At 39.1% G+C, this 57,671-nt stretch carries 52 protein-coding genes and 4 tRNA genes (1 of these 56 cut by a window edge); 25 read left to right on the top strand and 31 right to left on the bottom strand.

Features of this window, described 5'->3' with window-relative positions; translation table 11 throughout:
• Window positions 1–85, top strand: partial view of an aspartate ammonia-lyase gene (locus tag FTT99_RS01350; protein ID WP_180120851.1) — the 3' portion only. The gene continues 1,343 nt to the left of window position 1, outside the view; only the last 85 of its 1,428 coding nucleotides appear in the window; its start codon lies beyond the left edge, outside the window; its stop codon occupies window positions 83–85.
• 113 nt (window positions 86–198) lie between these two features.
• Entirely contained in the window at window positions 199–1,368 is a 1,170-nt protein-coding gene (locus FTT99_RS01345) for a hypothetical protein (RefSeq protein ID WP_180129422.1), read from the top strand.
• 946 nt (window positions 1,369–2,314) lie between these two features.
• Here the strand turns inward: FTT99_RS01345 and FTT99_RS01340 are convergent.
• Entirely contained in the window at window positions 2,315–3,010 is a 696-nt protein-coding gene (locus tag FTT99_RS01340; protein ID WP_180129357.1) for a pirin-like bicupin family protein, read from the bottom strand.
• A gap of 191 nt (window positions 3,011–3,201) precedes the next feature.
• Window positions 3,202–4,422, bottom strand: a complete 1,221-nt coding sequence (locus tag FTT99_RS01335) for a L,D-transpeptidase (RefSeq protein ID WP_180129359.1) — start codon at window positions 4,420–4,422, stop codon at window positions 3,202–3,204.
• Window positions 4,423–4,627: 205 nt separating this feature from the next.
• Here FTT99_RS01335 and hemE point away from each other — a divergent pair, with 205 nt between their 5' ends.
• The 5 genes from hemE (at window position 4,628) to FTT99_RS01310 (ending at window position 10,634) form a co-directional block, all read left to right on the top strand.
• Complete coding sequence (gene hemE, locus FTT99_RS01330; RefSeq protein ID WP_078191978.1) at window positions 4,628–5,698, top strand: uroporphyrinogen decarboxylase; 1,071 nt, start codon at window positions 4,628–4,630, stop codon at window positions 5,696–5,698.
• A 40-nt stretch (window positions 5,699–5,738) separates the two neighbouring features.
• Window positions 5,739–6,530 (top strand): DUF817 family protein, encoded by a 792-nt coding sequence (locus tag FTT99_RS01325; protein WP_249748420.1) that lies wholly within the window; start codon window positions 5,739–5,741, stop codon window positions 6,528–6,530.
• Between the two features lie 150 nt (window positions 6,531–6,680).
• Entirely contained in the window at window positions 6,681–7,151 is a 471-nt protein-coding gene (locus FTT99_RS01320; RefSeq protein ID WP_078190276.1) for a DUF3015 family protein, read from the top strand.
• A 79-nt stretch (window positions 7,152–7,230) separates the two neighbouring features.
• Window positions 7,231–9,135, top strand: coding sequence for a DUF4105 domain-containing protein (locus tag FTT99_RS01315; protein ID WP_180129362.1), 1,905 nt, complete (start codon window positions 7,231–7,233; stop codon window positions 9,133–9,135).
• Between the two features lie 107 nt (window positions 9,136–9,242).
• Entirely contained in the window at window positions 9,243–10,634 is a 1,392-nt protein-coding gene (locus tag FTT99_RS01310) for a diguanylate cyclase (RefSeq protein WP_180023377.1), read from the top strand.
• Window positions 10,635–10,642: 8 nt separating this feature from the next.
• On the opposite strand, the gene FTT99_RS01305 is transcribed toward FTT99_RS01310, so the two are convergent.
• The 10 genes from FTT99_RS01305 to FTT99_RS01265 form a co-directional block, all read right to left on the bottom strand.
• Complete coding sequence (locus FTT99_RS01305) at window positions 10,643–11,194, bottom strand: DUF4385 domain-containing protein (RefSeq protein ID WP_180023378.1); 552 nt, start codon at window positions 11,192–11,194, stop codon at window positions 10,643–10,645.
• Between the two features lie 70 nt (window positions 11,195–11,264).
• Window positions 11,265–11,510, bottom strand: coding sequence for a hypothetical protein (locus tag FTT99_RS16410; protein ID WP_257229238.1), 246 nt, complete (start codon window positions 11,508–11,510; stop codon window positions 11,265–11,267).
• Window positions 11,507–11,713 carry a hypothetical protein gene (locus FTT99_RS16405; protein WP_257229239.1) on the bottom strand — a complete coding sequence of 69 codons (207 nt, stop codon included), beginning with the start codon at window positions 11,711–11,713 and terminating at the stop codon, window positions 11,507–11,509. The genes FTT99_RS16410 and FTT99_RS16405 overlap by 4 nt, the downstream gene beginning before the upstream one ends.
• Before the next feature lie 249 nt (window positions 11,714–11,962).
• Window positions 11,963–12,319 (bottom strand): cupin domain-containing protein, encoded by a 357-nt coding sequence (locus FTT99_RS01295; RefSeq protein WP_180115029.1) that lies wholly within the window; start codon window positions 12,317–12,319, stop codon window positions 11,963–11,965.
• 120 nt (window positions 12,320–12,439) lie between these two features.
• A complete protein-coding gene (gene folE, locus FTT99_RS01290) occupies window positions 12,440–12,988 on the bottom strand; it encodes a GTP cyclohydrolase I FolE (protein ID WP_171262632.1) in 549 nt (182 codons plus the stop codon).
• 95 nt (window positions 12,989–13,083) lie between these two features.
• Window positions 13,084–13,773 (bottom strand): Smr/MutS family protein, encoded by a 690-nt coding sequence (locus FTT99_RS01285; RefSeq protein ID WP_180129363.1) that lies wholly within the window; start codon window positions 13,771–13,773, stop codon window positions 13,084–13,086.
• Between the two features lie 122 nt (window positions 13,774–13,895).
• Complete coding sequence (locus tag FTT99_RS01280; protein ID WP_180129366.1) at window positions 13,896–14,867, bottom strand: hypothetical protein; 972 nt, start codon at window positions 14,865–14,867, stop codon at window positions 13,896–13,898.
• Window positions 14,868–14,973: 106 nt separating this feature from the next.
• Window positions 14,974–15,780, bottom strand: coding sequence for an indole-3-glycerol phosphate synthase TrpC (gene trpC, locus FTT99_RS01275; protein WP_180129367.1), 807 nt, complete (start codon window positions 15,778–15,780; stop codon window positions 14,974–14,976).
• Window positions 15,781–15,796: 16 nt separating this feature from the next.
• The gene (gene trpD / locus FTT99_RS01270) at window positions 15,797–16,843 is read right to left on the bottom strand and encodes an anthranilate phosphoribosyltransferase (protein WP_180129369.1); all 1,047 of its coding nucleotides are present in this window, start codon (window positions 16,841–16,843) and stop codon (window positions 15,797–15,799) included.
• Between the two features lie 18 nt (window positions 16,844–16,861).
• Complete coding sequence (locus FTT99_RS01265) at window positions 16,862–17,446, bottom strand: aminodeoxychorismate/anthranilate synthase component II (protein ID WP_218945341.1); 585 nt, start codon at window positions 17,444–17,446, stop codon at window positions 16,862–16,864.
• Window positions 17,447–18,324: 878 nt separating this feature from the next.
• Between FTT99_RS01265 and glnA the strand changes: the two genes are divergently transcribed.
• Both glnA and FTT99_RS01255 read left to right on the top strand, forming a co-directional pair.
• Complete coding sequence (gene glnA / locus FTT99_RS01260; RefSeq protein WP_171263711.1) at window positions 18,325–19,740, top strand: type I glutamate--ammonia ligase; 1,416 nt, start codon at window positions 18,325–18,327, stop codon at window positions 19,738–19,740.
• A 96-nt stretch (window positions 19,741–19,836) separates the two neighbouring features.
• Window positions 19,837–20,115: a hypothetical protein gene (locus tag FTT99_RS01255; RefSeq protein WP_111884533.1), complete on the top strand. Its 279-nt coding sequence runs from the start codon at window positions 19,837–19,839 to the stop codon at window positions 20,113–20,115.
• Window positions 20,116–20,199: 84 nt separating this feature from the next.
• On the opposite strand, the gene FTT99_RS01250 is transcribed toward FTT99_RS01255, so the two are convergent.
• Entirely contained in the window at window positions 20,200–21,114 is a 915-nt protein-coding gene (locus FTT99_RS01250; RefSeq protein WP_180129371.1) for a polysaccharide deacetylase family protein, read from the bottom strand.
• A gap of 202 nt (window positions 21,115–21,316) precedes the next feature.
• On the opposite strand from FTT99_RS01250, the gene FTT99_RS01245 reads away from it, so the two are divergent.
• The 4 genes from FTT99_RS01245 to FTT99_RS01230 all read left to right on the top strand — a co-directional run bounded on the left by FTT99_RS01245 (window position 21,317) and on the right by FTT99_RS01230 (window position 24,732).
• Window positions 21,317–21,802, top strand: coding sequence for a chorismate lyase (locus FTT99_RS01245; RefSeq protein ID WP_180022631.1), 486 nt, complete (start codon window positions 21,317–21,319; stop codon window positions 21,800–21,802).
• 22 nt (window positions 21,803–21,824) lie between these two features.
• Window positions 21,825–22,706, top strand: coding sequence for a 4-hydroxybenzoate octaprenyltransferase (gene ubiA, locus FTT99_RS01240; RefSeq protein WP_180108293.1), 882 nt, complete (start codon window positions 21,825–21,827; stop codon window positions 22,704–22,706).
• A gap of 122 nt (window positions 22,707–22,828) precedes the next feature.
• Entirely contained in the window at window positions 22,829–24,289 is a 1,461-nt protein-coding gene (locus FTT99_RS01235) for a S9 family peptidase (RefSeq protein ID WP_180129373.1), read from the top strand.
• 182 nt (window positions 24,290–24,471) lie between these two features.
• Entirely contained in the window at window positions 24,472–24,732 is a 261-nt protein-coding gene (locus FTT99_RS01230; RefSeq protein ID WP_168379169.1) for a hypothetical protein, read from the top strand.
• Between the two features lie 75 nt (window positions 24,733–24,807).
• Here FTT99_RS01230 and FTT99_RS01225 read toward each other — a convergent pair whose 3' ends face one another.
• The 7 genes from FTT99_RS01225 to FTT99_RS01195 form a co-directional block, all read right to left on the bottom strand.
• A complete protein-coding gene (locus tag FTT99_RS01225) occupies window positions 24,808–25,290 on the bottom strand; it encodes a DUF2726 domain-containing protein (RefSeq protein WP_218954477.1) in 483 nt (160 codons plus the stop codon).
• Window positions 25,291–25,312: 22 nt separating this feature from the next.
• Window positions 25,313–25,388 (bottom strand) — tRNA-Asn (locus FTT99_RS01220).
• Window positions 25,389–25,641: 253 nt separating this feature from the next.
• Window positions 25,642–25,717, bottom strand: a tRNA-Asn gene (locus tag FTT99_RS01215).
• A 217-nt stretch (window positions 25,718–25,934) separates the two neighbouring features.
• Window positions 25,935–26,010, bottom strand: a tRNA-Asn gene (locus FTT99_RS01210).
• A 5-nt stretch (window positions 26,011–26,015) separates the two neighbouring features.
• A tRNA-Asn gene (locus FTT99_RS01205) sits at window positions 26,016–26,091 on the bottom strand.
• Window positions 26,092–26,901: 810 nt separating this feature from the next.
• Window positions 26,902–27,528, bottom strand: coding sequence for a superoxide dismutase (locus FTT99_RS01200; protein WP_078192384.1), 627 nt, complete (start codon window positions 27,526–27,528; stop codon window positions 26,902–26,904).
• A 156-nt stretch (window positions 27,529–27,684) separates the two neighbouring features.
• On the bottom strand, window positions 27,685–28,443 hold the full coding sequence (locus FTT99_RS01195) for a Nif3-like dinuclear metal center hexameric protein (protein ID WP_180129377.1): 759 nt from the start codon (window positions 28,441–28,443) through the stop codon (window positions 27,685–27,687).
• Between the two features lie 169 nt (window positions 28,444–28,612).
• On the opposite strand from FTT99_RS01195, the gene FTT99_RS01190 reads away from it, so the two are divergent.
• Together FTT99_RS01190 and FTT99_RS01185 are read left to right on the top strand one after the other, a co-directional pair.
• Window positions 28,613–29,791 (top strand): S1C family serine protease, encoded by a 1,179-nt coding sequence (locus tag FTT99_RS01190; RefSeq protein ID WP_078191894.1) that lies wholly within the window; start codon window positions 28,613–28,615, stop codon window positions 29,789–29,791.
• A 185-nt stretch (window positions 29,792–29,976) separates the two neighbouring features.
• Window positions 29,977–30,234, top strand: a complete 258-nt coding sequence (locus tag FTT99_RS01185; RefSeq protein WP_180129378.1) for a hypothetical protein — start codon at window positions 29,977–29,979, stop codon at window positions 30,232–30,234.
• Between the two features lie 104 nt (window positions 30,235–30,338).
• Here FTT99_RS01185 and FTT99_RS01180 read toward each other — a convergent pair whose 3' ends face one another.
• The 3 genes from FTT99_RS01180 to lipA all read right to left on the bottom strand — a co-directional run bounded on the left by FTT99_RS01180 (window position 30,339) and on the right by lipA (window position 34,824).
• The gene (locus tag FTT99_RS01180; protein WP_005008801.1) at window positions 30,339–30,725 is read right to left on the bottom strand and encodes a carboxymuconolactone decarboxylase family protein; all 387 of its coding nucleotides are present in this window, start codon (window positions 30,723–30,725) and stop codon (window positions 30,339–30,341) included.
• A 159-nt stretch (window positions 30,726–30,884) separates the two neighbouring features.
• Entirely contained in the window at window positions 30,885–33,398 is a 2,514-nt protein-coding gene (locus FTT99_RS01175) for an acyl-CoA dehydrogenase (RefSeq protein WP_180129380.1), read from the bottom strand.
• Window positions 33,399–33,810: 412 nt separating this feature from the next.
• Window positions 33,811–34,824 carry a lipoyl synthase gene (lipA, locus tag FTT99_RS01170; protein WP_180004941.1) on the bottom strand — a complete coding sequence of 338 codons (1,014 nt, stop codon included), beginning with the start codon at window positions 34,822–34,824 and terminating at the stop codon, window positions 33,811–33,813.
• 206 nt (window positions 34,825–35,030) lie between these two features.
• Between lipA and sthA the strand changes: the two genes are divergently transcribed.
• Together sthA and FTT99_RS01160 are read left to right on the top strand one after the other, a co-directional pair.
• Window positions 35,031–36,446, top strand: a complete 1,416-nt coding sequence (gene sthA / locus FTT99_RS01165) for a Si-specific NAD(P)(+) transhydrogenase (RefSeq protein ID WP_078190237.1) — start codon at window positions 35,031–35,033, stop codon at window positions 36,444–36,446.
• Window positions 36,447–36,589: 143 nt separating this feature from the next.
• On the top strand, window positions 36,590–37,702 hold the full coding sequence (locus tag FTT99_RS01160; RefSeq protein WP_180004940.1) for an AAA family ATPase: 1,113 nt from the start codon (window positions 36,590–36,592) through the stop codon (window positions 37,700–37,702).
• A gap of 35 nt (window positions 37,703–37,737) precedes the next feature.
• On the opposite strand, the gene chrA is transcribed toward FTT99_RS01160, so the two are convergent.
• Window positions 37,738–38,976 (bottom strand): chromate efflux transporter, encoded by a 1,239-nt coding sequence (chrA, locus tag FTT99_RS01155; protein WP_180004939.1) that lies wholly within the window; start codon window positions 38,974–38,976, stop codon window positions 37,738–37,740.
• 335 nt (window positions 38,977–39,311) lie between these two features.
• Here chrA and FTT99_RS01150 point away from each other — a divergent pair, with 335 nt between their 5' ends.
• On the top strand, window positions 39,312–40,295 hold the full coding sequence (locus tag FTT99_RS01150; protein WP_257229241.1) for an alpha/beta hydrolase: 984 nt from the start codon (window positions 39,312–39,314) through the stop codon (window positions 40,293–40,295).
• Between the two features lie 94 nt (window positions 40,296–40,389).
• Here the strand turns inward: FTT99_RS01150 and FTT99_RS01145 are convergent, their stop codons facing one another.
• Window positions 40,390–41,241, bottom strand: a complete 852-nt coding sequence (locus FTT99_RS01145) for a pirin family protein (RefSeq protein ID WP_180115040.1) — start codon at window positions 41,239–41,241, stop codon at window positions 40,390–40,392.
• A 102-nt stretch (window positions 41,242–41,343) separates the two neighbouring features.
• Here FTT99_RS01145 and FTT99_RS01140 point away from each other — a divergent pair, with 102 nt between their 5' ends.
• Window positions 41,344–42,255, top strand: coding sequence for a LysR substrate-binding domain-containing protein (locus FTT99_RS01140; RefSeq protein ID WP_180161169.1), 912 nt, complete (start codon window positions 41,344–41,346; stop codon window positions 42,253–42,255).
• A 107-nt stretch (window positions 42,256–42,362) separates the two neighbouring features.
• Here the strand turns inward: FTT99_RS01140 and FTT99_RS01135 are convergent, their stop codons facing one another.
• The 4 genes from FTT99_RS01135 to FTT99_RS01125 form a co-directional block, all read right to left on the bottom strand.
• Entirely contained in the window at window positions 42,363–43,319 is a 957-nt protein-coding gene (locus FTT99_RS01135) for a TauD/TfdA family dioxygenase (protein WP_180115042.1), read from the bottom strand.
• A 221-nt stretch (window positions 43,320–43,540) separates the two neighbouring features.
• Window positions 43,541–43,675: a hypothetical protein gene (locus tag FTT99_RS16400; RefSeq protein WP_257223690.1), complete on the bottom strand. Its 135-nt coding sequence runs from the start codon at window positions 43,673–43,675 to the stop codon at window positions 43,541–43,543.
• The gene (locus FTT99_RS01130; RefSeq protein ID WP_180023436.1) at window positions 43,668–44,879 is read right to left on the bottom strand and encodes an MFS transporter; all 1,212 of its coding nucleotides are present in this window, start codon (window positions 44,877–44,879) and stop codon (window positions 43,668–43,670) included. The genes FTT99_RS16400 and FTT99_RS01130 overlap by 8 nt, the downstream gene beginning before the upstream one ends.
• A 244-nt stretch (window positions 44,880–45,123) precedes the next feature.
• Window positions 45,124–46,182, bottom strand: coding sequence for an OmpW family protein (locus FTT99_RS01125; RefSeq protein ID WP_180161167.1), 1,059 nt, complete (start codon window positions 46,180–46,182; stop codon window positions 45,124–45,126).
• A gap of 444 nt (window positions 46,183–46,626) precedes the next feature.
• Between FTT99_RS01125 and FTT99_RS01120 the strand changes: the two genes are divergently transcribed.
• On the top strand, window positions 46,627–46,806 hold the full coding sequence (locus tag FTT99_RS01120; protein ID WP_180129394.1) for a hypothetical protein: 180 nt from the start codon (window positions 46,627–46,629) through the stop codon (window positions 46,804–46,806).
• Window positions 46,807–46,866: 60 nt separating this feature from the next.
• On the opposite strand, the gene FTT99_RS01115 is transcribed toward FTT99_RS01120, so the two are convergent.
• Together FTT99_RS01115 and FTT99_RS01110 are read right to left on the bottom strand one after the other, a co-directional pair.
• Entirely contained in the window at window positions 46,867–48,324 is a 1,458-nt protein-coding gene (locus FTT99_RS01115; protein WP_180129423.1) for a sensor domain-containing diguanylate cyclase, read from the bottom strand.
• A gap of 197 nt (window positions 48,325–48,521) precedes the next feature.
• Entirely contained in the window at window positions 48,522–49,310 is a 789-nt protein-coding gene (locus FTT99_RS01110) for a hypothetical protein (protein ID WP_180129395.1), read from the bottom strand.
• A 294-nt stretch (window positions 49,311–49,604) separates the two neighbouring features.
• Here FTT99_RS01110 and uvrB point away from each other — a divergent pair, with 294 nt between their 5' ends.
• The 5 genes from uvrB (at window position 49,605) to FTT99_RS01085 (ending at window position 57,499) form a co-directional block, all read left to right on the top strand.
• Entirely contained in the window at window positions 49,605–51,626 is a 2,022-nt protein-coding gene (gene uvrB / locus FTT99_RS01105; protein ID WP_180161165.1) for an excinuclease ABC subunit UvrB, read from the top strand.
• A 155-nt stretch (window positions 51,627–51,781) separates the two neighbouring features.
• A complete protein-coding gene (locus tag FTT99_RS01100; RefSeq protein WP_180129398.1) occupies window positions 51,782–52,375 on the top strand; it encodes a lipocalin family protein in 594 nt (197 codons plus the stop codon).
• 127 nt (window positions 52,376–52,502) lie between these two features.
• Window positions 52,503–53,435 carry an EamA family transporter RarD gene (gene rarD, locus FTT99_RS01095; RefSeq protein WP_180129400.1) on the top strand — a complete coding sequence of 311 codons (933 nt, stop codon included), beginning with the start codon at window positions 52,503–52,505 and terminating at the stop codon, window positions 53,433–53,435.
• Window positions 53,436–53,653: 218 nt separating this feature from the next.
• Entirely contained in the window at window positions 53,654–55,330 is a 1,677-nt protein-coding gene (locus FTT99_RS01090; RefSeq protein ID WP_180129401.1) for a hypothetical protein, read from the top strand.
• Window positions 55,331–56,041: 711 nt separating this feature from the next.
• A complete protein-coding gene (locus FTT99_RS01085; RefSeq protein ID WP_111885541.1) occupies window positions 56,042–57,499 on the top strand; it encodes a glyceraldehyde-3-phosphate dehydrogenase in 1,458 nt (485 codons plus the stop codon).
• Window positions 57,500–57,671 lie beyond the last annotated feature (172 nt).

Raw genomic sequence — 57,671 nt, 5'->3', positions numbered from 1 at the left:
AGAGCAAGAATTACAGCAAGTTTTCTCTTTTGAAAATTTAATTACCGAAGTGAAGGTCAGTGAAAATTTGCAAGACATTGCATAATTTTTTTAGCCAAAATTCAAATCAAACAAAGTTTTATATATAAAACTTTAAGGTATAAGGAAATCACCATGAATAATAATATTTTTCTCAATCCTAAGGTTGTATTGGCTGCGATGCTCTTGCTTTGTAATAGCTTCGCAACAACACAAGCTAAAGATGATCCGCTAGAGTGGAAAAGTGAAGACGGGGCGCATAGTTTTAAAGTTGGGGGTGTAGTTCGTTTCAATCATCGTTATGAACAATGGGATGCCAGTGATAAACGTGGTTTTGGAAAATTAGATTTCGATATTTTCCGTTTAGATTTAAAAGGTAAGTCGGATGATGCTTATTTAAATGCTAGTTATTTGATTCAAGATCAGGAAATGACGTCCATTGAAAAGGCATATGTCGGTTACAACCTGAATAAAAACAACAGTATTGAAGCTGGTTTTGTGTATAAACCATTTGCACTCTATCCCTATCCACAAAATGGCTGGACCTATCATATTCCGTTCTTTCTCGGTTATGGCAATAACGCTGCGCCGGGCTTAAACTGGAATTACAATAATCCAGAGTGGGATATCAAAGTCGGTTACTACCCGCGCATGCTAGAAACCAATCTACGTTATTCACCGGAGTCGGCAACTTATGACGATCTTTCTGAAAATCACTTGCCATTTCAAGCCGCTTATCAAAATGAAAAACAGAATCAGTTGAATACTCGTATTGTGCGTAAATTTGGCAATAATCAAGTGGGTAAACATGAAATTGGACTTTCAGGTGCGGCTGCGCAATTACACAATAAAACCACGCAAAAAAATGGCAGCTACTATGCAGCTGGTTTGCATAGCAACAGTAATTATCAGCGCTGGAATGTACAGTCCTCCGTGATTCATTATCAATATGATGCTGAAAACCCAGAAGGTGTAAATGATGATATGACCTTAATGGGGGCGAATGGCTTAACACCTGCGTATTTCATTGCCTCTGAAGGGACGGTTTCAAGTTTAAATATTGCCTATACCTTACCTGTGCAAAATATGGGGAAATTAAAAGCCATTCGTTTTTACAATGACTACAGTTATTTAGACAAAGAACGCAGTGACTGGTCAGCTTCGCAAATGAATACCACAGGTGCAATGTTTATCGCTACACCATTTATGGTGTGGGCAGATTATACTTGGGGCAAAAATGCCAATATTATTGGTGGGGCAACCAATGGCACAGGCTTTACTTCAGCAACATCTGAAAATAGCGATAAATGGCTGTATCGCGTCAATTTAAATATTGGCTTTAACTTCTGATCGATATCCAACAAGCTAAAACCTCTGTTAAAGCAAAATGGCTTTGATCGAGGTTTTTTATTGGAACACTTAAGATGCATTCAGATGTATTTAATCTTCATATTTTATGTCTTTGTTTTAAATTAAATCAGGGCTATGGCGTATTAAATTTAAGATTTACTAAAAATAAAAAAAATCGTTTATGAATTAACTGAGCATCTGTTCATTTAACTCTCAGTTTATCTTAGTTAAACCATGTCCTAAGCAGATCAAAATTTAGAAAATTGTCAAAATCTCCTCGATAATGGCTTGCTGCTATTGCAGAGCATGGCTATAGCAAAAACTTTATTCAGGCTTTGGTACGCAAGGTCAGATGATTTAATGGCATTTTGTGTTACTAATTTTTATAAGGTAAACGGGTAATTTCGCCTTTTACAAGTAAATTCAAATCTTCAAACATTTCCATACTTATATTTTAATTTAACTTTTATAGATTTGGATCACTCTCTCGTGAGGGAGGTAATTTGCTTTATTCTTTAAAATACATATTTGGGGCTAAAGATAAGCATATTGCGACAATTAGAGTCTTGTCATGTTTTCTGCATTTTTCGACGATATCCTTCAGTATTATGCAGATATGAACTTATATTTTTGCAAAATTGTCTTTGGTTTAGACTTATGGGGGAATGGGGTACTTGATCTTAGGTCTTTGACATTGGATTTGCTGCCATATATTGGCTTATGAATATAAAAAGCATGCTCAAAAAGGTGAAAACATAACTTGGCAGCTCAGTTTCTTCGCTTTACTGGCACTACAAATGTCACCATGCACATTTCCAATAAAACATATAGCCATGCTTGCTGCTGGATTTATTATTCCGTCTTTAGTATTGATATGGTTATATAAACGCAGTGAACGCCTTAGCCAAGCTGCATAAAAAAAACCCTCACATTTGAGGGCTTTTAATTATTTAACTTCGGGTAAATCAAACCAAATCACTTGAGCATCTTCAAGCGCTTCAATTTGGCTATCTTCTAAGAACGCAATTGCACCACCAGCTTCAACTTTATGTTCAGCAATTTGCACTGAACCTGAAATAACATGAATATAGTTGATATGCTGCGTTGCATGGATCTCTAAAGATTGACCTTTCGTCAAAAATGCAGATTTAACTTCCGCTTGCTGACGAATATGCATAGCTGCATTGTCATTTGGACCGACAATTAAATGCCATTGGTTGGGTTGATCACGTGGATCACATTTAATTTGTTGATAGGTCGGTTCAGCATCACGTTCATTTGGAACGATCCAAATTTGTAGTAAATGCACATCTTCATCACCTTGGTTCATTTCGCTATGACGCACACCTGTACCTGCACTCATCAGCTGCCATTCACCCGCAGAAATGCCACCATGGTTGCCCATGCTGTCTTTATGGGTAATTGTACCTTTTAACACACAGGTCAAAATTTCCATGTTGTCATGTGGGTGTTGACCAAAACCTTCATGTGCTGCAATTAAGTCATCATTAATTACACGAAGCGCACTAACGCCCATGTATTTCGGGTTATACCAGTTACCAAAAGAAAAGCTGTGTTTAGACTCAAGCCAGCCCATTTTTACGTGACCACGGTTTTCACTTGGATGTAAAAAAGCATTCATGGCATTCATCCTTATCTTAATTATTGAACATATGCCTATTTTAGGATTGAACTAAATAGGGATATATAGTTTTTTAGCGACAATTCATCCTATTTTTGCAACGCTCAGCCAAGATTGAGTCTTTTGTTATGCATAAAGGCGCAACTATAAAAAAAGCCTGCACGAAGCAGGCTTTTTAAATATGACTAAAATTATTCTAAAAATTTAACAGTCACACCAGATTTCACTTTCTTACCTAAGTCATTTGCATCCCAGTTGGTCAAACGAATACAACCGTGTGACGCAGTTTTAGAGATAGCAGATGGGTTCGGAGTACCGTGTATACCAAATGATTTTTTGCTCAAACCAATCCAGATATTACCAACAGGACCATTTGGACCAGGTGGTAAAGACAATGGTTTTCTGTTGTTGCCTTGAACAAAGTTAGAAGGTGAGTAGCTGTACCAAGGGTTTGGTGCAACACCTGTTACTTTATATGTACCTGTAGGCGATGGTGTATCTGAACTACCAATCGTTGCCGGGAATGAACCGATCATTTGGTTGCGGCTATTAAACAAGTAAAGTTGTTTCGCGCCTTTATGTGCAACGATCAGGTGAATATCTTCAGGAACTTCGTTACGAATATTCGCAACTAAGATTTTTTCACCAGCTTTTTTAAATGTCGCTTTTGGATTCAACTTTTTCAAAAAGTCTTCGTCCATGTGGAATTTTTCACCCAACATTTCAGTCACACGTGTGTAGTACAAGCCTTTCATTTTTGCTTGTAATGCATAGTCGTGTGGAATTGATGCTGCATAAGGACCTTTCAAGTCTGCATCAGTCAACGTGTATTCAATAAATGCAGGTTTAGAACCTTGTTTTGTAATCAGCGCATCCCAAGTTTCTTTGGTTAACGTTCCTGTAGGTTTCAACCCATTCATTTGTTGGAATGAAGCGATCGCCTTTAGGGTATTTTTACCACTGGTACCATCAATTGCACCCGGTGAAGCATGTGCATTATTGAGCATGACATGTGCACGTGCATAAACAGGGAACTGACCTTTACCAATGTTGTCATACCACTGTGCATTATTTAGGTCATTTAAACCCCAAGCAACTTTGGCAGCAGGCGAAGTTGATGTTGGAGTTGTAGCAGTCGCTGTAGCAGGTGCAGCACCGATATCGGCTTTGACATCTTCTGATTGTTGCAGGCTGTCTAAAGTTTGCGATGCTTGGTTCAGATCTTCTTGTTCTTGAGCGCTAATCTGGCTAGTTGCAGATGAAGCTTCAGTCGCTAACGGATCAATGGGATCCTGAACTGCAACATTAGTCACTTTTTTTGGCGTTAATGGTTGTTCAGCAGTAGATGCGGCAATAGCTGTACCAGCAAATATGCAACTTAGGCTCAGTGCGAGCATGGTGCGAACGAACATGTAATTCAACCTTAAGAATTATTCATTTACTGTGTATTAAAAACTGGCTAAGTATTACAGAAAAAAAGTGGAGATGCAGTAGTTGTTTTGTGTAAATATCATTTTTGGCACTCAACATGATCGGTTTTTAAATGCTTGAGAAGTTATTATATTTACAACCTTTTTGATATGATGATGCGAATATCGAATTAAGTTGGGAAAGTGAATGACGACCTTAAAAAATGATCGTTTCTTGCGCGCCTTATTACGTGAACCGGTAGATGCAACTCCGGTTTGGATGATGCGTCAGGCTGGCCGTTATTTACCAGAGTATCGTGAAACACGTGCCAAAGCAGGTGATTTCCTATCCCTTTGTAAAAATACAGAATTTGCTTGTGAAGTTACTTTACAACCTTTGCGTCGTTATGATTTAGACGCAGCCATTTTGTTTTCAGACATTTTGACAGTACCTGATGCGTTGGGTTTGGGACTGTATTTTGAGGCAGGTGAAGGTCCGAAGTTTCATAAAACTGTACGTACCGAACAAGATGTACTGAATTTACCTAAGTTTAATGCCAAATCTGACCTAGATTATGTCATGAATGCAGTGACTACGATTCGTTCAGCATTGGGCGGACAAGTCCCATTGATTGGTTTCTCAGGCAGTCCTTGGACACTGGCAACCTATATGGTGGAAGGCGGTTCAAGCAAAGATTTCCGTTTTACGAAACAAATGATGTATGCACAACCTGAAGTGTTGCATGCCTTATTAGACCGTTTGGCTGTGGCGGTGACTGAATATCTTAATGCGCAGATTGATGCAGGTGCGCAAGCCGTACAAATCTTTGATAGTTGGGGTGGGGCATTAGCACACCGTGAATACATTGAATTTTCACTGAACTACATGCAAAAAATCGTGGCAGGTTTACAGCGTGAAAAAGATGGACGCAAAGTCCCTGTGATTTTGTTTACCAAAGGTGGTGGTCAATGGTTAGAGCCAATGATTGCAACGGGTGCAGATGCTTTTGGTTTAGATTGGACTACGCCATTAAATGTAGCACGTCAAACAGTCGCAGGCCGTGCAGCTTTGCAAGGTAACTTAGACCCAGCAACATTATATGGTTCGCCTGAAGCAATCGCGAAAGCGACGCGTGCTATGTTAGATGACGCATATGCCAACGGTGAAAAAACCGGTTATGTGGCGAACTTAGGTCATGGTATTACTCAGTGGGTAGATCCAGCCAATCCGAAAGCCTTTATTGATACGGTACACGAATATAGCGCCAAGTATTTATAAGGCTTTAGGGAAATTGGTTTAGGATTCAACCGTGGTCAAGATAATAAAATCATGTTTTGAGTTCTCTTATAAGGCAGCTTCGGCTGCCTTATTTGGGATATTACTGCTGATCGCTTTTGCATTAACTGCAGCAATGGGAAGTCAGGAATATTTTGGCTTTTTCCGTTATGATTATTTATTGTTTTATGCACTGATTATTCAAGTGTGTTTACTCTACCTGAAACTCGAGTCTTGGGCGGAAGCCAAAGTCATAGCACTGTTTCATATCCTTGCAATGGGGATGGAAATATTTCTGACCCATCCACAAATTGCCTCATGGCAATATCCGCAGCCTGCGGTTTTTAAACTGCTGACTGTGCCATTGTTTGCAGGTTTCATGTATTCGGCGGTGGGGAGTTTCTTTGCACGTTCGCTACGTCTATATCAAGTGTCGTTCAGTAACTTACCGCGTTTTTGCAATATGCTATGCTTAGCCGTTTTGTCATATCTTAATTTTATGACCAAATTTTTTGTGCCAGATATTCGTATGCTTTTGTTTGCTTGGAGTGTGGTGATCTTTTGGAAAACCAAGCTGAGTTTTCAATTACAAAATCATGTGATTCAGTTGCCCATGTTACCAATACTGTTGATTTTGGCATTTTTGATTTGGATCGCAGAAAATATCAGTACTTTCTATCAAATTTGGTTATATCCAAGTCAGGTCGATGCATGGCATATGGTCGGTTGGGGGAAACTCGGTTCTTGGTATTTGTTGCTATTACTCAGTCTAGTTTTAGTACTCAAAATCCTTGGAAAACGTGACGAAAATGGTACTTGGTTGCTCAAAAAATAGTGAAAAAGAACGTATTATTTTTAGCCAAAAGTTTTAGATGAAAATGTTTTGCCTTATCTGAAAGATCAAGTTAATCTACAGGTGTGTAATCAAAATTACACATGTTTTAATAATTAAAAACAATGGAATAAAATTCCCTGGAGAAGTGCTATGTTAAAAAAATTAGCTTTAGTTGCAGTCGTTGCACTAGGTTCTACAGCTGCTTTTGCTGACCGTGACGTAGGTTGTGGTGTTGGTTCTCAAGTTTGGGCTGGTCAATCAGGTAAAATTCCTAAAATTTTAGCTGCGACTACCAACGGTATTTTTACTAACCAGTTACTTGGTATTACCTTTGGTACTTTAGGTTGTAGCGGTACTGGTACAGTGACTGCTCAAGCGGTAACATTTACCAATGAAAATGCTGAATCACTTGCTCGTGATATGGCAGTTGGTCAAGGTGAGAGCCTGAATGTTTTGGCTGAGCTTTTAAACATCCAATCAACAGATAAAGCACGTTTCTTTGCTGTGTCTAAAGCAAATTTTGCTGAAATCTATTCAGCTGAAAACCAGTCTTCTCTACAAGTACTTGCTTCATTACAAAGTGTAATGGCAAAAGACGAAGTACTTAAAGCATACGTTTAATCGATGCTTTCAAAACCCTGTCTCTCGGCAGGGTTTTTTATTATCTAAAATATATAAAAATGGATTTGAATATAACTGAATGAAATCAATTGCTTTATTTTGTACTTTTATGATTCCGAGCATCATATATGCTCAGCAAGTTGTAGATTCTACTCCTTCTAAAACCGTAGAGTTACAGCGATATATTGAACTTGCACAATCAAAAAAACTGTCTGAACACATCAGTTGGCAACGACTTTTATATACAGATCATAAAGGACAAAGTGAAGTTGCTTTTTCAGGTTACTTTCTAGCTGAAAATGGCCGTCAAAGTGCTCAAGCTGAATTAGAGGCAGATGTCGCTGCACTATTTCAAACCGCCGAACCTAATCAAGCCTTTCGTTGTCGTTTCCCTGCGCGTAGTCAGTGGCTGATGCAAGAGTTATCCATCCGTTCAGAGCAGTTACCTGTGGTGAGCTGCCCTGAGTTTGATGAATGGTTTGGAAAAATTAAGCCGTATAAAGCAACATTAATCTACGCCACAGACTTTATGGGTAATCCAAGTTCTATGTTTGGACATACCTTATTGCGTCTCGATCCGAAAGATCAGAAAGAGCTAAATTTGGTGTCATACGCCATTAATTATGCAGCCACAGTTGCAGGTGAAGATAACTGGTCTTATGCATGGAAAGGATTAACAGGGCAATATCCTGGTGAATATTCCTTGATGCCGTACTACCGTAAAGTGAAAGAATATGGTGATTTTGAAAGTCGTGATTTGTGGGAATATGAGCTAGCACTGACCGAGCAAGAAACCAGTTATTTGGTTAAACATATTTGGGAAATGCAAAATGTCAGTTTTCCCTATTATTTCGCCAGTGATAACTGTGCATATCGATTATTGGGCTTAATGGATTTGGTTCGCCCGACACTGAATTTAACCCAGAAATTTAAAGTAGCTTCCATTCCTGTTGAAACGATCAAAGCGATCAATGATGAACAACTGATTCAAGCAGCGGTTTATCGTCCTGCATTAGAAACGCAGCTTTTGTCACAAGCGCAGCAACATGGATATCGTTTAGCACGCGAAGCGCATAAGGTCGCTGAAATTGAACCTGATAACATGTCGACAGCACTCGCTCAGTTTAATGAAGTAGAGCAAGCGAAAATATTAGAAATGGCGTATGACCATTTGTATTTATTACTGATTGGAAGAAAGGTGAGTGCGGAAGAAACGCAGCCTAAATTACGTAAAATCTTGGCCTTACGTAGTCAATCTTCGCAACCAAAACAACGGACTGAACCTAAGCAGCCAAGTCTAGACCCAGTCAATGGACATCATGCGCGAAATTTTTCAGCTACATTAGGTGAAGTTCAAGGTGAAAAGTATATCGAACTTGGTCATCGTCAGGCTTATCATGATTTGATCGATCCGCAAGGTGGCTTTCGGATTGGTACGCAGTTGATGTTTTGGGATGGCTCGATCCAATATCGAGACGACCAACTCAAACTCAATCATTTTGATTTTTTATCGGTCAATTCTTACAACCCCATTACGCCATTTAAAACACCGCTAAGCTGGGGTTTCAATTTTGGCTGGCAGCAAGTGTCTGTAGATGCAGGTCAATTTAGCGAAACGAAACAACATGGCGTTGCTGAATTCAAAGCACAATCTGGATATAGCTGGGCCAATCAGGAACGTACACATTTGTGTTATGTGCAGTCTCAAATGCAGGTGCAGGGCGGTAAGTCTCTAGATGATGGATGGCGAGTGGGCCTTGGGCCGACACTGGGTTGCCAAAATATTTGGTCAGAAAAACTCAACAGTTTGGTTCAGGCAGATCTTCCGTATTGGGAAGATGTGCATCAGTGGAATCTAAAACTTGATGCTGAATTACAATATATCGTCAACCAACAAAATGCTTTAAGACTAGGCTACGAATATCAGCAACAAGATGATCAAGATTGGAATAAATTGAAATTGAGTTATGTATTTTTCTATTAATTTTTAAAAATAGATAAAATGTGAAATATTAAATAAATTTGTTTTTTTATGTAAGTAAAGCAAGGTATGATTGCTAGCTTTGTAATAGCTGTGGTTTGTGTCACCGAATGAATCAAGAATGTATTACAGGTCTAAGTCAGACTTGGAAAGATATTTGTGATCAATATACTGAAAATGAACATCTTGCAGCTTTGCAATTTATCCAGAAGCATGTTGAGCATTTAGTTACTGTTTTTTATGAACAAATGTCGAGAGAACCAGCGTCAGCTGAATTTTTTAAAGACGATATTATTCAAAAAAGGCTCATCGACACCTTAAGAAAATGGTTATTAGAAACATTTAATGTTGCACTAAATAATGATTTTGAAATTTCGGTTAAAAGGCAGCAAAAAGTTGGAATGGTGCATGCGCGTGTCGGCATTCCGTCATGGTTGATTATGCGTGGTGTACGTGAAATAGAACGTAAAATATTTGAAATTTTAGAGCTAAACCATACGCAAAATATTCTCCATATGTGCAGTTATATTGTACAAATTATCGGATTTAGCACAGAAATTATGTGCAGATCTTATGAGATCAATACGGAAAAAAAACAAGAAACCAAGCATAATTATCGCTTATTTTCAGCGATGCAAGATGTGGCAGTGCATAAAGATAAACAACGTGGTTCATTGCTCAATTGGGAAAATGAATTGATGTTTAAAATCTTTTCGGGAAATGTCAGTTTTTATCATTCCTTACTTTCAAAATCAGAATTTGGATTGTGGTTTATTCATAAAGCGGCATATGCTTTTTCGGGTTCAGATCAGGTTCAATTAATTATTGATCGAATTTATCAAGTAGATGAGCTAACGCAGCAAACCACACAAATAACGGATAAAGATCAACTGCAACATTTGATTCAACAGATTCGAGACTTAAATCGTGAAATTCAGCATTTAGTCGATCAATTATTTCAGGTGGCTGAATATATTGAGTCAGGCAATGATTCTTTGACGCAACTCCTAAACCGTCGTTATCTTAGTACTATTATTTCACGTGAAATTACTTTTGCACGTCAAAATGAAACGCCTTTGTCTTTGCTAGCCTTTGACGCGGATTACTTTAAAATGATCAATGATAAGTTTGGTCATGCGGCAGGTGATCTTGCACTGAAATTTATTGCCGAAGCTTTACAGCGTTACAGCCAAGGTAGCGATTATGCATTCCGTATTGGTGGCGAAGAGTTCTTGTTACTCTTGGTGGACACCAATGTAAACCGTGCGATGAAAGTTGCAGAAAATATTCGCCAATATATTGAAAACGGAGTGATCCGAACAGTACAAGGTCAGCAATTTAGTTTAACCGTTAGCGTTGGTTGTGTGCAGTATAATGGTCATCCTGACTATCAACGTTTACTAGATGCTGCCGATATAGCACTCTATGCTGCCAAGAATACTGGTCGTAACCGTATTTACGTTGCTAAAACTGATCAGCAAACAAGATCATCTTCATCCTAAATGGATATTCACTTAATTTTGCTTTGTAAAAAATCTAAAAATTTTGCTTTTTGCTCTACATACTTGGGATGAACTTTAGCTTCATCCCATTTTTGTTTAAATACTCGTGCAGCAGCTGCTTTGACGGGATCCTCTTTTTGTCTTGGAAGCTCTTCGCGTCCATGTGCACCACTTAATCCTTTTTTATCATTAGGGACTGGACCCTCATATTTTTTACCACCTTTATGGTTGGCATAGCGACGTGCACGTGTAAAACCCATCTGCAAAAATTTACGTGCCATATCTGCACCGACAAAATCTTCAGCGTCTAAATACTCTTCAAAAAGTTGCCAAATTTTGGTGCTGCTTTCGATGGCTTTTTCTTCATTAGCAAATCGCCAATAAGGCAAAATTTCAGATTTATAAGGCTCTACGAGTAATACACCTTGTTCACCACGTCCAATTCTATAAAGTTCAGGGTGTTCGCGAAAATTTATCTTTTTAAAATCTAAACTGTAATCAAAACTATTGGAATGAACGCGTGATACACGCTTAGGTGTGGGGATGGATTTATTATTCATATTCACTCCATTACAACCTTACTCTATTTCAAGCTTAAGCTAAAAAAGTAGCCCCAGTTGGGGCTACTTTTTATTTTGTCTTTTTGCTGGTGGATTTGGCTTTGGTCGTCTTGGTTCTTTCTCCCTTAGACTTGCTTGCCTTAGCATCCGTTTTCTTTGCTGTTGAAGATTTTTTTGTTGCTTTCTTCTCAGCTTTTGGCTTTTCATCTTTAACTTTAGTGCTTGTTTTTGATGTGCTGGCTTTTTTAGGGGCCTCTTTTTTGTCAGCTTTAGATTTCGGCGAACTTTTAGTTGATGCAGATTTTTTAGCTTTCACTTTTTCATCTTTAGTTGCAGCTTCTTTTTAGAAGTGCTGTCCTTAGATTTTTTTTCAGCAGTTTTCTTTGTTGCTTTGTTTGAATCTTTACTCGATGCTTTAGCTGATTTTTTTACTTTATCCTCATTCTTTTTTGCAGTTTTTGCCGTAGTTTTCGCTGTCTTTTTCTCATCTTTTTCAGTTGTCTTTTTTGCGGCTACCATAGTGATCACCCTTAGTTAGTAAAAAAAAGAAAATAGCAATGAATCTAAAGGATTCATCTTGTTTTCAATGTACGGACTAATCTTGAATATGGGGGGTGAAATCATGTTATGAAATGTTTAATTTATGAACAGAAATACATTAAGTAATTGATATCAATTTTATGCTGTAGTTTTGAGTTACAAGTCTTACAGCACGGTTACAAACAATATTTTTAAAAGATATTTTTTCAAAATAAATATTTTGGGCAATTAAACTTCTACAACCACATAGTATTTTTTGACGGCTTCGACAACTTCAAACTTGCCCTGAAACGATGGGGGAATAATGCCCGCATGGCCAGCAGAAACTTCGATATATCCGCCTTGTTGATCATGAATACGTACTAAACCTTCAAGGATTGTAAAAAACTCTTGTTTGTTCGGTGCAAACACAATATTCCATGCACCAACTTCACATTGCCAGATCCCGCAGTCCATATTGGGGTGTACATACAGGCTTGCAGTTTCACGTTTAGGATTGCCCTGAACCAAACGGTCTGGGCGAGGGAAGTCTATGCTGTGTTTGGCTTGCGCTAAACCCTGACCGGCAATATATACATCTGACATGATTCATCCTGAAAATAGTGCTTTGCTATCAAAGCAAACGATTTGCGACATTAAAACATAAATAAAAAAAGCCTCAAGAGCTCGAGGCTTTTTTTATGAGTGCTAACGCTGAATGTTCTATTAATAGCTTTCTGGAACTGCACTTAAAAATTCACGACGTTCTTCTTTATTGGTTTTAAAGTCACCGACAAAAGAAACGGTACGTGTTGTAGACTCTTGTTTACCTACACCACGCATCATCATGCACATGTGAGCTGAATCAATCACCACAGCAACACCACGCGCACCAGTCACTTCAGCCACTGCTTCAGCAATCTGCTGAGTAAGGTTTTCCTGAATTTGTAAGCGACGGGCAAACATTTCTGTAATACGTGCGAATTTTGATAAACCTAAAACATTGCCTTCTGGGAGATAAGCAATATGTACACGGCCATAAAAAGGCAATAAATGGTGCTCACACAATGAATAGAATTCAATATTCTTAACTAAGACCATTTCACGGTTATCGGATGGGAAAACCGCATTGTTGGTCACTTCTTCAAGTGTCTGGCTATAACCAGAAGTAAGATATGAAAAAGCTTTAGCAGCACGCATAGGCGTATCTTTAAGACCCGGGCGATTCAGATCTTCACCAACGGCAGTTAGGATATTTGCGTAGGATTGCTGCATAGACATAAGACGTGTTCACTTACACTGAGAGATTGAACAAGGACGGCATTGTAGCAGAAAACTATTACAATGCCTTCTTTTGGAGTTAAATCCGATTATTGTTTAAACTGTGGGTTTTTTTCTGCACGTTTAAGCAGAACCAGTACAGCACCTGTGCCGCCTTGTTTTTCTGGGGCGCTCACAAATGCCAATACATCACGATGTTGACGTAACCAACTATTTACATAAGTTTTTAAAATTGCTTCTGGACCTTTGCCATGCACAATTTTAATGACGTTTTGATTGTCATCTTTCGCCATTTGAATAATTTGCAGCACGGCAGAACGGGCTTCTTCAACAGTGCAACCGTGTAAGTCGACAGCTTCAAACCAACGTAGATTACCAGCTTTCAAATCTTCAAAAACTTTATGTTGTAAGGTTGCAATGCGATAGCTTAAAGCAGCTTGACTGGCAACAGGGTTGAGCATCGCTTGCGTATCAGAAAGTAATGCATCATCTGTTTCCATAGGACCAATTGCAGCAGCACGTTTAGCCAACGTTTGCGCATCAGGTTTTTTACGACCCACTTTTTCCATTTTTGTAATATTTCCTGCATTCATTTTTTGAACACCTTGCATTTGCTTTTGGAAAAGCGCGAAGTCTTCTTCCTGCTCTTGTTCAACAGTCTTTGGCGTTGGCTCAGGCTGTTTAGCAATCGTTGAGGAATGTGGATTCGTAATTTGCTTTTTAAAAGATTTCAGTAGGTTGTACTGATCTTTTGAAAGCGAAGAATCGTGTTTGCTCATAATGAAAAAACGGGAAATATACAAAAATTTAGTGCAATTATAGCCTTAAATGGCACTGATTTGAACTGGAAAGACTTTATATAAAGAAGATCTCTTAATTCATTACAAGTCCTATTTGGGCTTCAAGTTGAATTAATTAATTTAATAACTTTTTTATTTTTATATTGTTCTGCAAGAGCTAATGCTGATTGTTCTTCATTAAATTTAGAAATACACACGATTTCGGTTGAAGCGCCTTTTTCAAGTAAATAAGAAATTATCTGATATTGATTTAGGTGGATAGCTTTACCTAATGGGGAGCATCTAGTGAAATAATATGTTTGTGGTTCAACTTCATCTACTACAAGTTCATTTATTTTTCTCAGCTTCATTTTTTTGATGAAAGAAATATCTGTGTGCTCGATAGCCGCCATAATTAAGGTGGTATCATAAAATTCATTGTTTTCACCAAAATTTAAATATTCAAGATACAAATTTTTGGCTTTTTCATAATTATCAATATCATTTTTCTGTGTCAGGTTCTTTATAGCATTTTGGAAAAAATCATTCATATCATCAAAATCATTTATTGCTGCATGGAACATGAATATATTTATTAAATATGGCTCATCAGCTAAATTCTTTTTCAATAAATGAGGGGTATCTTTATAAAAAATCTGTTCAAAATGATTTAATTTTTCCATGGAAATAGGGTGAGATTTAATATTGATTGGTTTTGATAAAGAATTTTTATGTCCTTTAGACATAGAAAAAGAGGTTGAATTTTCAATATTCTTGTTTTTAGTATTGATTGAGTAATTAATGACTATTGGTAAGCCTTGATAACTAATGATTTCAATTTGATTATTATTGAAATAATAATTTTTGCCCTTTAGCACGTTAGTATTTATATTTGGAAAAATTTGATTTAGGTCAATCTGCGCAGCAATGATGCCTTCGGGCATAGTGGAAATATTAAAGTAGAGGATATGATTTTGGTCAATATGATACGGTGAGCCAGTATAAAGAGTTATATTTTTTGCCCAACTTATCTGGTGTAGTGAAACCAAGATTAATGAAATGAATAGAAGAGTAGAAGAAATAATCGACTTCATTATTTTTAATTCTCAATTGAATAAAAATTATAAAAAAGATGTGTAATTTTTTTAATATGGATGCAAAGTAGAAAAAGGGTGAGCGAACTCACCCTACATATTTCATTTATATTTTATCAGGCACACCAAACAGCTCCTTAAACGCCTGATCAGGGCGTGGCTGCTTCATAAAACTTTCACCGACCAAGAATGCATGAATATCATGTTCTTGCATCATCGCGACATCAGCAGGTGTTGCAATACCGCTTTCTGTCACCAGCAGGCGAGAAGGTTCAAGTAACTTCTTCAAACGTAATGATGTATTGAGGTCAACATCAAAAGTTTTTAGATTGCGGTTATTGACGCCAAGTAGGCAGTTGTCAGAAAGACGCATTGCACGCTCAAGTTCTTCTTCGTCATGTACTTCAACCAATACGTCGAGATTGTGCTCAAAAGCAGTTTTCGACATTTCTTCGAGTTGTTGATCAGACAAACAAGCCACGATTAATAAAATACAGTCCGCATGTAAAGCGCGTGCTTCAATTACACCATAAGGGTCAATTAAAAAATCTTTACGAAGCGCAGGTAAGTCACAGTTCGTACGTGCAATCTGAATGTTTTCATCGGCACCTTGGAAAAAATCTACATCGGTGAGAACAGACAAACATGCCGCACCAGCATCTTGATACTGCTGCGCAATTTCAGCAGGGTTAAAGTTTTCACGAATGATGCCTTTCGATGGTGATGCCTTTTTAATTTCAGCAATCACCCCCGGACGTTTAGAGCCGAGGTTTTGTGCAAAACCTCGAACAGGTGTAGCTGCTTGAGCTAGCTCTTCGACATCTTTATAGCTACGTTGTTTAAGACGGGCTGCAAATTCTTCTTTTTTACGTTCAACAATTTTACCCAAAATTGTATTGGCGATATCTACCATGATCTGTGTCCTAATCTTAAGCTTCGTATTCTTTTAAAGTTTTAGTAAATTCAGACAAAATGCCCATTTTTTCTAAGGCTTGACCGCCATAGATAATGTCATGTGCTAATGCAACACCTTGTTTATAGCTTTTGGTTAAGCCTGAAACATAAATGCCTGCGCCTGCATTTAGGGCAATCATATTCGCGGCTTTATCACCGAGTGCAGATTTGTTTTTACCTAAAGCATCTTTAATTAATTTTAGACTTTCCGCAGCACTATCTACAGATAGACCTGTTAAGGTTTGCGATTCGATATCTACAGTTTCCGGTTGAATTTCCCATTCAGTGACTTCGCCATCTTTGAGTTCTGCAACATAAGTACTTGATGCAAGGCTAATTTCATCTAAACCATCTTTAGAATGCACCACCAAGACATGTTCTGCACCAAGCTGTTTTAAAACTTCAGCCATAGGACGACATAATTCTGTAGAGAAAACACCAATCACAAAACGTTTTACGCCGGCCGGATTCGTAAGCGGGCCAAGTAGGTTGAAAATACTACGGAAGCCCAATTCTTTACGTGGACCAGCAGCATATTTCATGGCTTTATGATGATTAGGTGCAAAGAGGAAACCCACGCCCATTTCACGAATACAGCGTTCAGTTTGCTGCATGTTAAGGTCAAGGTTAATTCCTGCTTGTTCTAAAAGATCAGAAGAGCCTGATTTTGATGAAACACCACGACCACCATGTTTAGCAATGGTTGCACCTGCTGCTGCAATAACAAAACTAGACGCAGTAGAGACGTTAAATAAGTTTTGACCATCACCACCTGTACCAACGATATCCACCAAATGTGGTAGATCACTGACATCGATTTTGATCGCAAACTCACGCATTACACGTGCTGCGGCAGTGATTTCATCAATACTTTCACCTTTTTGGCGTAAGCCCATCATCAGTGCGCCAATTTGAGCATCGGTTGCTTCACCTTGCATGATGGTGCGCATCACTTCTTCCATTTGAGGTTGAGTGAGTTCAATATTTTTCGTGATGTTATTTAAAGCTTGTTGAATATTCATAATATTTTTTGCACTCGATTATGCGTAAATTTCTAAGAAGTTTTTAAAGATTTGATGGCCATGTTCACTAAGAATCGATTCAGGGTGAAACTGCACGCCTTCGACAGGCAATGTCTTATGTTTGACTCCCATGATTTCTTCCATCGTGCCATCTTCTTCATTGGTCCAGCAGGTCACTTCTAAACATTCTGGCAAAGTCGCTTGATCAATCACCAAAGAGTGATAGCGAGTAGCGGCAAAAGGAGAAGGGAGGTTGCTGAAAATGCCTTGATCGCTGTGATACATGTCAGATAAACGTCCGTGCATCACTTTTTTAGCGCGAATAATATCGCCGCCAAAAGCTTGTCCTATGGCTTGGTGGCCTAAACACACACCCAGTAAAGGAATTTTTCCCGCAAAGTGTTGAATCGCAGGAATTGAAATACCTGCTTCACTTGGCGAACAAGGGCCAGGACCAATGACTAAATACTTCGGTTGCCATCGCTCGATATCTTCCAATGTCACGGCATCGTTACGTACAACTTTTACTTCCTGATTTAACTCGCCAAAATATTGGACGATGTTGTAGGTAAAAGAGTCATAATTGTCGATCATCAAAAGCATGAGCGTATTAACCTTTGAAATTTATGCACTTAAATGTGCTTTGAATAGTCCGAAATGATTCTAAATAGTTGTATATTGACCCAAATATCGTGTGGATATTTTAAATAGAAAAATAGTGAAATATTTAGAATGCAGCCAATCATAGCAAATATTATTCAATTTCTGCTGAACAATTTCGCCAAAGTTCATCGCAACTGAAATCATTTCAATAAATTTTCGACTTATAAATTTGGGATTTAATTTGAACAAGACATTAGGCTGAATTTAAGTGGGTGAAATATGTTCAATTGATATTTTAAAAAGATCTGCTTGATGTCGTTAAAAATAGCAATTCAGGCTCTAGATGGAAAAATATGAACCGTTTTGAAGCAAAATCACCAAAATGGAGCACAATTAATGTTAAGGTAAATTGATTAAAATTAAAACAAAAAGGTTAAATTAACGTCAAAAAATGGATACTTTACGGGCTCAAAAAATCTAAATATCGATCATGAATATAGTGATTACGCTGATTTTTTTCCATCTATAACTAGCTAAGCCATTAGTTTCTATCGTATTTAAATTCGACCTTAAAGCTTTGATAAAATCTCAATGATTTTATCGTTGAAAGCGATTAATCATTTTGGTGCAAAACCAAGTTGCACTATTTTGATACACCTGCGAGAAGTTTTTAAACAAAAGTGATGAAGAGTGGCTGAATATGGTGCATTTACTGTTACACACAGTATAATAGTCGAAAAGCTAGGAGCTAAAATCTTCTATTCTGATAAGGAATTCAATATTTTAGCTTGGCTTTTAAAAGTTGGTACGGTAATTGCTTAATAACTACCAACTACTAACACGCACTTCAGTGTGCACAAAAAAATCATCGGAGCAAAATGAGCATGGCGAACAAGGTCCTTCAACTCATCCAAGAAAGTGGCGCAAAATGGGTCGATTTTCGCTTTACTGATACTAAGGGTAAAGAACAACACGTAACTTACCCAGCAGATTCAATCGACGAAGATACGTTTGAAGATGGCAAAATGTTTGATGGTTCTTCAATTGCTGGTTGGAAAGGCATTGAAGCATCTGACATGATCTTACGTCCAGATGCAGAAACTTGTTTTATCGACCCGTTCTTTGCAGAAGCTACAGTTGTTGTGACTTGTGATGTTATCGAACCTTCAACTGGTCAAGGTTATGAACGTGACCCACGCTCTATTGCTCGCCGTGCGGAAGAATACCTAAAATCAACTGGTATCGGTGATACTGCTTATTTTGGTCCAGAACCAGAATTCTTCGTATTTGACGAAGTAAAATGGGACATCGATATGTCTGGCGCGCGCCACACATTAATCGCTGAAGAAGCTGCTTGGTCTACTGGTAAAGATTACGAAGCTGGTAACTCTGGTCACCGTCCACGTGTGAAAGGTGGTTACTTCCCAGTTCCTCCTGTAGATTCTTCACAAGATATGCGTGCAGATATGTGTGCAAAAATCGAAGACATCATGGGCCCAGGTCGTGTAGAAGTACATCACCACGAAGTTGCATCTTGCCAGCTTGAAATCGGTGTAAGCTTCAACACTATGGTTCGCAAAGCGGACGAAGTTCAACAGTTCAAATATGCTGTTTGGAACGTTGCTCACCAATATGCTAAAACTGCTACATTTATGCCTAAACCAATGGTTGGCGATAACGGTTCTGGTATGCACGTTCACATGTCGATCTCTAAAGACGGCAAGAACTTGTTTGCTGGTGATGAATACGCTGGTCTTTCAGAAATGGCGTTGTACTTCATTGGCGGTGTGATCAAACACGCTCGTTCATTGAACGCAATCACAAACCCATCAACTAACTCGTACAAACGTTTAGTTCCACATTTCGAAGCGCCGATTATGCTTGCTTACTCAGCACGTAACCGTTCAGCTTCTATCCGTATTCCTTATGTTTCTAGCCCTAAAGGCAAACGTATCGAAGCACGTTTCCCAGATCCAATGATGAACCCGTACTTAGGTTTCGCTGCACTTCTTATGGCTGGTCTTGACGGTATTCAAAACAAGATCCACCCAGGTGAAGCTGCTGACAAGAACTTGTACGACCTTCCTCCTGAAGAAGAAGCTAAAATCCCTACAGTGGCTCATAGCTTAGATATGGCGCTTGAAGCTCTTGCAGCTGACCATGATTACCTTCTTAAAGGTGGCGTGTTCACTAAAGAAATGCTTGATGCCTACATCGAACTTAAAACTGAAGAAGTTCGTCGTCTTAACACGACTACTCACCCAGTTGAATTCGACATGTACTACAGCTTGTAATTCTGTACAGAATTTCACTGTAAAAAGACCCGCCTTGTGCGGGTTTTTTTATGGGATGGGTTAAGATAAAGCAAAGAGTTGAATGAATATCTAAACATGGCAAAACCACGTAAAAAACATACCGGTTTTTTCCCTTGGATTGATCCAGCGGATCAGGCAAAGGGATTTAAACTCAACTTCTCAGAAGTGACTTATTTGGAAGTGGGACGGACAGTTGAAGGTTATAAGCAGGCTCAATTTGTCGAGCTGAAAAACCCAGAGCTGGCATTGGAGTTTGAATACCCTGAAAGTTTTTATATTACGACCGAAGGGTTGGTTTTAATAAAAACGCCGCAAGGCAAGTTTGAAGCCATTGCCAAGACAGATAACTTTTAATTCAACACTAAAAAAATTGAACTTAAAAAATGACCTGAAACACAGCAGGTCATTTTTATTGAATGTCTAGCAATTCACCAACCATCATTGCAAACCATGCTGTTTTAAATTATCGATTTCATATGGCGCATCTTCGGCAGGGTAGCGTAAGTTATCGAATCCTTTGGTTTTGGCAATGGACCAAATCACACTCTCTCCCGCAGGGATGTTTTGGCTGCGCTGTGAATATAGTGGGTCTTGTAGGGCGTCTGCTGCTGAAATAAAAGTCCAGCCATGTTGCTGAAAGGCGGTAAGGAGATCTTTTAAAAATGCGGCATTAATAGCATTCACATGTAAAAGTAAAACATGCTGTGGTGAACGATTTATGGTGAGCTGGGCAAGTTGGTCATAATAATCTGCTCGGTGAAGCAGGTGAGCAATATACGCTTGTTTTAGGGGGGCTAATTTGTCCTGATCTTGCTGTTTGGCATAGTCGAGATATTTTTGGTTATAAAACCAGTCACTGGCATCTATACTGACTCCGCCAATGCGGTATTTATGCTGTGCTAGCCATAGATAGACAGCATCACGCTTTTTAGTGCTATTACCTTCTTTTAAAAAAGGATACCGGTAAATACGTGTGTAATTTGGCAGCGTTTTTAGCACTGTATCCGCCTGTTCAATGCTGTGCAGATAATCTTTTAATGTGACATTTTCTTTATTTAGATTTTGGTGCAGTGCACTATGATTGCCAATCAGATGGCCAGATTGTCCCCACGCTTGAATCAGTTGTTTACCTTGATAATCGCCAATTTTAATCAGGCTAGGGAAGACAATAGTTTTGATTTGTTGATCATGCAGATGTTTTAAAATTTGGGCATTGATTTGTTCCGCTTGTGCGTTAAACGCTGGATTTAATCCATCATCAAAACTGAGCGCAATAGATTTTGCTTGAGCCGTGATATTGGCACAAAGTAAAACGAAAAAAATAAAAACATATAGCGGCTTATATGGAAACATTATGCTTGTGTAATTTGGTGGTTATCCACGACATCATACTGGGTAAGTGAGGTTTGTGTTGATTACATATGTAATGAAGTGCTTAAGCTGTTTTAGTTTTGCTCATTTTACTGAAAACAAGCTATTGGTCATGAAAAACGATGTTGAGTTGGTTACACTAAGGATTCGCTATACTCAGCAAATGGTTAAAGGGAAATGAAATATGCAGCGTCAAGCATGCGAAATGCGGGATAAAAGAATGTCTCCTGAATTAAGAACATGGTTGTATGCTTCGGGTTCATTAACCCAACAATTAACAGATTTTGCCCAAGGTGTATTTAAAGTTGAGCCGAGTATTGAGCAATTTCAACGTATGACGCTTCAAGATGCACGGTGGCTACAAATGCCAATACAGCACACAGCTTGGGTACGTGAAAGTTATTTATATGGCTGTGAAGCTGAGCCGTGGGTCAAGGCAAAAAGTATATTTCCAATCCTCAGTATACAAGGCCGTGCGCGGATTTTTCGGCATATTGGTAAAAAACCCATCGGACATTTTTTATTTCAACGGACCAATCCGAAGTGTGAGCGGCGTGTATTGTGGCTAGACGATGGTTGGACACGTCAGAGCTGTTATACTTGGCATGGTTGTAAATTTATAGTTCAGGAAACTTTTTTAGCGAGTTTTGAGCAATATTTGCAGAAATAACATTACCAGATGAAGGACAGTCATGGCCGTGGTGCAACAGATTACTTGGCAGCAGCGTTTAGAAGCTTATTACTATTTATGTCGCTTCGATAAGCCAATTGGCACGGAACTGGTTTTTTGGCCAACCATGTGGGCACTGTGGATTGCCAATCAAGGAACACCGCAATTCAGTATTTTGATTCCCATGATTTTGGGCACGATATTTATGCGTGCAGCAGGTTGTGCGATTAATGACTTTGCTGACCGTAAAGTCGATGGTGCTGTGGAAAGAACCAAGCATCGTCCTTTAGCCACTGGAGTGATTAGTGCTAAAGAAGCCATATATGTGTTCTTGATCTTGGTGCTTGCTAGCGCATGTATGTTGTTCTTTTTACCGATAGAAACTTTTTATTGGTCCTTTGGGGCATTGTTTTTAGCGTTCATTTATCCCTTTATGAAACGCTACACGCATCTGCCACAAGTATTTTTAGGTGCGGCATTTTCATGGTCGATTCCTATGGCTTATACCGCTGTGGGGCAAACACCTGATTTGACTTGCTGGTTATTGTACTTTGGTAATTTGGCGTGGACCGTTGCGTATGACACACAATATGCCATTACTGACCGTGAATATGATTTGAAAATTGGCGTGAAATCAACTGCGATTTTATTTGGTAAATACGATATTGAAATCATTTCATTATTGCAGGTGCTTAGTATTGTATTGATTGCTATTGCGCTGTATTTAGAAGATCTCTTGATGCCATTCGGTTTGGTCGCGTTATTGGCTGTGGCTGCCGATTTTATTTACCAGTGGACTAAAACCAAAGGCCGTGATCCGCAGTTATGTTTTTGGGCGTTTCGCCATAACCGTTGGGTAGGGTTTATGATTTTTATTGGAATTTTTATGGCATTGGCTCTTTAATGTCATTGATCTGAAACTTTTTAAAATGAACTAAAGCATCCTATTCGGGTGCTTTTTTTTATGCATTAATAAAAAGGCATGTAGTTTCATGTTTAAAGAATAATGATTAAAAAGGATATTTTATGAAACGTTCAAAAATAGCATTAGCTTTGACAGTTGCAGTTTCTATGCTGTCTTTAACCGCGTGTAATGACGATGATAATGACTCATCATCTTCGAATCAAAAATCAACATTTGTGTCTGAAGCAAATTATGCTTTCAATACAGTAGACAATACATCGTCCATTAAAGTCATGACCTATAACATGACAAATGTACAGGGGAAAGCAGCGACTGCAACAGCCTTGGTGTTATTTCCAAAAGCTACACAACCTAAAGATGGGTATCGCGTTGTGGTGTGGGAGCATGGGACAGTCGGAGCAGGAGATGAGTGTGCGCCAAGTAAAAATCTAATTCATCCACGTTTTAAAATTCTAGCTAACACGCTTATGGCGGCAGGTTATGTAATTGTGGCGCCAGACTATGAAGGCTTAGGAACCAAAGGAGTTCATCCATACCTTAATTTATCAAGTGCGGCAAATTCGGCGCTTACTGCAGTTAAAGCGGCAAAAGAACATTATGGTAAGCAACTCAATGGTCAGTGGATGTCGATTGGTCAATCGCAAGGTGGTCATGCATCCTTAGGCACGGCGGAATTTGCGAATACCGATACTAACTATAAAGGTGCAGTAGCAGCCGCACCTGCGTCGAGTTTAGGCACGATTATTAAGATCTATTTAGATCCAAAACTAAATGTTGATGCAAACGGTCAACCTAAACCCCATGGATTGAATAGATTGGATGAACAGTTGGCACAAGTGCGTTATGCACTTAGTATGGGGCAGCTTTCGGAGGTTCAAGCACAAGCGTTAATTAATCAAATTGCAGATGGCTATGCTGAGCTTTTGGCATATGCTGCATTGACCAGTTCAGGTATTAAAGCCTATGAGCCAAATTATGATTTAAAAAATATTTTTACTGCTGATGCTGGTGTTATTGCAGAAAAAGCCTATGGACGTACAGGGGATGACGGTGCATGTTTAAGTTATGCTGATCCAAATGGCGCAAATGGTTTGCAAGAACAGTTTAAAGCAGCTGTGATTGAATTCTTAAAGGATCCAACGCATACGGTTTCACAGTATGGAATTGATTTGAATAAAATCGATACCGATCCTGTTGTTCAGAAATTTTTAAATGATAATCAACCAGCGACAAATGCAAGCGCTGATAAAGTGATTAAAGCGCCTGTGTATATTATTCAAGGTGCAAATGATCAGGCAGTTATTCCTGTGGTTACGCAAGCGCTATTTGCAAATATGAAAACACAAGCGAAGAAGTATTTCCCAGATGCAAATTATGCTGAAGGTTATCAATTAGACGTTGTGCCAAATGCAAGTCATACACAGGCAATTATCTGTAGAAATGCGCAAGCGGTCGAATTTATTCAAGCTAAAATGTCTGCAGGTACAGGTATTGTCTTAACCAATGAGCAAAAAGATGCAAGCCAAAGTCCACATTGTAAGGGGGTAGCTGCTTCAAGCTAAGTTTTTTCAATAATAAAAAAAGGAGCATGTCTCCTTTTTTTGCATATTGGATTATTAATCATTCAATCCGTGAAAATGAGGGGGTACAGTTAGTTCGAGCAAAGAATGTTATGAAGACTTGAGCGAATTTTGTTTTTTGCTATATTGGGCGTCGAATTATTTATGTAAATGAAAGAATCGTTATGTCTGAAGTAAAGCCAAAACCCAATACCAAAAAGATGATCATTTTGATGGCACTTGGGTTATTGATTCCTATATTTTTGGTCAGTATGGCTTTTCTTGCAGTCAATAGTGATGCCAAAAACCAAGAAAAATATAAGCAACAACAAGCTGAAATGATTGAGCGTATTAAAGCAAAAGAAGCACAAGATGAGGCTTTGGCTGCTGAGGCTGACCAAGCAGTATCAGAAGTGCTGGCAGCTCAAGAGTCAAATGCTCAATAAAATTCTGCTTACGTTATGGATGTGAATGCAATGCGCATTCACCCAATGTTTGATTGTACTTTACGTATTTAACAACTATTTATTTACATCATGCCTGAGCGTGTGAACTGTTGGAATACTGGTGTAGCGGATTACACGGTAGCCAGCTTCTTCAAGCATTGCATCACGTTCAGCATCTTCTTGCTCTTTGCCTATATGACTGGGGTCATCCAGTTCGATAATCACAAGCACATTATAAGTTTGGTCAAGTATGACAAAATCAGTGACTTTTCGATTAAATCTATTTCTGATTTTGTAATTTTGAGTGGTGATCAGTGCGCTAAAAGCCACTTGGGCTAAAATGTGGTAGTTCGGAAATGCTTCATTTAAACGATGAAACATCTTACTTTCAAAGGCAGTGATTACACGACGTGGGAAAAACTTTTGTTTGCTTCTAAACAGTCTCGGAAAGACTAAGCAGACAAGGGCAAAAGTTGCCAAGCAACCAATAATAAAAAATGTAAACTGACTGAGATTTGGCACGAAATAAACTACATATATGAAAAAAGCCCACGTCATGATGCGTGGGCTTTTTAGAATTTGGCTCTCCAACCTGGGCTCGAACCAGGGACCTGCGGATTAACAGTCCGTCGCTCTACCGACTGAGCTATTGGAGAATCTGCACGCATTCTATGGGGCAAATGCAGTGAGGTCAAGTCAGAATTGCAAAAAATAAGGAAATTTAGGCTGAATGTATTAAATATAAACACCTTTAATATAAAGCGTTTTTAAAACTTAAGCTCTGACTATTCTTTAATGTGGTCGGAGAGCTAAGTGAATAGCTTAGGTCATAGAGCAAGTTATACTTATCTTAAAACAAAAGTCAGAGCATAAAAAAGCCCACGACATAATGCGTGGGCTTTTAGAATTTGGCTCTCCAACCTGGGCTCGAACCAGGGACCTGCGGATTAACAGTCCGTCGCTCTACCGACTGAGCTATTGGAGAATCTGAAACGGATTCTAAAGATGTATGGCAGGGTGGTCAAGCCTGATTTAAATAAAATACAGAAAAATCAAATTAAGTGTTTTAAAAATAGCCGAATCAGATAATTTGGTACATATACAGATACTTTTAGGAAAGCAAAAACAAAAAAAGTAGGTATGCTTTGTTAAATATCAGGCAATAAAAAACCCACTTCGTAATGAGTGGGTTTTTTAGAATCTGGCTCTTCCACCTGGGCTCGAACCAGGGACCTGCGGATTAACAGTCCGTCGCTCTACCGACTGAGCTATGGAAGAATAGATGGCTCTCCAACCTGGGCTCGAACCAGGGACCTGCGGATTAACAGTCCGTCGCTCTACCGACTGAGCTATTGGAGAATCTGATGCGCATTTTAGGGATGAATTTTAAAGTGGTCAAGCAGATTTGATGAAATGACTATTTGAATGTTTTTTTATTGTTCAAGTCTAGAAATTTTTTCTTAAATAGCGGTTATTTTTGAAGTTTTTTATATCATCTAGGTTGCTGATTTGCTTTATCGTCAAATTTTGTAGATTTAAATTTTTAAGCGTAGTTATACGTTTCTCTTGATCTAAAGGAATTATAATTTGGAATAATAAATATATTTCTAAAATTTGATGGTTTGCGAAGGTATCTAAATGAAATTTAGAAAAAGACATAACAGGTTTAATGGTGTTTTGGAGTAGATTAAAAAGATTTTGATTGTGTTTGAATACAATCCTTAATAAATATTCATTACCGACAGGTAATAGTTTGTAGTGACTTTTTGTGTTGTTAATGGATATGCTTTCTATTTGATCATAGTTAAACTGAATTTTCATTATATAAAGTTGAATTATACAATGACTTTCGAAAAATCTAATTTGTGGCAGTCCATTTTTGATGATAAGTAAAATTAAGACGAATTCCATAATTGATAATCCAGTCAATATTAGTGCTGAATTAAAGCTATATTTAATAGATTCTTGAACATAAGAGTAACTCACATACTGGATTATAGTGATAAAGATAAACATCACTAATATTTTGGTATATTTTGCTTTTATGATTAGTAATGGCTCTTGATTCATTCTTTTGTGTAATATTGTTTGTTGTGGCAGTATGATATTTAAAGCATAAAAAATCACCCTAAAAGGGTGATTTTTTTACTTTAAAATAAGTTTTAAAACTTATTTTTCAACGCCAGCAGCTTGACCTGCATATTTAGCGTTTGCATAGTCCCAGTTCACTAGGCTTTCTAAGAAAGTAGAGATGTATTTAGGACGAGCGTTACGGAAATCGATGTAGTAAGCATGTTCCCAAACGTCGATAGTCAACACTGCAACTTTACCGTGAGCAAGTGGAGTGTCAGCATTTGAAGTTTTAAGGATAGAAAGGTTACCGTTTACTTCGTCAGCAACTAACCAAGCCCAACCTGAACCGAACTGAGTTGCAGCAGCATTTGCAAATTCTTCAGCGAATTTTTCGTAAGAACCGAAAGCTTCGTCGATTTTAGCTGCTAAAGCGCCAGTAGCTTTACCGCCACCGTTTTTAGCCATACAGTTCCAGTAGAATGTGTGGTTCCATACTTGGGCTGCATTGTTGAAGATACCAGCTTTAGAAGCATCGCCTTTAACAGCAGTGATGATTTCTTCTAAAGTTTTGCCAGCAAGGTCAGTACCTTCAATTGCTTTGTTTAGGTTAACCACATAAGTATTGTGGTGTTTGTCGTGATGGTATTCTAAAGTTTCTTTGCTGATATGAGGAGCAAGATCTTCGTAACCGTAAGGTAACGCTGGTAAAGTAATCGTTGTCATGTTTTCAATTCCTTGCATTTTGCTGGGTTTTGACATTAAGTGCCGTTATTGTAATAGATTCTTGCAGTAAAATGCGCATTGCTTATAAATAACAATACAGAATAAAGCCTGAAAATATACGTATAAGGACTGAGCCAAAGACCAGAACGATTTAAATTAAATCGGGTTGTTTAATTCGAAATAACTATACTCAATATTGAACTGTTCTGAAATAGCTTTTGCGAGTCGTTGTACACCATATCTTTCAGTTGCATGATGTCCGCAGGCATAATAATGCACATTTAATTCTTCAGCTTCGTAAAAAGTACGTTCACTCACTTCACCTGAAATGTATGCATCACAATCTAATGCAGCGGCTTTGCCAATAAAGTCTTGTGCGCCACCCGTACACAAACCAATTTTTTGAATAGAGGGTTTATCTGCCGGTAGGTGAATGACATTAAATCCTAATTTTTCAGAAACAAAGTCTTTAAACGCCGCTGGAGTCATTGCTTGTTTTAAATAACCAACATTACCAATAGGATTGCGCTCAGTAGGATCTAAGGCTTCAATATTCTCTAATTCGAGCAAATCTGCTATCGCTGCATTATTACCTAAAGTAGGGTGACTATCTAAAGGTAAGTGATAACCAACGAGTGAAATATCGTTTTTGATCAGGCTTTTGATGCGTTTGCCACGCATACCTGTGATTGGGTAAGCTTCACCTTTCCAAAAATAACCATGGTGTACCAATAGCAAATCAGCTTTTTCTGCTATCGCGGCTTCAATCGCTGTTTGTGATGCGGTAACTGCACATAAAATTTTATGCACTTCTGCTGAGCCTTCAATTTGCAAGCCGTTGGGAGCATAGTCCTTAAATTCATGTGCTTTGAGTGTGCTGTCACACCACTGAATAATTTCACTTAACTGAGCCATATACTGTCCAAAATCTCAAAGAGATGAATCAAAATTTACGATTGTTTAAATTGTAACTAAAGAATCACAAATCTCTGTATTTATTTTTAATTTTGTTGAAAAGATTACATTACAATACGATATAAATTATTTAGCCATCAATGAATTATAAAATTTAGAGGATATAGACGTGCGTCGGACCTTTACATGGTTACCTTGGGTATTATTAATACTTGTGATCATCGGTTTCTTTACATGGCAACAGGTTCAAAAACCTAAAGCACCCATTGCCCCAGATGGGGTTAAAATGCCTGCAGAAAAGGTTGAGCCCCTCATTGATACGTCGCGTACAGGCGGTGTAGTTTCGTATAGTGCTGCGGTAAAAGTTGCTGCTCCAGCGGTTGTCAATATTTTCACTACGCAAAAAGTGAAACAATTGGATCATCCTTTATTAAATGATCCTGTTTACCGTGAGTTTTTTGGTAATCAACTTCCAGATCAAACCAATCAAAACGAAAATAGTTTAGGTTCAGGTGTGATTGTTCGTCCAGATGGCTATATTTTGACGAATAACCACGTGATCGCACAGGCCGATCAGATCGTTGTGGCTTTACATGATGGTCGTCGTGCTGAAGCGAAAGTTGTGGGTACAGACCCAGATACAGACCTAGCTGTGATTAAGATTGAAATGAGTCAATTACCGGTTTTGCCATTTAAGCTAAGTGGCAATGAAGTCGGTGATGTCGTCCTAGCGATTGGTAACCCTTTTGGCGTGGGTCAGACGGTTACGCAAGGGATTATCTCAGCTACAGGTCGTTCAGATTTGGGAATCAACACTTACGAAGACTTTATTCAAACAGATGCTGCGATCAACCCCGGCAACTCTGGTGGTGCTTTAATTGATGTTGCAGGAAACTTAATTGGTGTAAATACCGCGATCTTCTCGCAGTCAGGTGGCTCTTTGGGGATTGGTTTTGCTATTCCTGCAAAAGTATGTCAACAAGTGCTGAACGCTATTTTAAAAGATGGGCGAGTGGTTCGTGGTTGGTTAGGTATTAGTTTACTTCCAATTAAACAAGAAAATATTTTAGATCCACGTGTGAATGGTGTGATTGTTGCAGATGTCATTCGTAATGGACCTGCAGCACAAGCAGGTTTAAAACGTGGTGATAAAATCATGAAAGTGAATAATGAGCTGATTACCTCGACCTCACATTTAATCAATTACGTTGCACAGCAAGCGCCATTGAGCACTATGCAAATTGATATTGAGCGAGATGGTAAGGCGATGACATTGCCGGTACAAGTAGGAGAGCGTAAACCGCAAACTCAAAACAGTGACTCGCAATATATTCCATTACCACGTTAGTATAGAAAATCCCTCTTCATGAGGGATTTTTTTTGAGTTCCTTTTTTGCACATCGCTTTTAAGTTCATCGTTTGGGCCAAACAATGCGCTTTGAAATTGAAATATCAATTACAAAAATGCATTGCACGCTTTGCTGAATTTGGCTTAATTTATAAGCAATAATAATTAGATAAGCGTATAAGAATATGAGCTTTTTACCCGCAGAATATGCCAAAGTTTTATCCAGTCAAGCCAATTTAGATATCGCCTTATATAAGACACGTTTGGCTTTGCTGATTGAGGAAAATGCCAAACAGGGGAATACCGCCGTATTTACGGTTTTACCCAAGCATTTAGCTTTAGAAGAGATTCGAAATTTATCTGCTGAGCTTACAGAATTGGGATATCAAGTTCGATTTGAAGTGAATGAATTCTTCTATAATTTTAATGTCTACTGGATTTGATTCGGGATTCACTGCATTTAAGGTCCTAAGTTAAAAACAAGATGAAACCCTTTAGAAAACCACAATAATCGTAGTTTTCTAAAGCCGTTTTATAACGCAGTAACTTATTCAGATTTTTGATAGTCATTAATGACTTCAAGTGCCGCACGAAAGGCTTCTTGAGTCGCCGGTGCGCCACAATATGGCAAACTATGAAGTAACACTTCCTGAATTTCTTCTACAGTCGCCCCATTATTTAAAGCACCTCGGACATGACCTTTGAGTTCTGTTGGACTTTTTTGTGCAGTTAAAAATGCAATGGTAATCAGTGAGCGATATTTACGGGGTAAAACGCCTTCACGCTGCCAAGTTGAACCCCATGCATGCTCATTAATCCAATCTTGCAAAGGTTGAGTAAATGGCACGGTATTGTCTTGAGCACGTTTGACGAAACTTTCACCCATAACTTCAGTACGAACTTTTAAGCCATTTTCATAATCTTGTTGTGACATGCAGCAAACCCTCTGTGATGTAATTTTGCAGTACAGCCTATACCTTTGACTCTGCGATACCATTGGCTGATGGTCGTATAAAAAAGCCATCCCATTGTTTAACAGTGGAATGGCTTTTATTTTGAGAAAAATAAAGCTTAAAAGCGATGCAAAAGCTGATTAATAACGCAGGAAGGCTTCTGGTTCATCATCGGTGTTTTGTTGCTTTTTCACTTCTGGTGAAACGGTTAAATGTGGATTGGATAGCTCAAGTTCGTGGATGAGTTGCATATCGAAAACATCTGTGAGCATACTGTCATAGCGTTGAATGTTGTAAGTGCTGAGCTGTTCAGCTTCGGAGGCAGTAATGACTTTTTGTGCAATTGCATCGGCTATATGTGCTTCAAAAGTTAAACCTTTGAATTGACCTTTAGATTCAGCTTTTTTAAATTGGTTCCACAGCGGTTCAATTTTTAACAGTTGTAAAAAGGCATTTTCCATACGACCAGAAACTTCATCTGCTGCAGTGCTGTAATACACGTGCTTTTTCAGTTCTTGGCGGAAAGTATTGTCTAGCATCATTTGAGTGGCAACTTCACGTTTTAAACGGTCTGTCGGTTTAGCAACAACTCGTCCAAACGGAAAGCAGATGATTTTTACTACGCTTGCTGCTAGTCGCATTGGGAAGTTGTCAAATAAGCCATGGAAAGCTTCTTCAACATTGTACAAAGCTTTATCTAATGCAAGTTGCGCATGTAATTGTTCAGCTTCACTTCTTTGACCTTGTTCATAATATTTAAGAATAGCTGTCGCGATAAATAAATAAGAGTGAATGTCTGCAAGTCGTCCAGAGAGCATTTCTTTACGTTTAATATCGCCGGCTAATAGGCCAAGACACATATCTGCAGTCAGCGCGAAATCGGCGCTGAAGCGGTTAATTTTTTTATAGTAGGGGCGGCTAAATTCATCTGCTGAAGCAGGTGAGTCTGATGGGCCACCAGTGAAGGCATAAGCAAAGGCGCGTGCAGTTCGGTTAAAGGTATAGCCTAAGTGCTTAAAGAGCATTTCATTGAATGTATTGAGTGCAGCGTTTTTATCTTCGGCTTGAAGTAATTGCAGCTCTTCAAATAAATATGGATGACAACGCATGGAGCCTTGTCCAAAAATCATCAGAGAGCGACTTAAAATATTGGCGCCTTCGACGGTAATTGATACGGGAATGGCCTGATAATTCAAAGCTAAAAAATTACGAGGTCCCATTTGCACGGCACGTCCACCGACGATGTCCATGCCATGATTCACCACTTTCCGCATGGTTTCAGTGGCATAGTATTTGGCCATTGCAGTCATTACAGCAGGTTTGCCGCCTTGGTTTAAACCACAAGTCACCAAATAGCGAAATGCTTCAAGCATATAAGCATCTGATGCGATATCACTCGAAGCTTCTTGTACACCTTCAAAATTACCTACAGAAATTTTAAACTGCTGACGAACTTTGGCAAATGCACCAACATTTAAATATGCCATTTCTCCAGCTGCCGTTGACAAAGCTGGGAGTGAAATGCCACGACCAACCGCTAAACATTCCATCAGCATACGCCAGCCTTTGCCGGCATTTTCAATCCCTCCAATGATCCAGTCTAAGGGAATAAAGACATCTTTGCCTTCAACTGTACCATTCATAAACGGAGAGCCTGGATTATGACGTGGACCTGTAATGACACCCTCATGACTCGCCGGTAGCAGTGCACAAGTGATGCCATATTCAGTTTTATTTTTATCTCCCAATAATCCATCTGGATCGTATAGTTTAAATGCTAGACCAATGACGGTGGCAATCGGTGCAAGAGTAATCCAGCGTTTAGAGAAATTCATGTTTAAGCCGAGCACTTGTTGTCCCTCAAAGGTGCCATAACAGACAACACCTGTATCTGGAATGGCGCCTGCATCTGAGCCTGCTTCAGGGCTTGTGAGTCCAAAACATGGAATTTCTTCACCTTTTGCAAGGCCAGGGAGATATCGGTCTTTTTGTGCTTCGGTACCATAGTGTAGAAGTAATTCCCCCGGTCCAAGCGAGTTGGGCACCATACAACTGACTGCGGCAGTCAGTGATCGGGATGCAATCTTGCTCATGACACGGCTTTGTGCAAATGAACTAAATTCACGGCCCCCGTAAGATTTTGGAATCACCAGTCCTAAGAAGCCATTATCTTTAATGAATTGCCAAGCTTCTGGTGGGAGGTCTTTATGTTTATGGTGAATATCCCACTCGTTGAGCATGGCACAAAGTTGCTCGACTTCATTATCAATGAAGGATTGTTCTTCAGCGCTGAGCTGAGAGTAGGGATAAGCCTCAAATTTTTTCCAATCAGGCGCGCCCATAAATAGCTCTTTTTCCCACCAACTTGTTCCTGCATCTAATGCTTCACGTTCCGTAATACTCATACTCGGCATTGCATTTGCTAAGGTTTTATAGGCAGGTTTGGTGAGCAGATTGAGCCGCAGTGGGTCAATCAACATAACTAAACTTAAAGCAATAAGCGGGATGCCAAGTATTAATGACCATGGGGTTAAAAAGGCGAGTGCAATTGAAACAAATATCAGTGTTATTGCACCTACAGCTCGTGAAAGTTCAAAGAAAAAAACGGCCCAAAGAGCAAAAATAAAGAGTACTGCACTGAGTATAAATAGCATTTGTTATGGCTCCAGTGACAAGGGCCAGAGCGTTATGCGTTTAAAACAGCCTACATGCGTTTAAAAATGATCTCATCTTTTGTCTTTCTGATTTTAAAGTGCATGAGACTGTCAAAATGGCATCACTCGGCTGGTGAGTATGATTGGACAATTGCGCGAATATATTGAAAGCGCAAATAAAGTGTTATCAATAGATTGATTAATAAATAATCACAACACAATCCCTATCGGGCAAAGAAATGTCACATTACGTAAACTTGGATGATTCGATATATTGGATAACGTTTAAGGAACGGACAATTTTCGAAAGATCTTATATTGGGAAACGAATTGGGCTGAGTGTGTGAAAGCCACAAAAAAAGCCCTCAATCAATGAGGGCTTTAATTTGCGATGTTTTAAATCTTTGCGTGATTAAGCTTCAATCGTTTGAACTGCAATTTTCTTTGCAGGATCAGTTTTACGACGTACCGCAGGTACTGGCTCACCATAGTATTGACGGTCAGCAAAGTAGCTTGAACGAACCATTGGTGCAGCCCAAATGTTTTTGAAACCAAGCTTTTGACCATGTGCTGTGTAACGATCAAACTCTTCAGGTGTAACGAAACGATCGATCGGTGCATGTTCTTTAGAGGGCTGTAAGTACTGACCAATGGTGACATAGTCAACATCGTGTGCTTTTAAGTCGTCTAATAACGCGATCACTTCTTCTTCAGTTTCACCAATACCGACCATCAAACCACATTTTGTTGGAACATCTGGGCAGTATTCTTTAAACATTTTTAATAAGTTTAAAGAGTGTTGGTAGTCAGAACCCGGACGCATTGCTTTATACAAACGTGGCACGGTTTCAATGTTGTGGTTAAAGACATCAGGTGGACACTCCGTCATAATACGAAGGGCAACATCCATACGACCACGGAAGTCAGGAACTAGAATTTCCAAAAGTGTTTTTGGACTCAAGTCACGAGCTTCTTTAATACAGTCAACAAAGTGCTGTGCGCCGCCATCAACTAGGTCATCACGGTCGACCGACGTAATTACGGCATATTTCAAACCAAGATTGGCAATGGTTTCTGCCATGTGACGTGGTTCATCTGGGTCAAGAGCATTGGGACGACCATGCGCAACGTCGCAGAATGGGCAACGACGAGTACAGATATCGCCCATAATCATAAAGGTTGCAGTACCGCCACCGAAACATTCAGGTAAGTTCGGGCAAGCCGCTTCTTCACACACGGTATGTAATTTTTGTGCGCGTAAAGTTGTTTTAATACGTTGAACTTCATCAGGGGCAGCCATTTTGACCCGAATCCAGTCAGGCTTACGAGGCGTTTCAACCGTTGGCACGACCTTCACAGGTATGCGAGCGACTTTTTCTGCGCCACGAAGTTTTACACCCTGTACAGGTTTACGGTTCTCAGACATATTCAACTTTTCCACTGTTTTTGACAAGGAGATATTCAAAAAATTAGCTCGATCATTATAGCGGACTTGAGCTTAAATAGGGGGAAAACGATATTCATATAATAAATGTGGTTATCACATAATATATGTGAGCTAAATATCCAAAAAAGTTAGGATATACGTCATAATACAGCCTAGATTAAAGAATATTTGTAAAGGAGCGTTGAATGCCACGTAAGAAAGAGGTCGTTAGTGGAACTTTCGTGAAATACGATGCGGTAGTTCTGGGTTCTGGCCCTGCGGGTGAAGGCGCTGCAATGAAACTTGCTAAATCAGGTAAGCGAGTTGCTATTGTAGATATGCGTGAACAGCTTGGTGGTAACTGTACCCATGTAGGAACAATTCCAAGTAAAGCATTACGTCAGACCGTTTCAAGCATTTTACGTTACCAACGTGACCCTATGTTCCAAAAAGTCGGTGAATGGAAACAGTTCACGATGAAACAGGTGTTACGTAATGCGCATAAAGTGATTCAACAACAAGTTGAAACGCATTCACGTTTTTATGACCGTAATAAAATTGATATTTTCCACGGCCGTGCGTATATCCAAGATCAAAACACTGTTTTGATTTTTAGCAATGAAGGTATGACGGAAACTTTAGTATTCCAGCAATTAGTGATTGCAACAGGTTCACGTCCTTACCGTCCAGCTGCTTTAGACTTTAATCATCCTCGCGTATTTGATTCAGACAAAATTTTGGATCTGGATTATTCAATCCAAAAAATCATCATTTATGGTGCTGGTGTGATTGGTTGTGAATATGCGTCTATCTTTATTGGTTTAGACCATAAAGTAGACTTGATCAATACACAGCACAAATTACTCAGCTATTTAGACGATGAAATCTCAGATGCATTGTCATATCGTTTACGTGAGCAGGGTGTACTGATTCGCCACAACGAGCAGATTGATCATCTTGAAACACATGATGATCACGTGGTTCTTCACTTGCAAAGTGGTAAGAAAATTAAAGCCGATGCGATTTTGTGGTGTAACGGCCGTTCTGGTAACACAGATGGTTTAGGCCTAGAAAATGTAGGCATCAAACCAAACAGCCGTGGTCAATTAACCGTGAATGATCAATATCAAACTGAAGTAGAGAATATCTTTGCTGCGGGCGATGTAATCGGTTGGCCTTCACTTGCATCTGCTGCATATGACCAAGGTCGTTGTGCTGGTTCTAACATGAGCGGTGAAGAAGGAATTGCACCTGTAACGGATATTCCTACAGGTATTTATACAATTCCTGAAATTTCTTCGATTGGTAAAACTGAACAACAGTTAACGGAAGAAAAAATTCCGTATGAAGTGGGTCAGGCATCTTTCCGTCATTTGGCACGTGCGCAAATTACAGGTGACACCGTGGGCGAGCTTAAAATCTTGTTCCATCGTGATACTTTAGAAATTTTAGGTGTTCATTGCTTCGGTAATAATGCTGCGGAAATTATTCACATTGGTCAGGCCGTGATGAACAGCCCGAACAATACGATTAAATATTTCGTAGAAACCACATTTAACTATCCGACTATGGCGGAAGCGTACCGTGTTGCAACATTGAATGGTATGAACCGTTTATTCTAAGGTTAAATTGAACTTAGAATGTACAATGAAAGACCCGTAAGTTTCGGCTTGCGGGTTTTTTTATAGTTAGGATAAAGTGTATGCAAAATATACATTCAATCCACTTATAATCATCAGCATTTCCAACTCATTTTAGGTAGCTTATGACGATCCGTTCAGTGACCATTCAAGGTTTTCGATCTATTCATCATATGAATCTGACCTTATCGCGTCTGAATATTGTCAGTGGTCCGAATGGTTGTGGTAAATCCAATCTATATAAAGCTGTACGTCTCCTGCATGAAGCTGCAAATGGCCAATTATCCCAAGCTATTGCAAATGAGGGCGGGATTCAAAAAATCATGTGGGCAGGTGGTCACCGTGCGGGTGATCGATCGAAAGACCCTAAGCGCATGAAGCTTGCAGTGGAGATGGAGCATTATGAATATCAACTTGAAATAGGTTTTCCTGAACCGCTCATCACCTTGTTTGCACTCGATCCTTTGGTCAAAGTAGAAGGGATTTGGTTAAGCGGCTATCAACGTCGAAAAATGAGTGAGTTGTTGGAAAGAACCAACCAAGCGGCATTTCTTAAAAATGTTGATGAAGAACGGATTGCTTATCCGATGGCATTAACACCAGAAGAGTCGGTGTTTGGACAATTGTCCGATCCACACTTATATCCCGAAGTTTCACAAGTGCGTGAGACCATGAAAAACTGGCGTTTTTATCATGAGTTTTCTGTCAGTGGAAATTCACCGATCCGTGTCCCACAGGTGGGCATTCGTTCGCCAGTTTTAGCGCATGATGGTACAAATTTAGCTGCGGCTTTTGAAACCTTGCGTGAGCGTGGTAACAGTGAAACCTTGTTTGAAGTACTAGAAAAAGCCTTTCCGCAGACCCAATTTTATGTGCAGGAAATGGGTGGGCGCTTTCAAATGATGATGCAAAAGCAAGGGATCTTAAGACCTTTGGAAAGTGCCGAATTTTCAGATGGGACTTTACGGTTTTTGTGTTTAGCTGTGGCTTTATTGAGTCCAAGACCCCCAAATTTTATGGCACTGAATGAGCCAGAAAATAGCTTACATCCCGATTTATTACCTGCCTTGGCGATGCTGATTGCCGAAGCAAGTCGCTATACGCAGCTTTGGTTGACCACACATTCCAATGAACTGGTTGAAATGATCAAACAGTATAGTGATGTGCAGCATTATCAACTGGATCAGGTCGAGGGGAAAACTGTGGTCAAGGGCGCAAGCTTAATCGATGAGGATTAATTTACTCCTTGAGTTCTAGTTTTTTTTGCTTAAGTTTAAAAAGGCAGAAAAGTTAAAAAAGCGTAATAGCCGATAAAACTGCTTATTAAGCTGAACCAAACTGGCAGTTTGCTGCGAAGTAAAGCAATAACGACGGCAACAAATATAAAGTCTGTCCATTGAATGATGTATTTTTGGCTCATTTGAAATAGTAGACACAGTAATAAACCAACGACAGCCGCATTGATTATTTTTAAGGTGCCAAAAAGCATCGGGTATTTCATCAATTTATTCCAATAGGGCAATAAGCCAAACAATAATAAAAATGATGGTAAAAATATCGCTAACGTCGCGAGTGCGGCATTCAAGATTGGCACATCGGTCATGGGTAAAAGTGTGCCGAGATAGGCGGCGAAACTAAACAAAGGTCCCGGCATGAGTTGTGCAAGGGCATAGCCTAAGTCAAAATTTTCATTACTGATCAGTCCTGTAGAGACAAAGTCCTGATGTAAAAATGGCAAAATAATATGTCCACCACCAAAGACGAGGGATGCTGTGCGGTAGAAGCTTTCTAAGCTGAAAGCCAATATATTGCTATGTTGTATATCGAAGAATGGCAGAACGAAAAAAGGGCTGATAAAGGCGAGAAGCCATAGCCAAGAGGTGCAAGTATTTTCATGTGCATTCCGGCTAAAATTGTCATGTTTGGGTGGAAATGTTTCGGCGATATTTGGCTTTTGGCTGTGTAATTGATTTGACGATAAAACTAAACCGATAATTGCAGCGCATAAAATCACCAAAACTTGATTTAAAGAAAATTGAAAGAAATAAATAAAAAATGCAGCTAAAAGCATGACTAGATACTGAAATTTTGTTTTACAGAAGCTTCGCATCATTTGCCAAAATGCCCATGCAACAACGGCTAGTACAATTAACTGAATAACATGAAAGAATAAAGTTGAGAGTTGATTACTGAGTTTTATACTTAAAGTGGCCGCGGCACACATCAGCAGGGCTGAAGGTAAAGTAAATCCTAACCATGCAAAACAAGCACCTTGATAGCGGTTGAGTTGAAATCCAATTGCCATGCCGAGCTGGCTACTTGTTGGGCCTGGAAGGACTTGAGCCAAGGCAAGCAAATGCGCATATTCATGCTCTGTTATCCATTTTTCTTGTTTCACAAAATATTGAAAAAACAACACCAAATGTGCCGCAGGTCCACCAAATGCAATACACCCTAATCTTAAAAAGGTGAGAAAGATGACAAGGTTTCGTTGTGGTTTGGACTGGCTCATGCGTTACCAATATTTAAAATCAAAAGTAAGGTTATGAATTTCTAAAGGATAAAATTATTAAAGTTAAAAGATCTTAAAGGCTGATTATTGCAGGAGTATGTAAATCCTGCTTCAAAAATATTTTGAAGTGCTTAGCAGGGAAAAAGATAATTGGACGAAGTGACATAGTGCTGTCCCACATGCACATGGCGTCGGTTTCCGACGCTGATTAGCATCAGCACATACACATAAAAAATTGTCTAAAAATGACTTCTCCAAAATCAGACACCTTATCAGAAATTTTGAGCGCTTTATTGAAGTGGTTGATGAGTGGCATTGCATCGTTACTTTCAATCATGGCATTTGCAGATGATCAGCTACCGGCTACACAAGCATTAGCAAGTTATACAGATCAAAACAGTTGGCAGGACATTCAGCACTATCTACCCAAAGAATACCATTTAGACGAAACGCAGCGCCCTAAAGAAGAGTGGTGGAACTGGCAAGGTCATACTGTTCACTTAGATACTTATCGGAATCCACAGGCAAAAGTGAAGGTGATTCTGTTTCATGGTGTGGGAACAAATGGTCGACAAATGTCGATGATTTTGGGTCATCCTTTGGCACAACGTGGCTATGAAACTATCGCTATTGATATGCCCGGTTATGGCCTCACCCAAGTCAAAAAGGGCTCAAAAATTCGTTATGATGATTGGGTTCAAGCAGGTAATGACCTCATTGAAGCCGAGCTACAAAAAGATCATCGTCCTATCGTTTTGTATGGGCTTAGTGCAGGTGGTATGTTGACCTATCACGTGGCGGCAAAAAATAAAAAGGTGAAAGGTATCGTCGGTATGACCTTTCTAGACACTTCAAATAAAACTGTGCGTGATCAAGTCTCTTTGAATAAATTTATGAGCCGCGTGGGCAGCCCACTGGCTCATGTGACAGCACATACACCATTTTCAGCATTGCCAATGCCGATGCGTTGGGTAAGTAAAATGCATCGCTTGGTGAATAATGATGCGGCATTGCAGATCTTTTTAAAAGATAAAACGTCAGCTGGGAATAGCGTATCGGTTAAATTTCTAGATTCTTATTTATATTATAAGAATGACACGCCACCGGAGCAGTTTGATGTCTGCCCAATTTTACTCACGCAGCCTGAGCAAGACCGCTGGACACCTTTGGCTTTAAGTCAGCCATTTTTAGCACAGATTAAGCAAGTTCCAGTCGATGTCGTTATGTTGAAAAACGCAGGACATTATCCTTTGGAACAGCCGGGACTCGATCAAATGGTCAATGCAATCGATACGTTTTATCAAAAAGTCACGCAATAATCTGTTGAAAGCGTGATGCGTAATTCATACCAACATAGATATAAAAAAACCGCCAGAAGGCGGTTTTTTTATTGGGACTTTATCGTGGAAATATTTAAGCAAAATGACCATGTTGAAAATCATAAAATGCCTGACGTATTTCGTCTTCAGTATTCATAACGAATGGTCCATGTGCCGCAATTGGTTCATTTAAAGCTTCGCCACTTAAAATAAGCAGTTTGGTTGCTTCAAAAGATTTAAGTTTCAATGACGATACTTGGTCACTGACATATAAAGTCTGTTTCGCATCAAAGCGTTGACCTTCAATTTCGATCGCGCCACTTAATACAAAAATCATGTTATTCCACTGTGGGTTGAATGAAAATTCCTGTTCAGCATTTGCATTCAAGCGCACATCCAACACATTCATCGGGCTAAAGGTTTCAGCTGCGCCCAATGTGTCTTCAAATTGGCCAGCAATGACGCGTACCACGCCTGCATTTTGTGCAAGTTTAACTTCAGCAATATTGGCTGTAGTCAGTTCTTGATAGCGAGGTTCAGTCATTTTGGCATGACTAGGTAAATTGACCCAAAGTTGTACCATGTCTAAATTTCCGCCTGTTTTGGCAAAATCTTTAGAATGGTGTTCTTCATGCATAATGCCTCGACCTGCGGTCATCCATTGCACTTCGTCTTTGGCAATGCTGCCGTGATTTCCTTTAGAGTCAAAATGCTCCAATTCTCCTTCATAAACAATGGTCACTGTTTCAAAGCCACGATGTGGATGTGACCCAACACCACGTTGATGATGACTTGGAGAGAAATGATATTGGCCGGTATAGCCCATAACGAGGAATGGACTGGTTTGATTGCCCATTTCTTGCATAGGCAGCATAGAGTTTGTTGGGAAGCCATCGCCCACCCAAGTACTACGATCACTATGATAAACACGTTTGATTGAATTCATAATTCAGCCCTCAATATATTGCTTCTGAGATCTATTATTGAGGTATAGTGAGGGAATGACAGGGCGAAAAACTCAACAGATTATTCTAAAAATGAAACAATCATGCAAAATTTAAATGACTATTACTACTTCGTGCAAGTGGTGAAATACCAAGGTTATACCAAAGCCAGTGAAGCATTGGGTATTACAAAATCTAAGCTATCACGCCGTATCACAGAATTAGAGACCCGTTTGGGTGTACGTCTGATTCAGCGGAATACGCGAAAATTTACAGTAACTGAAATAGGACAACAGTTCTATTTGCATTGCTTAAAAATTTTAGAGGAAGTCAGCGAAACGGAAAACTTTGTGCTCAGTACGTTGAATAACCAACTCTGTGGCCAGATTAAAATCTCTTGTCCTGTGGCTTTGGTGGAAATGCCTGTTGCAAAAATGGTCACCGATTTTATGCAGCAATATCCTGAGGTCAGTGTGCATCTGATGGCGACTAATCATCGGGTTGATGTGATTGAGGAAGGGGTAGATTTAGCCATTCGTGTGCGCAATATGCCTTTAATGGATAGTGATTTGATCGTTCGAGATTTAGATGCATGGGATCATGTTTTGGTGGCATCGCCACAACTTTTCTCAGAGCGTGAAATGCCACAGCAATTGGCTGAGATTCAAAATTTTCCGTGTATTGGTTTTGATCGGCCTAAACATTTTTGGGATTTTCGACATCGTGAAAAAAGTGAAACCCAACAAATTGAATTTCATCCACGCTTAAGAACTGACAGTTTTAGTGCGATGATTTCTGCTGCTATTTCTGGCGTGGGAATCGCTTCTTTGCCCAAAGTGTTTGTACGTGATGCTTTAAAAAGTGATGAGTTAATTGAGCTATTTCCTGAATGGCAATTGCCGCAAGGGGTCATCCATGTTGCATACGCGACACGACAAGGTATGCTGCCGGGTGTGCGTGCGATGTTAGATCATTTGATTTCAGGCTTTAAGGCTTTGGATATAGATCATCCGTAATTTGAGCAGTGTTTTTATTGTTTTAATATTTTAATTATTTGGGGTTATTGCTCAAACACGGATTTTACAGGGTTATTTATTTTTTATTGTTGGCATGAAGTTCAACATTAGTATGGTCGTCCTCCTGCTAGGCTAATTCGCTTTAATAAGCGGCGTTGGTCTGAAGGGAAAGGGCGGCGTGAGTGTAAAGTGGCTTGGTTATCCCAAAATACAATGTCACCTTCTTCCCATTGATGTTCATATCGAAACTCAGGTTTCAATAAATGTTCACGTAAAGATGCAATCAATTCACTGCCTGACTGATCATCGTAGTGAACCAATTCCACTTCAGATCGTTCATTTAACCACAGACCTTTACGGCCACTTTCTGGATGGGTACGTACAAGCGGATGTGGATAGGCATGTCCAACAATCGGTTGGTCTTTGAAACGATATAGCGGTGTAGCGCCATATCCCGTTGTGCCTTTATTATTTTTGGCACGGACAAATGGGTTATAGGTAATGAGTTGAAGTTGGTCTAAATGTTTTTGTGTCGCTTCATCTAAAGCTTCATAGGCTTTAATGGTGTTATACCATGAGGTTTGTCCACCGTCTTGTGGCAGTTCAATGGCATAGAGTAATGAGCCAAAAGATGGCAGAGGAGTCCACTGATGATCTGCGTGCGCAGCCAATTCACCATGCCCAGTATAGTCACCTTTGCCCACTGCATTGGAAACGGGTACGACGTCTGGCGGTGTACCGGTATCATCTTGTGACGCTAGCACAGGAATATCTGCACCGGGACGGAAGATTGAACCGAAGTAACTTGCAAACGCGAGATACTGTAAATCATCTAGACTTTGATGTTTAAAAATTAAAATCAAGTGTTCTGCCAGCGCTTGTTTTAAACGGTAGATGGTTTCCCCAGACTGTGCTTTACGCGCATCTAAACCATAAACCACAGCCCCCAAAGCTTGGTCATGTTGCGCTTCAATACGAATTTCATTGCCATCTTGAAAATGTTCTGCTTGATGCCAACGCGGAGCATCATGGATGGCTTGTGAAAGTTGAGTTAATGCGGTCATTTTATAAGTTCTCAAATTGTTCTTTATTGAGACTTAATCTATGGAAGAAAGTGTAGGTTGGAAAATTAAAAAATAAGCTAAGTTTATGAAAAAACTTATTATTAATACTAATATGCTGAAAATGCAGCTTTTATTGAATCGTGTAGAAAATAGCTAAAAAACTGCTGTTGTAGTGTTGATAAAACAGCAGTTTGGGTCGGAATTAAGATTTCAATACGTTTTTAATGCGCACAAAACGCTTGGTTAAAGTATTCAAATAATTGAGGTGTTTGGCTCCATAAGCCGATGGATAAAGCCAACAAGGCCAGAATACTGATGGCAATACTGAGTCGGAACCATAATGTTGAATTAGTCATGAATGACACTTTCCTCATTAACCATGAAATGTACCAATACCCCAAAAATACTCAGGACAATCGAAAAAATCCAAATGGCATTATAGTTACCGGTCATATCGTGGTTCACACCACCCAGCCAGCCACCAAAAAATGAACCGACTTGATGTGTAAAGAACACGATACCGCTGAGCATACTTAGATATTTAACGCCAAACATATTGGCCACTATACCGTTGGTGAGCGGTACGGTAGAAAGCCATAGTAGACCCATAATGACGCCAAAAGCATAGATTGTCCATGTACTTAAAGGCAGCAAAAGAAAGGCAATAATGGCAATGCCTCGTAAACCATAAAGCCCCATCAATAACTTTGGTTTGGAATATTTGCCACCGAGCCAACCTGCTGTGTAGGTGCCGACAATATTAAACAGTCCAACGAGCGCGAGGAAAATAGTGCCCGTAGTGGCATTAAAGCCATGATCGATTAAATAACCCGGCAGATGGATGCCAATAAACACCACTTGGAAGCCACAGACAAAGAAACCAAGTGCTAGAAACCAAAAGGGTTTATGCTCCCAAGCCAATTGCAAAATTTGTTTAAATGTCAGAGAGGCTTCATGCGTATTGGTTGCATTTGGTGCAACATACATTGGTGCTTTTAACATCCAAGCTAAAGGAATAATAAGCGCAATTAAAATGGCGCTGACCACCAAAGCCGAAGACCAACCAAATTTTTGCAGTAGCAGTAATGTAGAGGGCAGCATAATGAACTGACCAAAAGAACCTGCGGCACTGGCAATACCCATGGCTAAACTACGTTTGTCTGGATGCGCTGCACGTCCAACTGCCGAAAGCAAAACAGGAAAGGAAGTGGCCGAGAGAGCCAAACCTAGAATTAAACCTGCGCTTAAATTAAGAAGTAAACCGGTAGAGCTGATGGCCATGAGTAATAGCCCGAGGGCATATAATGCACCACCGACGGCGACCACGATCTTACTGCCATATTTATCTGCAAAAGCCCCAGTAATTGGCTGCACAGCACCCCAAATTAAGTTTTGCATGGCAATGGCCAGGCTAAAAACGTTATGTCCCCAACCAAATTCATCACTCATCGGCACGAGATAGAGGCCAAATGCATGACGCACCCCTAAAGACAATGCCAAAATAATAGCACTGCCAATGAGCATGTAAATCAGGGGCTTTGAGAAACGAGTATCAGACATATAGCAGTCTACATTTTTTAAATTTAACCCAATGGTATTCGAATAAACGCAGAGTTGCGATTAAATTTAATTCACCAAACAATAAATTTTTTTTATAGGTAACTATGGATGAATAAAGGAAATTGCCTCAGCATAAATCCAAGAGTGTCTAAATGAGATTGAAAAGATAATTCAAAATAAAAGACCATATATAGCCTAATAAAAAAGACGACCGTAGCCGTCTTTTTTATATTTAGGTTATTTATTAGAAACGCATACCGATACCTGCATACGCAAGGATCGGGTTTACTTCAATATCAGCTTTAGATTTGATCAGTTCGCCGTGTGTGGCATCTGTAACGGTAATGGTTGTTTCATTTTGTAGGTGTGCATAGCTAACAGAACCTACAGCAAACCATTTGTCATTGAAGTCATAGGTGAAGCCAACCGTTGCAACTGGAGCAAATGCATCAGTTGCTTCTAAATCAACTTTTGGATTTGCCTTACTTGGTTTTCCTTCTAAAGAAGCGCCTGCATTACCTTCTTTAATGTTGGCAATCATGTGACCTGCAGCAATCAAATCTTTCTCAATTTGTGGATTCATTTCCAACTCATTGAAGTAAGCATACATCACGCCTAGACCCACATAGGGACGGAATTTATTAACGCCAGTTTTACCGAAGTGATATTGGATTTCTGCAGCCGGAGTCCATGCACGTGCAGAAGCTGCTGCACCATGTGCGCCTAAGTCGGTAATGAAAATATCATTTTCCAGTTCAAGATTTCCAAGTGCGCCGCCTAGTGGTTTCGCAATGGCTGAAAATGGTGCGTAAATTTTTCCTGAGCCTTGTAAATCAACTTTTGGCGGAATACCCGCTTTCATTTCTAGTGATACATTGTCAGTAAAGAAATAGTTGGTCATGATTCCAAGAGTGGTGACGTCATCTGCTTCAAGACCGGTCCCTGGATTGTCCCATTGTTCAAGTCCAGAAATAGTAGCTTTACCACTCATTGCAGCAGGAACGGTAGTCAGTGTATTCAAAGCAACGTCTAACGCAAATGGAACGTCATAACCTTCTCGAATATTATCTTTTACTGTTTGTGATTTAACTTCACCAACATCTGCTTCATAGCCTTCATTGATAGCAGTATTTACACGGAATGGCTGTGCTTTACCTTGTGGCATAACATGTAAAGCACCGACAGAGACAGAAAAACGTTTGAAGCCATCGCCATCTTTTAAACTAAAATATGGTGAGTCTGCATGACTGAGCATAGGTAGGGCAGCCATAGAAGCCGCAATGCACAATACACTTTTTTTCATTTTAAAGGACTCCATGTCCGTAAATTGATAATAATTTTTCTAAGTGCCCATTATTCAAAATTAGTGCGTAAAAAATGTTATAGAAAACAAGAATAAACGTAATAGTCCTGTAACATTCTTGATGATTTGTATTATTTGAAGGCTTTAATTAGGTATTTGTGTAAAAAAATCGAACATTTTTGAAATTTAGAAATGGTTCTATCTATTTGTAAATATTCAATATTTATTGACATAATTGACAGTGTGTTGGTTGATTTGGGTCAATAAAATAGTTTAAAACGACCATATTCAAAGCACTTTTTTGTGCTGTTGTCCTCTATAGATATAAAAATTCATAGCTAATCATTGGGTCTTTATATGTCAATCGGGGCTAATCACTCAAAGCCTTTTACACCAAAACCATTTTTTTTGTACAATAGCGCCAGATTCAATTGAGTTATTCGTATGAGTACGCAAAACCCTCCCAAGAAAAAGGCTTTAGTTAATTTGCCTTTTCCGATTAAAAAAGCTGAAGATAATGCTTCGGATGAAATCTTTGAAGCTATGCGTCCAAAACCTCAGCGTTATGCTGACCGTACTTGGATGCCACCACGCGGTACACGTCGTTCGATGGGTAAGCGTTAAAAGATTTAAATAAAAAAGCCATGGTTCAAACCATGGCTTTTATATTGTAAATTATTGATGTTAATTGCGTATTTCAGACTGAATTCTTCGGTCTTTATTGAGATAATACTTTTTCTTCTGACGGTACATGTCCAGATCTGCACGTTTAAGCATATCTTCCATCCGTTCATTTAGTTCATTGGTGGCACAGCCAATAGAGATACTCATCGGTTGATTAGAATAAAACTGGTTATCGACCAATAACAACTCATTCAAACTTTGTAAGCAGTTTTGCAGCGCTGCATCATCTGCACCGGGTAATAGAATGACAAATTCATCACCGCCAATGCGCGAAGCAGAATAGGGTGTATGCTGAATAAGTTGGTTTAAAATGTTGCCCAGACGTCTGAGGATACTGTCACCAGCATCGTGCCCAATACTGTCATTGAGTTCTTTTAGTCCATTTAAATCAATAAAAATACAAGAAACAGGACGTAATTGATTGCGTTCGAGACGATTGAGTTCTGCGATATAAAATGAACGGTTATAGAGTTTGGTCAGGACGTCATGCTTACCTAAATATTCAAGATAATTTTCAGCCTTTTTACGTGCGGTAATATCAGTCAGCGCAACCTGCACGGTGCTCCAGTCATCGAGATAATCGGGAAATACAGTAAATTGCAGCAAGACATGGCGAATACTGCCATCAAGTGCATAATTTACGACTTCACGTTGATGATGTAGATTGCCATTCCAAAGTTCAATCAATTGTTCTTTAAAGGTTTGCAGCATTTCTTTGGCAAACACTTTATGTACATTTTTGAGTAATATTTCTTTGTTTGGAGCACCAAATAAATCAAGCGTGGCTTGATTGACGTCAACGATCAGTATTTCTTTAATGCACTCTTGTACAAAATCGGGATGAACATCCAAAAAAGTCACAAAGTCTTCGATTTCTAAAGCGCGTAGCTGATCTAATTTGATTTTAATCCGGCTAAAATCTTCGACCCAAAGAGAGGTCGGAGAATAATTAAAACGCGCTTCTGCCAAATGACGACTTTGTTCTTGTAAACGGCAAGCTTCAGTATAAGAGGTGATATCTTCAGTCGTAATTAAGACGGCAGATAAATCCTGCTCATGACTCGGTAGCACGATGCCTTTGAGTTGAATGTCTAGGCGTTGTCCACTGAGCGTATAGTTCACGGCAGAATGGGAAAAATGCGTTTCACCATTCCATAATGTAACCAATTCTCTAATATGTGTTTGACACATCTCCGCCTGAAAAACTAAATCAAGGTTTTGACATAAATGTTCAAAGTCACGTGCTTGATACAGTTCTAACGTTTTTGTATTGACCTGTAAGATTTTTATTTTTCTTGCACATTGCAGAATTCGTGATTCATCTTGTTGAAGAAAAGTGGCGAGATCCTGCACACCTTGCTGACGCCAGAGATCAAATTGTTTTTTGACTTCACTGTAATCTTCAAGCCACATGGCAATGGGGGATAGCTCAAAAAAAGGAGAATCTAGCATGTCTATTTTATGTGCTCGTCATTCTTTATGATAATGTCAGCAAGTAGTATAAGACGAAAAAAATGATATTAAAATAATGTGATATGTAAAATAAGTTTTATTTTTAATGTGACATAGGTCTCTAAAAACCATTAATCAACTGTAGAAAAAAGCCAATATAGACATTGGCTTTTTGGGTGTTTCAAATGTGGTGAAAAGAGCCTTTAGCGGCTGGCTTTACGGGCTTTATTTTCAGGCTTTGGTGCAGCGATTTCACGTTCAGCTTTCCAAACATCGATGAAATCTTTTTCATTGATATTGTACAGTTCAAGTAGGGCTAAAATAACGCCGCCAAACATCATCGGGCCTTCAGAATTACTTTGAAACTCAAATATTTTCCCGTTGAGAGCATGCAAAATATCTTCAATTTCAAAAATACGGTCACGACCATTACTGTCTGTTGGGTACATTTGGGTATTCAGGACAATCTTCGCAAGACTTTTTTCATTATCCGTTAATGCCAACACATCAACCAACTCATCTGTTGAAGGTGCGAAAATAACCGAATCTCGATAAATCGTATGTAAAAGTTTCGAGGTCAGTTTTGGTAATGCTTTTTCAACAAAAGGACGGAAAGAAATCGGAAAAATCACATTGCTTGAAATGCCCTTAAACATCGGGGCAATTTCTTCAACTTTATAGCCAGCGACCCCACAACCGATCGAGGTAATGAAGTATTTAGTTTTCGGATGATTTTTTGTATAGATTTTAAAATCATCGACATAGTGTTGAATTTGCGACAACGGCATTTGTTGTAAATGCTCATTCATGGTTGGAATCGCAAAACTTTGACCTGCCCATCCACGACCAATACCATTCATTGCGCCAAAATGCTCTAGTGCGGTACGCGCTGCACCGCCTGCATGTTGACCTGCCATATTGCTGCCAAAAACAAAAATAGTATCTTCGGGTAGGTTTTTAACAATACTTTCGTCATGATATTGGTAAGTCATAAGTTTGATCTGTGGCGTCCTTTTGTTCATGTTGCAGGTGAAATTTACATAGGTCAAGTATCAATAAGGGATAAATGAACGCTTTATTCCTGAGTTTTTTTAGAGCCAAGAGTTTCCTCAAGAAAAACATGCGAAATCAGGCGAATTATTTTTCAAACATAAGAAAAATCTATGGGGTTATGTTGAATTATAATTTTTCAGTCTGTACACGCCTCTGGTATTTACATAAATTTAGCGTTGTTTTGTGCAACTTTGCCCTCATAATAAAGCCATATAAAACTGTTGAAGAAGAGTGTGATGCAGGAACAGCCTTTTGAACTGGTAACACAATATCAGCCGGCAGGTGATCAGCCTCAAGCGATTGAGAAATTGGTGAAGGGGATTGAAAAAGGAATGCATGATCAGTTGCTCTTAGGGGTAACAGGTTCAGGTAAAACCTATACCATGGCAAATGTGATAGCACGCACGCAACGTCCAACGATTATTATGGCGCATAATAAAACTTTGGCTGCGCAGCTTTATGGCGAGTTTAAAGCCTTCTTTCCGCATAATGCCGTGGAATACTTCGTCAGTTATTATGACTATTATCAACCCGAAGCCTATGTTCCATCTTCAGATACTTTTATTGAAAAAGATTCATCGATTAATGATCATATCGACCAAATGCGTCTTTCGGCAACACGGGCATTATTAGAGCGACGTGATGCAATTATTGTAGCGTCAGTTTCAGCTATTTATGGTCTGGGTGATCCCAATGCTTATATGAGTATGCTTCTGCATATCGTGGAAGGAGACCGTATTAGCCGTGATGATATCATCCGTCGTTTGGTGGAAATGCAATACACCCGAAATGAACTCGAATTTTTACGGGGCACATACCGTATTCGTGGTGAAATTATTGATATTTTTCCTGCTGAATCTGATCAAAATGCCATTCGAATAGAATTATTTGATGATGAAGTTGATTCAGTTCGATGGTTTGATCCATTGACGGGCAGAATGGTCCGTAAAGTGCCACGTATTACGATTTACCCAAAAAGCCATTATGTAACACCTAAAGATAATTTACAGCGTGCAATTGGAACGATTCGTGAAGAACTCGCAGAACGACTAGGATTCTTTCGTGCAAATGATAAATTACTCGAAGCACAGCGTATCGAACAACGTACACGGTATGATTTAGAGATGATGCAGCAGCTTGGCTATACCAACGGTATTGAAAACTATTCACGCCACTTGTCTGGCCGTCCTTCTGGTGAAGCACCTCCGACTTTGTTTGATTATGTACCTGATGATGCTTTATTAATCATTGATGAATCGCACGTTACCGTTCCGCAAATTGGGGCTATGTATAAAGGTGACCGTTCACGTAAAGAAAATTTGGTCAATTACGGTTTTCGTTTACCAAGTGCGCTTGATAATCGCCCAATAAAATTTGAAGAATGGGAGCGGATTATTCCTTCGACGATTTATGTCAGTGCAACGCCTGCACATTATGAAATGGAAAAGTCTGAACAAGTCGTTGAGCAAGTGGTTCGACCCACAGGTTTGGTCGACCCTGAAATTGAAATTCGTCCAGTTTTAACGCAAGTGGATGATGTATTGTCAGAAATTAATAATCGTAAAAACTTAAATGAACGTGTATTGGTTACGACATTAACCAAACGTATGGCAGAAGATTTAACTTCATATTTGAAAGAATATGGCATTAAAGTCGCTTATTTACATTCAGATATTGACACTGTTGAGCGCACTAAAATTATCCATGAATTGCGTTCGGGTGTATACGATGCAATTGTTGGGATTAACTTACTGCGCGAAGGCTTAGATATGCCAGAAGTGTCTCTAGTCGCCATTTTAGATGCAGACAAAGAAGGCTTCTTGCGTTCTGAGCGTTCTTTGATTCAAACCATTGGTCGTGCAGCGCGTAACTTAAACGGTAAAGCGATTTTATATGCAGATCGTATGACTGACTCCATGCAAAAAGCCATTGATGAAACGGATCGGCGTCGTAATTTACAAATCGCCTTTAATCTTGAACATGGCATTACACCACGTAGTGCTGTACGCCAAAACGTTAATGATATTGATACTGGTGAACTGCTGACAGATGATGAAATCGATGAAAAAATTTCAGATCAGGCCAAGGCATTAACTGCAGATGAACGTCATTTGATGTCGGATCCGAAACTTCTGGCAAAACATATGAATAAGTTGGAAAAAGAAATGCTAAAAGCGTCTAAGGAATTACAGTTTGAACAAGCGGCTCGTTTACGCGATGAAATCTTGCGTTTAAAAGCACAGATGATTTCATAATTTTGTTAGACAAGATGCGGAATATTGTTTGAATGACATACATAATTCAGACAAGAAAATGATTTTTAGAGCAATTTTTTCCGCTAGAGTAAAAACACGAGAGAAAGAATTACTTAATTTTTATCGATAATTTTGCAGCGAAATGAGGCATAAAAATGACAACGAATATTCCGAAAGCTGGTTTTAGGCTCGCAAAAATTGCACTTGGTGCAGCAGTGTTAATTGGTTTAGGTGCAGCTACAATGGCCTATGCACAGACGAAACCATTACAGACTGTGGAAAAAGTTGAGCTCGATCGTTATTTAGGTATGTGGTATGAAGTAGCTCGTAAGCCTATGGTTTTTCAAAAAAGCTGTGACCGTGATGTGACTGCGGTTTACACGCTAAATGAAAATGGCAACATTAATGTAAATAATCGCTGTGTATCTAAAGATGGTACCAAGAAGCAATCAATAGGCGAGGCATTTGTACAAAATGCACCGTTTAACTCGAAATTAAAAGTTAGTTTCTTACCAGAAGCCATTCGTTGGTTGCCTGTGGGGCGTGGTGATTATTGGGTACTCAAAGCCGATGAAGACTATCAAACAGTTTTGGTGGGTGAGCCACGTCGTAAATATATGTGGGTTCTTTCTCGTTCGGCTCATCCAGGTCAGGAAGTGATTCAGGAATATTTAAATTATGCGCAATCTGTTGGTTATGATTTATCAGATATTATTCATACCAAGCAGACAGTGAAACCTAAAACCTAAATATTTGAACAAATGCTAAAAAACCATGCCTGTGCATGGTTTTTTATTTGCTAGAATGTCCAGATGAAAAGCTTGATTCATCAAGCAAAATATCAAGATTATGTAGTCATTTGGACTGGAGTGAAAGATGTATAAAGGCGTTGCATTGTCTGTATTGGCATCGGTCACTTTCGGTATTTTGTATTTCTTTACCATCTTTTTAAAACCTCTAGATAGCGAGCAAACTTTTGCATGGCGCATGTTAGCGACCTTACCATTTTTAACCTTATTTATGTGGTGGATGAAAGATTTAAACAAAGTCAGTGAAATTTTTTGGCGTGTGGTCAAGCAACCGATCTTTCTCATTTGGTTAATCATTAGTTCATTTTTATGTACTACACAGCTTTGGTTGTTTTTGTGGGGACCAATTAATGGCCGAGGGCTAGAAGTATCTTTAGGGTATTTTCTATTGCCCTTAGTGATGGTTCTGGTTGGATGTGTACTGTATAAAGAAAAGCTGTCTAAATGGCAGATGGCTGCCGTGGCATTGGCAATTTTAGGGGTCGGCCACGAAATTTGGCGTATTGGCAGTATCGCGTGGGAAACTGTTTATGTCGCTGTGGCTTATCCGATTTATTTCTTTTTACGTCGTACCTTTAAAACCGATCATTTGGGTGGTTTTTGGTGGGATCTTTGCTTAATTTTGCCTGTAGCCTTTTATTTAGGATTTATTCACAGCGATAGTTTAGTGCTGATGTCGTTATTCCCGTATCTGATTTTGGCGGTTTTAGGACTGGGTTTTCTGAGTGCGCTTGGCTTAGGTAGCTATATGTTGGCGAGTCGTTATTTGCCATTTGTGATTTTTGGTTTGTTGAGTTATTTAGAACCCGTGTTGTTAGCTTTTGCATCCATCGCATTGGGGGAGCGAGTAGAAGCCGAAGAATGGCTGACCTATATTCCAATTTGGGGTGCGGTATTGTTATTGGTGATAGAAGGTGTTTTGCATCTGTTTAAACAAAAGCAAAATGAACGTGCGCTAGCAAAAAATGTAAAAGCGTTAAATGATCGAATCGATTCTTAGACTGAAAATGCTGGTACGATAAATTGATCAGTTTACAATTAATGCTTGCTGTTTTTTAATAAAATCTTAAACTTAGAAAACTAAAACACGCCATGATTCAATTTATTGTTTAGGAAGAACAGCATTGAATGATGGTGTACAAAAATATTTATTTTAGATAAAAATAAACTGAAATCGATAAAAGATCGATTAAAGAACCAAGATACAGGAAGCAGTCAGTGGTTGTCCCATTTCATCAAAGCGCTAAACTTTTACAGCTAGAGCCTGTGTTGGATCAGCATTGGCGGAGTATTGTATCTGAAGTATGCACTGATCTTGATCAATCCAATTTAGCACAGATACAGCAGGTGTTATCGCAAAAAGGTATTCGTTGGGAGTCTTCATCACAGTCGTATCAAAGAGATGTACCGATGAATTTGGGCATGCTGATGAAAGTACTAAAATATGATATCATGCGTGAGCATGCACAGTATTTGGCAACACAGCTTGAAGAACTTCGAACATTGACAATGAGTATTCAAGTTGCGCAAAAATTAGAAGAAAACCTACTCTATATCAATAAAATAGATGCAGAAAAAGATTTTGAATTACAGTATGAAAAAAATGTATTACATCAGCATTTCATTTTAAATGCCGCACAAATCATTCGTGAAATGGATTTGATTGCGCCGAGTGATGCACGTCAACTCACTGCTCTGCAAGTTAAAATTTTCTTGATCGAAATTTTCTTAAAGTCACATATGTTAGGGCAAGTTTTTGATGCTTCTATCCCGAAATCATCTGAGGTTTGGCAACATCCGATTTTTAAATATTATTTAAAGCGTGAACAAAAAACGCGATATTTACAAATTGTACAAACATCTGAGTTTATTTATATTTTGTCGCCTGATTTAGATTGGACGACGCAGTATTCAGCAACTCGATTTTTATCTACAAAGCATAATGATGCCTTAGCAGACGAAATTTTTAATGGGGTGGCCATAGATTTAACTACTGCTTTAGAGAATCAGCAGATCGAACAATTAAAATTTCGAGTCTCAAAGTTGGCATCCATTGCAGGTTTTATACATTTAGATCTACAAAATTTAATGCAGCAACTACATACACGGGTAGATAAGCATCTACTTTTAATGCTGCATGTAGAGGATGCTACTCAATTAGCGACGGTTTTATCTGCTTTTGAGCAGCAGTTCAATGCATTGATTTTGAAGCCATTGCATCAGACTGTTCAATATCAACTGAGTGAGCAGATACAGCATGATTTTGTATTTTTCCATAGTATGCAAATATCTCAGAAGCTCATCACGAGTCTAAAAGTCTTGAGTAGTTGCCCGAAGTTTGAGGCAAATTTGGAGTTGAAACGACTGCGCCTTCAACTACAGGCTTGGCAGGTGCTTTTGTTGAAACGGCGGACGCACATTCTTTATGTTCAAAACGAAGATGAGTGGGAGTTTCATCATCAGCAGTCACAGCAAATTTATATGGCGTTGAAGGCGCTCTTGCAGCCGATTGATGATCAACAGAAGATCTTTGCTACAGAAGAAACTGTAGAAAATATGGGTACCCATGGCGCGTATGTTGGATTTTCCAAACGCATGACGAAAACAGGGGATTATGAAAGCCTTGAAGCCGATGCTTTAAAAGCGCAGCAGCAAAAAAAGCGCCAGACTTATATGCAGGTTTTAATGTTGATGAAGGAACATGCGTCACAGCTCGTCAATCTTGATTTTGAACCATGTGAAAATGCCTTAAACGTGCAATCTTTTAGTGATCGGAGATATTTTGCGATTAGTACTGGAGAGAATGGTTTGAATGCACTTCCGAAAATATTAGAGCTGAGTGTAAATTTCTTTGATTTTAATCTGGAAAAGTTTGCTGAGAATCTGAAAAATTAACAGAATTTTAAATATTGATCTGACTTTAAAACTAATGTTAGGCAGTAACATTAGAGGTGTAATTTGATTCAAATAAAAGAACGATACGCGGTAATGTTATCCGCAATTGTCTAAGACAAGGTTACTTCTAATAAAAAATGTTTTTGCGATACTTTGAATGAATTGACGGTAGTGAACGAGTTTTGTGGTGAGGAGCATTGCTCCGCAAGATGGTTTCCTTACGAAACGTTGTTTCTCATTTTGCCAAATGAGAAACAACGTTTCGTAAAAGTACCTCCAGCTGAAAGCTAAACCCTTTATTCAAACCTCAGATGTAAGACTCCGTCGAATATTCTTAAAAATCATTTAAAAATGTGAAATTATTATTACGAGCTTAACATCAGTAAAAATACTATAAATTAAGCAAAATAAAAAACACCACAATTTGAACAATATAAATATTCGTTCATCTTTGAGCTAAATATGCAGAGATCTGGTTGATAAAACTACATTTGAAATTTTGTGACAAAAAACTGCGAAAAAGCAGGTTTTTCAACTTTCGGCTATAAAATCATAATACTAATCATGATTATTTTGAAAACTTATAGTGAATATATAACAAAATAACCTTGTCGAAATCTGCTTTTAGATTCATTAATTTTCAGTTTTCCATTACAATTGTGGGGTTTTGAAATTTATGCTTAGATTTACAATTAATTAGAGGACGTATCTGTGAGCAAAGACACTATCGTTGCCCTACATGCAGAGCACCAAGGTCGCTGGAAAAACCGTGAAGAAATCGCGGAACGTATGATTGCCCTAGTGGGTCAGTTATATCGTGAAAAAAACATCGTAGCTACAGTATACGGTCGTTCTTTAATTAACCGTTCGGTTATCCAAATTCTTAAAGCGCATCGTCGTACTCGCGTACTTGACGTTGAACTTTCAGTTGTGAACACTTTCCCAATTCTTGAAGCTTTGGCGAAAATCGAAAACATCGGTACTGCTGAAATTGATCTTGGCAAACTTGCTGTTGAGTTCAAAGAAAAAGGCGGTGATGTTGACGCATTCGTTGCTGACGCTGTGAAATCACTCGAAGGCAATGCAACTAACGTTGAAAACCGTGATGTTGTACTTTACGGTTTCGGTCGTATTGGTCGTATCCTTGCACGTTTGATGATCAGCCAATCTGGTCTAGGTCGTGGTCTTAACCTTAAAGCAATCGTTGTTCGTAAATCATCTGACGGTGACTTAGAAAAACGTGCGTCTTTATTACGTCGTGATTCTATTCATGGTCCATTCGCAGGTACAATTTCTGTTGATGAAGAAAACGAAGCAATCATTGCTAACGGTAACTTCATCAAAGTGATCTATGCGTCTAACCCATCTGAAGTTGATTACACTGCTTACGGTATTAACAATGCACTTGTAATCGATAACACAGGTAAATGGCGTGATTCTGAAGGTCTTGCACAGCACCTTAAATGCGCTGGCGCTGCACGTGTAATTCTAACTGCACCTGGTAAAGGTGACATGAAGAACGTTGTATACGGTGTGAACCAAGCTGACATCCTTGATGAAGATACAATCATCTCTGCTGCAAGCTGTACAACAAACGCGATCACACCAACACTTAAAGTGTTAAATGACAAGTACACAGTGATCAATGGTCACGTTGAAACAGTTCACTCGTTCACGAATGACCAGAACTTAATCGACAACTACCATAAAGCTGACCGTCGTGGTCGTGCTGCTACTTTAAACATGGTAATCACTGAAACTGGTGCTGCTAAAGCGGTAGCTAAAGCACTTCCAGCGCTTCAAGGTAAATTGACTGGTAACTCAGTACGTGTACCTACTCCAAACGTATCTCTTGCAATTTTGAACCTTACTTTGGGTCAAGATGTTGACCGTGAAGAAGTGAATGAATACATTCGCCAAATTTCAATCAACTCTAACCTTCAAGGTCAAATCGGTTATACAAACTCAACTGAAGTTGTATCGTCTGACTTTATCGGTTCACGTACTGCTGGTGTGTTTGACGCTCAAGCGACAATCGCTTCTGGTAACCGTTTAACTGCTTATGTTTGGTACGATAATGAAGTGGGTTATAGCTGCCAAGTATTGCGTATTGCTGAGCAAATGGGCGGTGTAAGCTATCCAAAAGTTCCTGCTGAAACTAATGCTTAATTAGTTCACGCTGTAAAAAAAGGGCCTCATTTGAGGCTCTTTTTTTATCTAAAGAGTATGGGTTAAAAACTTAAGGCATAGATGACGAATGGATTGATCAAAAACATCAAAAGTTCTTGTTTTTTCTGCCACTGTTAGATGAGTGTAAGTCATTTATAATGAAAAGCTGACT

The organism is Acinetobacter sp. YH12040 (genome assembly GCF_013420005.1).
Taxonomy (GTDB): Bacteria; Pseudomonadota; Gammaproteobacteria; order Pseudomonadales; family Moraxellaceae; genus Acinetobacter; species Acinetobacter amyesii.
Note: the sequence above shows the minus strand (reverse complement) of the source record. Positions and strands in the feature narration are given on the sequence as shown.

Bases quoted from the DNA above. Each gene is read 5' to 3' on its own strand.
- hemE (WP_078191978.1), top strand. From the start codon at position 4,628: ATGACGACCTTAAAAAATGATCGTTTCTTGCGCGCCTTATTACGTGAA.
- FTT99_RS01235 (WP_180129373.1), top strand. From the start codon at position 22,829: ATGAAACGTTCAAAAATAGCATTAGCTTTGACAGTTGCAGTTTCTATG.
- FTT99_RS01120 (WP_180129394.1), top strand. From the start codon at position 46,627: ATGAGTACGCAAAACCCTCCCAAGAAAAAGGCTTTAGTTAATTTGCCT.
- FTT99_RS01310 (WP_180023377.1), top strand. From the start codon at position 9,243: ATGAATCAAGAATGTATTACAGGTCTAAGTCAGACTTGGAAAGATATT.
- FTT99_RS01285 (WP_180129363.1), bottom strand. From the start codon at position 13,773: ATGAGCAAACACGATTCTTCGCTTTCAAAAGATCAGTACAACCTACTG.
- FTT99_RS01305 (WP_180023378.1), bottom strand. From the start codon at position 11,194: ATGAATAATAAATCCATCCCCACACCTAAGCGTGTATCACGCGTTCAT.
- FTT99_RS01345 (WP_180129422.1), top strand. From the start codon at position 199: ATGCTCTTGCTTTGTAATAGCTTCGCAACAACACAAGCTAAAGATGAT.
- FTT99_RS01255 (WP_111884533.1), top strand. From the start codon at position 19,837: ATGGCAAAACCACGTAAAAAACATACCGGTTTTTTCCCTTGGATTGAT.
- FTT99_RS01200 (WP_078192384.1), bottom strand. From the start codon at position 27,528: ATGACAACGATTACTTTACCAGCGTTACCTTACGGTTACGAAGATCTT.
- FTT99_RS01185 (WP_180129378.1), top strand. From the start codon at position 29,977: ATGAGCTTTTTACCCGCAGAATATGCCAAAGTTTTATCCAGTCAAGCC.
- chrA (WP_180004939.1), bottom strand. From the start codon at position 38,976: ATGAGCCAGTCCAAACCACAACGAAACCTTGTCATCTTTCTCACCTTT.
- rarD (WP_180129400.1), top strand. From the start codon at position 52,503: ATGTATAAAGGCGTTGCATTGTCTGTATTGGCATCGGTCACTTTCGGT.
- FTT99_RS01125 (WP_180161167.1), bottom strand. From the start codon at position 46,182: ATGAAAAAAAGTGTATTGTGCATTGCGGCTTCTATGGCTGCCCTACCT.
- trpC (WP_180129367.1), bottom strand. From the start codon at position 15,780: ATGGTAGATATCGCCAATACAATTTTGGGTAAAATTGTTGAACGTAAA.
- FTT99_RS16405 (WP_257229239.1), bottom strand. From the start codon at position 11,713: ATGGTAGCCGCAAAAAAGACAACTGAAAAAGATGAGAAAAAGACAGCG.
- FTT99_RS01175 (WP_180129380.1), bottom strand. From the start codon at position 33,398: ATGCTATTTATACTCAGTGCAGTACTCTTTATTTTTGCTCTTTGGGCC.
- FTT99_RS01320 (WP_078190276.1), top strand. From the start codon at position 6,681: ATGTTAAAAAAATTAGCTTTAGTTGCAGTCGTTGCACTAGGTTCTACA.
- FTT99_RS01230 (WP_168379169.1), top strand. From the start codon at position 24,472: ATGTCTGAAGTAAAGCCAAAACCCAATACCAAAAAGATGATCATTTTG.
- FTT99_RS01145 (WP_180115040.1), bottom strand. From the start codon at position 41,241: ATGAATTCAATCAAACGTGTTTATCATAGTGATCGTAGTACTTGGGTG.
- FTT99_RS01160 (WP_180004940.1), top strand. From the start codon at position 36,590: ATGACGATCCGTTCAGTGACCATTCAAGGTTTTCGATCTATTCATCAT.
- FTT99_RS01180 (WP_005008801.1), bottom strand. From the start codon at position 30,725: ATGTCACAACAAGATTATGAAAATGGCTTAAAAGTTCGTACTGAAGTT.
- FTT99_RS01340 (WP_180129357.1), bottom strand. From the start codon at position 3,010: ATGAATGCTTTTTTACATCCAAGTGAAAACCGTGGTCACGTAAAAATG.
- FTT99_RS01265 (WP_218945341.1), bottom strand. From the start codon at position 17,446: ATGCTTTTGATGATCGACAATTATGACTCTTTTACCTACAACATCGTC.
- glnA (WP_171263711.1), top strand. From the start codon at position 18,325: ATGAGCATGGCGAACAAGGTCCTTCAACTCATCCAAGAAAGTGGCGCA.
- FTT99_RS01110 (WP_180129395.1), bottom strand. From the start codon at position 49,310: ATGACTTACCAATATCATGACGAAAGTATTGTTAAAAACCTACCCGAA.
- FTT99_RS01100 (WP_180129398.1), top strand. From the start codon at position 51,782: ATGACAACGAATATTCCGAAAGCTGGTTTTAGGCTCGCAAAAATTGCA.
- FTT99_RS16400 (WP_257223690.1), bottom strand. From the start codon at position 43,675: ATGACTAATTCAACATTATGGTTCCGACTCAGTATTGCCATCAGTATT.
- FTT99_RS01150 (WP_257229241.1), top strand. From the start codon at position 39,312: ATGGCATTTGCAGATGATCAGCTACCGGCTACACAAGCATTAGCAAGT.
- FTT99_RS01315 (WP_180129362.1), top strand. From the start codon at position 7,231: ATGAAATCAATTGCTTTATTTTGTACTTTTATGATTCCGAGCATCATA.
- FTT99_RS01250 (WP_180129371.1), bottom strand. From the start codon at position 21,114: ATGTTTCCATATAAGCCGCTATATGTTTTTATTTTTTTCGTTTTACTT.
- FTT99_RS01225 (WP_218954477.1), bottom strand. From the start codon at position 25,290: ATGACGTGGGCTTTTTTCATATATGTAGTTTATTTCGTGCCAAATCTC.
- folE (WP_171262632.1), bottom strand. From the start codon at position 12,988: ATGCAGCAATCCTACGCAAATATCCTAACTGCCGTTGGTGAAGATCTG.
- FTT99_RS01245 (WP_180022631.1), top strand. From the start codon at position 21,317: ATGCAGCGTCAAGCATGCGAAATGCGGGATAAAAGAATGTCTCCTGAA.
- FTT99_RS01130 (WP_180023436.1), bottom strand. From the start codon at position 44,879: ATGTCTGATACTCGTTTCTCAAAGCCCCTGATTTACATGCTCATTGGC.
- FTT99_RS01280 (WP_180129366.1), bottom strand. From the start codon at position 14,867: ATGAAGTCGATTATTTCTTCTACTCTTCTATTCATTTCATTAATCTTG.
- lipA (WP_180004941.1), bottom strand. From the start codon at position 34,824: ATGTCTGAGAACCGTAAACCTGTACAGGGTGTAAAACTTCGTGGCGCA.
- FTT99_RS01135 (WP_180115042.1), bottom strand. From the start codon at position 43,319: ATGACCGCATTAACTCAACTTTCACAAGCCATCCATGATGCTCCGCGT.
- sthA (WP_078190237.1), top strand. From the start codon at position 35,031: ATGCCACGTAAGAAAGAGGTCGTTAGTGGAACTTTCGTGAAATACGAT.
- FTT99_RS01295 (WP_180115029.1), bottom strand. From the start codon at position 12,319: ATGTCAGATGTATATATTGCCGGTCAGGGTTTAGCGCAAGCCAAACAC.
- trpD (WP_180129369.1), bottom strand. From the start codon at position 16,843: ATGAATATTCAACAAGCTTTAAATAACATCACGAAAAATATTGAACTC.
- FTT99_RS01195 (WP_180129377.1), bottom strand. From the start codon at position 28,443: ATGGCTCAGTTAAGTGAAATTATTCAGTGGTGTGACAGCACACTCAAA.
- FTT99_RS01335 (WP_180129359.1), bottom strand. From the start codon at position 4,422: ATGTTCGTTCGCACCATGCTCGCACTGAGCCTAAGTTGCATATTTGCT.
- FTT99_RS01140 (WP_180161169.1), top strand. From the start codon at position 41,344: ATGCAAAATTTAAATGACTATTACTACTTCGTGCAAGTGGTGAAATAC.
- ubiA (WP_180108293.1), top strand. From the start codon at position 21,825: ATGGCCGTGGTGCAACAGATTACTTGGCAGCAGCGTTTAGAAGCTTAT.